The following is a 57,671-nucleotide window of genomic DNA, read 5'->3' on the forward strand; positions in this document are numbered from 1 at the left end:
CAGGGCCTGGCGGATAAGCTCTGTTGCAGCAAGCGCCACATGCGTTCACTGCTGGTCGATATGCAAGCCCGTCATTGGCTGGAGTGGCATGCCAGTCCGGGACGTGGCCATCAAGCCCGGCTACGGCTGTTGTGCAGCGAACAGCAATTGCGGATGGAAAAAGCTGAACATCTGTTGAAATCCGGTAACTTTGGTGCTGCTCTTGAGCTACTTGGGGCTGAAAAGCACCTCATCGCACCGTTGCTGCGGGCCAGATTAGGATATAACATCCGTGATGATTACCAGTCGTTACGTATTCCCTATTATCGCACTATGCCCAATCTCTATCCGGGTACGCCACTTCGTCGTTCGGAACTCCATCTGGTCAGACAAATATTTAATGGACTCACCCGTATTAATGACGAAAGTGGGGTAGTTGAAAAAGATCTGGCCCATTACTGGCGCATGCTTGATCCTTTGCACTGGCGCTTTTTCTTGAGGCCTGGCGTGCGATTTCACGATGGACGTGAGCTCACCAGCCAGGATGTGGTGGTCTCATTAACCCGCTGTGCTCAATTGCCGCTGTTTTCACATCTAAAAAAAATTGATGAGCATGGTGTATTAAGCGTCACTATTGAACTGACCCAACCGGATCATTTATTGCCGCAACTATTAGCCGATCCGGCAGCCATGATTTTACCTGCCGACCACGCTATACGGGATAATTTTGCTGCCCAACCTGTCGGCACCGGCCCCTATATGGTTTGTGAGAATGATGAATGGCATTTACTTATGCGGGCTTTTGATCATTATTTTGGTTTCCGGGGGTTACTTGATGAGATCGAGGTGATTGTATGGCCTGACCTGGGGCAGCCCGCTAACCGGGAACATCTGACGAGCGATGCTGTCTCCCGGCCGTCCGTGGGAAATGACACAGGTGGTGGACCAATCCTGGATGTGAGCTCGTCCGCCTGGTTAAGCTCCAGTATCAGTGACATCGACTTCGCCTCTGGTCTCGCGGTGGGTTTAACAGGGAAACCTTCTGATTTATTCCAGGAAATGTTTCTTGAGCGGGGCGGGTATTTTTTACTGTGTGACAGTCGCTCACCCCATTGGGGCGCTCTGGAGCGCAGGCGCTGGATCAGAGAAAAACTAAATCCCTATTCGCTGGCCCAACGACTGGATGAAAAGATCCGTCCCTTTTGGGTGCCTACCGGGAGCTTGCTACCGACCTGGTTCCACTGTATGGACAATGGCCCGACTCTGATGCCTTTTGCCACCGGGACGGATAGTCCCGCATTGAGGTTACGTCTCGCATATCATCAACAGCATCCGGAATATCCGATGCTGGCTGCTGAAATGAAAAAAATGCTGGCTGTTGAGGGGATCCACTTAGATATCATACAACTGGACTATGATCGCTGGGCCAGAGGAGAAGCAGAGGCCGATCTCTGGCTGGGTACGGTAAATTTTGCTGTACCGGAAACCTGGAATGTGGGTGTGTGGCTGCTGGGGATGCCATTATTAAAACATTCAATATCAGGTGGGGATACTCCGTTGTTCAATGACTGGTTACAGCACTGGCGTGCCGGGGTGCTCGATTCTGAACAATTGATGCAGAATGTAGTCAGTAAAGGATGGCTGCAACCTTTATTCCATCACTGGATGCGACTGAAAGGACCAGACCAGGCTGTGGGCATTCATCTGAATAATCTGGGCTGGTTTGATTTCAGTACTACCTGGATGGAGCCAGAATAAAAATGGAAAAAATTTTTACCCAACGGTAACGATGCCCTCCTGACGTATCAGTCCCACGTTCAGCGTAGTGCAGAATTCAGTAATACTTCATGGGATTACTCCTCATCTGTTAATCCCATCTGAAATGGGTTGTGATGAATAAAATCCCTGTTTAACCCTGACAGATCATTACGCCGGCATTTTTCACAAAGTCATCCTGATTCTCTCGCTCTCTGCAGGCGCATGCAGAATATTTATTCCAGGCAAATTTTATCTCTTTTTACCGATATTGCCATGCGCCCCGTTCTTTGCCGTCAATTATTTCTATCGTTTGTATCGGCCAACGAAAATCAGATAGTCGTTCAACCTGTTTATGACGCCAATTTTTTCCACTAATTTCTGTTTTACGTCTTCCGATAGCCAGCGGCGACGGATATCGCTCACTCAGGAAAGTAATGATTTCTTCCTCTGATAAACTGTCCAAAAAAGGTAATTATAAAAAATTCACTTAAATCAAATACAATAAAATACAACTCAACATCTGATCCAGCTACCGTCGAAAAATCAGGAAGCCCGTGTCATAGCGAACTTTTTCTGCTGATCCGGGCTCCCCATGCCTTGCCACACGAGGGAAGAGTATCCTGAGCATGGCAGCTCTCACAAAAGAGGGCTGCGGTTTATTTATCGGCGAGGCTGGCAGATAAGAATAGCTATTTTGATATCAGCCACTGCCCGTCATATTCTTCTCACCAACATCTAATTTATATGATGGTGCTTTTCCTTTAGTACATTCAGGACAAAAGGCAGCGAATTACGCAATGATGGGTTAACGGTTCCGCTATGATCCAACCCTTGATAAACATGAACCTCCGCCTGTGTCCCTGCCTGTTTTACCGCTCTGGCAAAACGTTCCTGCATCATGGTAGGGACATTCACATCAACACTACCCATCCCAATAAAGACCGGATGGTCAATCCTGAGCGTCGGGTAAATCATAGCGTCAATACTGGTTTCAAGCAGTGACTCAACGGCTGGTTTCAGCGAATTCCCGGCATTGAGTCCTTGCTCCATCACCTGCTCTGTTAGTGCCGTGATGCACAAATGATTAGCCTGTTCGAGTACCGGTAGCGCCTTATCCTGGAAATAATCAGAGGATTTTAACTCCGGATGCAGATCCGCTGCCGACAAAAAGATATAGAACAGATAAGGAATTTTTGGATCGCCCCCCTGCACCGCTTTACCATCAACGGAATGCAGAATATCGCTCGCCTTCGTGCCTTTGGAAAAATAGGGTGTACCTGTGAGTATCGTTGCGCGGATATTAAGGTCAGGCGCGTACTGTGGCTGATACCCTGCCGCTGAAAACGCCGCATGTGCCCCCTGAGATTGCCCCACAAGAATAATTTCGTTCTTCAATGGAAATTCTTTGAGAGACTCGCGAACGCCATCGAGAATGCTCCAGGCTTCTCCTCTGGCATTAAGATAATGGTGTAATCCGCTGGAGCCCAGTCCTGGATAATCGGGCGCCACAATAGCAAAACCCAGTGACAGCCAGGTATTAAGATACTGTTTATCCCGAACGCTGCGCACATTTAATGAAGGGGCGCAGGCATTAGCCACACCAACGGTTCCGTGGGCCCACACGACAACAGGCCATCCCCCTTCCGGAGTTGAACCGAATGGAATAAACACCGCAGCGGTATCAGTGCGAATCGTCTTCCCATCCACTCCACTGACTGATTTATAATGCAGCAAATACTGCTGAGCCGCTTCGCTTAACCCATGATCTGCCGCCAGAACAGAGACAATATCGGATTTAGCAGTCGTTTTCTGTTCCGCCATCGCAGGTAAAGAACTCATGGCAAAAAACATTAATGCAGATGTAGCGGAAGCCAGATATTTCGAGAGTGAATGATTCATAACGTCCTGTTCCTGTTAATCACTAGTGCTTGAGCGCTTTAGTGTAAATGCCGAAAGCTTAATATTAGCTTAATGAAACTGGCGATCCTGATTTCAACCTGTTGATCATGGCGGATCGCCAGTAACGACCAATAACGTTGTAATCCTGTCGCTCAAAACTCCCTGAGCACTACCGTTTAAAAGGACGGATTCTCCGTCCATTGTCATTTGCACATATCGCGCAGAAAAAATACTTTCTATCCAGTGCCCTACAGGCGATAAATGCCCCCGCAACACAACCAGGATAACAACAATTTTAACACCAGCAGCATTACCACCGTATGCCAGCCCAGACCATCGCTGGTAGCCAACTGCATCGGACCTTTACCGTTGCCGGGAAGCTGGGGACAATAAAATGATAAAGCCCGGAGGTTAAATATTGAGTATTAATAGCGCATTGAATAAAACTCGCCAGGGAATAGAAATCATTATTTTTTCTAATGAATGAAGATGAAAAATTTAGAAAAAAACCTTTTATATCTGATATGAAGAGATTAAATTCATTACTTTATCTTGGTCAAAATGACTCACCTTAGAAAATTTCAATCGTGATCTGTCGCACAAATCGCTAATCTCCGCGCCATCATCCGGGAGATCTTCTATGCTGCTTCATATTCTTTATCTTATCGGTATTACGGCAGAGGCTATGACTGGCGCTCTGGCAGCCGGGCGCCGCCGCATGGACACCTTTGGCGTCATCATTATTGCTACCGCCACCGCGCTGGGCGGCGGCTCAGTCCGGGATATCCTGCTGGGCCACTACCCTCTGGGCTGGGTAAAGCATCCGGAATACGTCATTATCGTTGCCGTCGCGGCAGTGTTAACGACCATTGCTGCGCCGGTCATGCCCCATCTGCGCCGTCTGTTCCTGGTCCTGGATGCCCTGGGTCTGGTGGTGTTCTCCATTATCGGCGCGCAAATCGCGCTGGATATGGGAGAAGGGCCGGTGATCGCCTCCATCGCCGCAGTGATTACCGGCGTATTTGGCGGCGTACTGCGGGACATGTTCTGTAAGCGCATCCCGTTGGTTTTCCAGAAGGAGCTGTATGCCGGCATTTCGTTTGCGGCCGCTATTCTCTATATTGCCCTGCAGCATTACGTCAGTAGCCACGATGTGGTGGTTGTCTCCACCTTGCTGTTTGGCTTTACCGCTCGCCTGCTGGCACTGCGCTGGAAGCTGGGGCTGCCCGTCTTTCACTACAACCATAACGCCCACTGATCCCCTCAAAACCCGGGTATATGTTGCCCGCTGAGCCACTGCGCCAGCGCGGCAACATCCGGGTGCCGGAGAAAGGCAACCAGCCGTCTCGCTCTCCCGGCCCCCATGCCCGGCAGACGCTGCCACTGTTCCTCGGTACGTTCTTGTAGCTGCTGCCAGTTTTCCCCCGCCAGGCCAGCAAGCGCCACCCGGGGTATCGGTACGCCAATCGCCTGGATCCAGCGCAAAAAAGGCCGCTCGCGCGCCAGATTAAACTGGTGCCACAGCCGCTGCCCTCGCCCGGAGGTTATCCCCGGAATCTCCTGCAACTGCGCTGGCGTTAATGCCAGCCACGAGAACAGGTGATCCAGCGGCCGCGCATCTTGTAGCGTGCGCCACACTGACTCGCCCACGCCATCAAGATTCAGAATCGGTTTTGACGACAGCCAGATAAGCCGTGAGAGAAACTGCGCATCACACCCCGGCGTGACGAAATAGCAGGTCAGCGGGGTAAACCGTTCCGGGGGAGGCTGCGGTTTCGTACGCTGCGCCGACCGCCACACTACGCTGTCGAGGCGCGGAATGCCCTGACCGGCCAGACTGATTTGTAGCTGATCGCCGAGGCCAATATCCAGGCGCCTCCAGCGGGAAACCGACCCGATACTGACTTGCTTAACCCGCTTGTCGTCGAGGCGCTGCGGATCCAGCAGAGCAACGACGGAAATTTTGCCGCTGCGCCCGACCCGAAAGTGGATGCCGCGCACCTCCATTAACCGCGACGCCGGCGGATATTTCCATGCAACGACCCATTCACCCTGCCCAGGCGACCACAATCGCCCGGCAGGCTCCTGACTACGGCGGACGACCACGCCATCGGTAGCAAAAGGCAGAGGCGAGGTTAGCCAGCGCTCTCGCCACTGTGCCACCTGCTGCACATCCGTAACAGGCTGGGTAAAATATGCGCTGTGGATAAATCCACTCTTGCGCAACAGGGCCAGTCGCTGGCCCATGTCCTGAGGGCCATCTGGCCATGCCCAGATAAAAATCCCCAACTCCGCGAGCTGCGCCGGGGTATCGAGGCGCAGCAGAGCACCAGCCACTTTCGCCCGGGCATTCATTCCTCCCATCTGCTTCTGCACATGCCCGTCGCGCTGCAGGAAAAGCTCCCCCTGCAGCACGCTGTTCGCCAGTTCCCCCTCCGTTACCTTAGGCACTGCGGGAATCTGCTGTACCTTTGCGGTCCACGCCTCCCCGGCTCGCCCATCTCCCCGACTAATGGCCTGTACCAGCCGCCCGCGACGATACACCAGCGTCACGGCGACACCGTCCACCTTCGGCTGCACCCAGAGATCCTTTTTACCGTGCATCCACCGCGCAACATCCGATTTATCGGCCAGTTTACGCACGCCGGTATGGGCGACCGGATGCCTGACCTCTCCGCTTGCAGGCGGCACATCATCGCTATCTGCGGGCGATACCAGCGAAAAACAGCGCCGCCACTGCATGAGTCGCGCCGAAAGCTGGTCGTATACCTCATCACTGACCCCGCTACTTCCCTGTCGCCAGTACGCATTGTTCCAGGCAGTCACCTGTTGGTTCAGACGATATACCTCCTGAATGGCCTGCGCCTGCGGCCATTCAGGACAGGCAGCCTGCCCGTATCCAGCCACCGCCCACGTGCCAATCACCCAGACCCATTTATGCATGACTCCACCTCCTGTTTACCCACGAACATTCTGCAGGAAGGCGGTTTTTTTCGGCGACGACGGATTTATCACGCTGCGATCGGGCTTCCGGACTTTGTCTGTCTTCTGCGCATTACACGACGAAATCAGGGAAACGGCTGGCAAAATGAAAGAAACAGAAGCAAAAAGTGTGACAGGGACTGCGTCACGGTGCGGCGCCGTGTATAATAGGCTCGTATGTAGTATCTCTTTCGACAATCACATACAAAAGACTCTCATGGCTCAAGGCACGCTTTATATTGTTTCCGCCCCAAGTGGCGCGGGTAAATCCAGCCTGATTCAGGCTTTATTGAAAACCCAACCGCTGTACGACACCCAGGTCTCTGTTTCACATACCACGCGCGCGCCGCGTCCGGGTGAAGTGCACGGCGAACACTATTTCTTTGTTAATCACGACGATTTCAGAGCGATGATTAGCAGAGACGCATTCCTTGAGCACGCGGAAGTTTTTGGCAACTATTACGGCACCTCGCGCGAAACCATCGCGCAGGTACTGGCAACCGGCGTCGATGTCTTCCTCGATATCGACTGGCAGGGCGCTCAGCAAATCCGTCAAAAAATGCCTGGCGCGCGCAGTATCTTTATTCTGCCGCCGTCAAAAGATGAGCTTGACCGTCGCCTGCGTGGCCGCGGCCAGGACAGCGAAGAGGTGATCGCAAAACGTATGGCTCAGGCTGTTGCAGAAATGAGCCATTACGCGGAATATGATTACCTTATTGTGAATGATGATTTTGATACCGCGCTGAGCGATCTGAAAAACATTATTCGCGCCGAACGTCTGCGCATGAGCCGCCAAAAGCAGCGACATGGCGCTTTAATCACCAAACTGTTGGCAGACTGAACCCACATTCAGTATCATGCCCAGTCATTTCTTCATCTGTGGAGCATTTTAAGTATGGCACGCGTAACTGTTCAGGACGCTGTAGAGAAAATTGGTAACCGTTTTGACCTGGTACTGGTCGCCGCGCGTCGCGCTCGTCAGATGCAGGTTGGCGGAAAAGATCCGCTGGTAGCGGAAGAAAACGATAAAACTACCGTTATTGCGCTGCGCGAAATCGAAGAAGGTCTGATCAACAACCAGATCCTCGACGTTCGCGATCGTCAAGAACAGCAAGAGCAGGAAGCCGCTGAATTACAAGCCGTTACCGCTATTGCTGAAGGCCGTCGTTAATCACGCAGTGGGTAGCCCTTGTATCTGTTTGAAAGCCTGAATCAGCTGATTCAAAATTACCTGCCGGAAGAGCAAATTAAGCGTCTTCGGCAGGCATATCTCGTTGCACGTGACGCTCACGAGGGCCAGACACGTTCAAGCGGCGAACCCTATATCACGCACCCGGTAGCGGTAGCCTGCATTCTGGCCGAGATGAAACTCGACCATGAAACGCTGATGGCTGCGCTACTGCATGACGTGATTGAAGATACCCCTGCCACCTACCAGGATATGGAGCAGCTCTTTGGCAAAAGCGTTGCTGAGCTGGTAGAGGGGGTATCGAAGCTTGATAAGCTCAACTTCCGCGATAAGAAAGAGGCGCAGGCCGAAAACTTTCGCAAAATGATTATGGCGATGGTGCAGGATATCCGCGTCATCCTGATCAAACTTGCCGACCGCACGCACAACATGCGCACGCTGGGCTCGCTTCGCCCGGATAAACGCCGCCGCATTGCCCGCGAAACGCTGGAGATCTACAGCCCGCTGGCCCACCGTTTAGGTATTCACCACATCAAAACCGAGCTCGAAGAGCTGGGCTTTGAAGCGCTGTATCCTAACCGCTATCGCGTCATCAAAGAAGTCGTCAAAGCGGCGCGCGGCAACCGTAAAGAGATGATTCAAAAGATCCTCTCTGAAATCGAAGGACGTTTACAGGAAGCGGGAATCCCCTGTCGCGTCAGCGGTCGCGAGAAGCATCTGTACTCCATCTACTGCAAGATGGTGCTGAAAGAGCAGCGTTTTCACTCGATTATGGATATCTACGCCTTTCGCGTGATTGTGCAGGATTCTGACACCTGCTACCGCGTGCTTGGCCAGATGCACAGCCTTTACAAGCCTCGTCCTGGCCGGATGAAAGATTACATCGCCATTCCCAAGGCGAACGGTTATCAATCTTTGCACACCTCGATGATCGGCCCGCACGGCGTCCCGGTTGAAGTACAAATTCGTACCGAAGACATGGACCAGATGGCGGAAATGGGGGTTGCGGCGCACTGGGCCTATAAAGAGCACGGCGGCGAAAGCAGCACCACCGCGCAAATCCGCGCCCAGCGCTGGATGCAGAGCCTGCTGGAGTTGCAGCAAAGCGCAGGCAGTTCGTTTGAATTTATCGAGAGCGTCAAATCCGATCTGTTCCCGGATGAGATTTACGTTTTCACCCCGGAAGGGCGTATTGTCGAACTCCCCGCTGGCGCCACGCCGGTGGACTTCGCCTACGCGGTGCATACCGATATCGGCCATGCCTGCGTCGGCGCGCGCGTCGACCGCCAGCCGTACCCCTTGTCGCAGTCGCTTTCCAGCGGCCAGACGGTGGAAATCATCACCGCGCCGGGCGCACGTCCGAATGCCGCGTGGCTGAACTTTGTCGTCAGCTCAAAAGCGCGCGCCAAAATTCGCCAGCTGTTGAAAAACCTTAAGCGCGATGACTCCGTCAGCCTGGGCCGCCGTCTGCTCAACCATGCCCTCGGCGGCAGCCGTAAACTGGCTGAAATCCCGCAGGAGAGCATTCAGCGCGAACTGGAACGCATGAAGCTGGCCAGCCTTGACGATCTGCTGGCGGAAATTGGCCTCGGCAACGCAATGAGCGTCGTGGTAGCCAAAAACCTGCAACAAGGCGAAACCGTCGCCGCCACGACGCAAGGCGCCTCTTCAGGTCACGGTCATCTGCCGATTAAGGGCGCTGACGGCGTTCTGATTACCTTTGCGAAGTGCTGCCGTCCGATTCCCGGCGACCCGATTATCGCCCACGTCAGCCCCGGCAAGGGCCTGGTCATTCACCATGAGTCCTGCCGTAACATTCGTGGCTATCAGAAAGAGCCAGAGAAGTTTATGGCCGTCGAGTGGGATAAAGAGACCGCCCAGGAATTTATCACCGAAATTAAGGTGGATATGTTTAACCACCAGGGTGCGCTGGCGAACCTCACCGCGGCCATTAATACCGCCTCTTCCAATATTCAGAATCTGACTACCGAAGAAAAAGATGGTCGCGTGTACAGCGCGTTTATCCGCCTGACGGCGCGCGATCGCGTGCATCTGGCGAATATTATGCGCAAAATTCGCGTTATGCCGGATGTCATAAAAGTCACCCGTAACCGAAACTAGCTCTGTGCACGAAATCATTCGCGTTTTGCGCCGCACGGGTACCGGCCCAGAAGGGCCGGGCAGTCACGCGGCCAGCGAATGAATTACCCGGCTCGTACAGGAGTAGGTAACCGGGGGTAATGAGTACGGCTAACGCCGAGGCAATTTGAAGGATGACGTGTTTATGAATCCACAGCGTTATGCGCGTATCTGCGAGATGCTCGCCAGGCGCCAGCCTGACCTGACGGTCTGCATGGAGCAGGTCCATAAACCTCATAACGTCTCTGCGGTGATTCGTACCGCAGACGCCGTTGGCGTGCACGAAGTCCACGCCATCTGGCCCAGTAACCACATGCGCACGATGGTCTCTGCCGCCGCTGGCAGTAACAGCTGGGTTCAGGTGAGAACCCACCGCTCGATTGGCGATGCCGTCAGCCATTTAAAGGGCCAGGGCATGCAGATCCTGGCTACCCATCTCTCTGATAAAGCCGTCGATTTCCGTGAAATCGACTATACCCGCCCTACCTGCATCCTGATGGGACAGGAAAAAACCGGTATTACTCAGGAAGCGCTGGCGCTGGCCGATCGGGAGATCATCATTCCGATGACTGGCATGGTGCAGTCGCTGAATGTCTCCGTCGCCTCGGCTCTGATTCTGTATGAAGCCCAGCGCCAGCGGCAAAATGCGGGGATGTATCAGCGTGAGAACAGCATGCTGCCGCAAGAAGAGCAGCAGCGCCTGCTGTTTGAAGGCGGGTACCCGGTACTGGCCAGAGTGGCAAAACAAAAAGGTCTGCCTTACCCCTACGTGAATGCGCAGGGCGAAGTCGAAGCCGATGACGCATGGTGGGCAACCATGCAGGCTTCCGGTTCCGCTCACAGCAGCTCGCGCGACAACCGCGCAGGCGCTGGCCAGACAAGACGCAGTCTGAAGGATGAAGGGTAAATGTCCGGTCGCCTGTTAGACGCGGTCCCGCTCAATTCGCTCACCGGCGTTGGGGCGGCACAAAGCAACAAACTGGCGAAAATCGGCCTGCATACCGTGCAGGATCTCCTTCTGCACCTGCCGCTACGCTATGAGGACCGCACCCATCTTTATCAGATAGGCGATCTGCTACCGGGCGTTTACGCCACCGTTGAAGGTGAAGTTCTCAGTAGCAACATCACCTTCGGCGGCCGCCGAATGATGACCTGCCAGATCAGCGACGGCTCCGGTATTCTCACCATGCGCTTTTTCAACTTCAATGCCGCCATGAAAAACAGCCTGGCGACCGGCCGGCGCGTGCTGGCCTACGGAGAAGCCAAACGGGGAAAATACGGGGCGGAGATGATTCACCCGGAATACCGCGTACAGGGTGACATGAGCACACCCGACCTACAGGAAACGCTGACGCCGGTTTATCCCACCACCGAAGGCATCAAGCAGGCGACACTGCGCAAGCTCACCGATCAGGCGCTGGAATTACTGGATACCTGTGCCATCGCCGAGCTGTTGCCGCCCGAACTGGCGCAGGGAATGATGAGCCTGCCGGAGGCGCTACGCACATTACACCGCCCGCCGCCATCGCTGCAGCTCAGCGATCTGGAAAGCGGCAAGCATCCGGCGCAACAGCGCTTAATTCTGGAAGAACTGCTGGCGCATAACCTGAGCATGCTGGCGCTGCGCGCTGGCGCCCAGCGTTATCATGCCCTGGCGCTCAGCGCGAACGACACATTCAAAAACCAGCTGCTGGCCTCCCTGCCCTTTAAGCCGACCGGCGCACAACAGCGAGTCACCGCCGAAATTGAACGCGATATGGCGCTCGATGTGCCGATGATGCGTCTGGTGCAGGGCGACGTCGGCTCAGGTAAAACGCTGGTTGCCGCCCTCGCAGCGCTGCGGGCTATTGCTCACGGCAAGCAGGTGGCGCTGATGGCGCCGACCGAACTGCTGGCGGAGCAACACGCCAATAACTTCCGTCAGTGGTTCGCGCCGCTGGGCATCGAAGTGGGCTGGCTGGCCGGCAAACAGAAAGGGAAAGCCCGCCAGGCGCAGCAGGAGGCCATCGCCAGCGGTCAGGTACAGATGATAGTCGGTACCCACGCCATTTTTCAGGAACAGGTGCAGTTCAACGGCCTGGCGCTGGTGATTATTGATGAGCAGCACCGCTTCGGCGTCCACCAGCGTCTGGCGCTATGGGAAAAAGGCCAGCAGCAGGGCTTCCATCCCCATCAGCTGATCATGACCGCTACCCCGATCCCCCGAACCCTGGCAATGACCGCTTACGCCGACCTTGATACCTCGGTTATCGATGAACTGCCGCCGGGGCGGACGCCGGTCACTACGGTGGCCATCCCCGATACTCGCCGCCACGATATTATTGATAGGGTGCGCAACGCCTGTACTCAGGAAGGGCGCCAGGCCTACTGGGTCTGTACCCTGATTGAAGAGTCCGAGCTGCTGGAGGCGCAGGCGGCAGAAGCGACATGGGAAGAGCTTAAGCTCGCGCTGCCGGAGCTGAATATCGGCCTGGTGCATGGTCGGATGAAACCGGCAGATAAGCAGGCGGTTATGCAGGCCTTTAAGCAGGGCGAACTGCACCTGCTGATCGCCACCACGGTGATTGAAGTTGGGGTAGACGTACCGAATGCCAGCCTGATGATTATCGAAAACCCGGAACGCCTGGGGCTGGCGCAGCTGCACCAGCTCAGAGGACGCGTCGGGCGCGGCGCGGTCGCATCCCACTGCGTACTGCTCTATAAGTCGCCGCTGTCAAAAACGGCGCAGAAACGCCTGCAGGTTCTGCGCGACAGCAACGACGGTTTCGTCATTGCCCAGAAAGACCTGGAAATCCGCGGCCCCGGCGAGCTGCTCGGCACCCGACAAACCGGCACCGCCGAGTTTAAAGTCGCCGATCTGCTGCGCGATCAGGCCATGATCCCGGACGTTCAGCGCATCGCTCGCCATATTCACGAACGTTATTCTCAGCAGGCCCAGGCGCTTATTGAACGCTGGATGCCGGAAACCGAACGCTATTCCAACGCCTAGCACCCGATCTGCCCCGCTGGGTCAGACCCGGACGCTTCGCGCAATTTATCTTCACAACGAGTGGATTATGAAACGAGAACTGGCCATCGAATTTTCCCGTGTCACCGAGGCCGCCGCGCTGGCGGGCTATAAGTGGCTGGGCCGCGGTGATAAAAATACTGCCGACGGCGCCGCCGTCAACGCCATGCGTATTATGCTCAACCTGATTAATATCGATGGCACCATCGTGATTGGCGAAGGTGAAATCGATGAAGCGCCGATGCTGTATATCGGTGAGAAGGTCGGCACCGGCAACGGTGATGCGGTGGATATCGCCGTTGACCCAATCGAAGGAACGCGCATGACGGCCATGGGCCAGGCCAATGCGCTGGCGGTGATGGCAGTCGGCGATAAAGGCTGCTTCCTGAACGCGCCGGACATGTACATGGAAAAACTGATTGTCGGCCCAGGGGCAAAAGGGGCGATTGACCTCAATCTGCCGCTGGCGGAGAACCTGCGTAATATCGCTGCGGCGCTGAATAAACCGCTGGCCGAGCTGACCGTCACCATTCTGGCCAAACCGCGTCATGATGCGGTGATTGCCGAACTCCAGCGGGCGGGCGTTCGCGTCTTCGCCATTCCGGATGGCGATGTAGCGGCGTCGATTCTGACCTGCATGCCGGACAGCGAGGTCGATGTGCTGTACGGCATCGGCGGCGCGCCGGAAGGGGTGGTTTCTGCCGCCGTTATTCGCGCTCTGGACGGCGACATGCAGGGTCGCCTGCTGGCTCGCCACGATGTCAAAGGCGATAGCGCAGAAAACCGTCGTATCGGCGAGAACGAGCTGGCGCGCTGCAAAGAGATGGGCATCGAGGCGGGCAAAGTGCTGCGCCTGGACGAAATGGCCCGCAGCGATAATGTGGTGTTCTCCGCAACCGGTATCACCAAAGGCGATCTGCTGGATGGCATTACCCGTAAAGGCAATATGGCCACCACCGAAACGCTGCTGATTCGCGGTAAATCCCGTACCATTCGCCGCATTCAGTCCATTCATTATCTCGACCGTAAAGACCCGGATATTCAGCTGCATATTCTGTGATTGTTCGCTGGCGCCAGGCCCATGGACGGGCCGAAAACGGATGCCGTCAGCGCACAGGCAATTGAAGTATGACGGGAATATTTGATCAATAGAGCTTTTCGTCGCCGTCAGGCTGGAAATCTTTGCCGCGTACAACGAAGATAGAGCAACGCTTTGCGCAACGGGAGAAGATGATGGCGGACTGGGTTAACGGTAAAGTGAAAAAAATAGAGTTCTGGACCGACACGCTGTTCAGTCTGTACGTCCACGCGCCTGTTCACCCGTTTACCGCCGGGCAATTTACCAAGCTCGGGCTGGAAATTGACGGTGAGCGCGTTCAGCGCGCCTATTCCTACGTTAACGCTCCGGGCAATTCCGATCTGGAGTTCTATCTGGTCACCGTCCCGGACGGTAAGCTCAGCCCGCGCCTTGCGGCGCTCAAACCGGGCGATGACGTTCAGCTGGTCAGCGAAGCCGCAGGCTTTTTCGTCCTCGAAGAGGTGCCGGACTGCGAAACCTTATGGATGCTGGCGACCGGCACCGCGCTCGGCCCGTATCTGTCCATTCTGCAGGAAGGTAAAGACCTCGCGCGCTTCAAAAACCTGGTGCTGATCCACGCCGTGCGCTATGAGGCCGATTTAAGCTACCTGCCGCTGATGCGCGAATTAGAACAGCGCTACGGCGGAAAACTGCGCATCCAGACCGTCGTGAGCCGCGAAACCGCCCCTGGTTCGCTGACCGGGCGGATTCCGTTTCTTATCGAAACCGGCGCCCTCGAGGAGGCCGTTGGCCTGCCGATGAACACCGATAACAGCCACGTGATGCTGTGTGGAAACCCGCAGATGGTGCGTGATACCCAGCAGTTGTTGAAAGAAACCCGGCAGATGACCAAACATCTGCGTCGCCGTCCGGGCCACATGACCGCCGAGCAATACTGGTAATCAGGACTCCGCCTTCCAGCGAACGTCCTGCGTATCTTTACCAAATTTATTCTCGCCCTGGGTGCCGACAAACGCGCCCAGGTCGATGAACATCATGACGATAATCAGCGTTGGCACAAACCGCCCGACCACCCATTGCCAGGCGCCCGGCAGCACCGACCAGTTCCCCGCCAGCAGCATCCACGCCAGAATCATCAGCAGCGCCCAGAGCCCCGATTTGCCGCGATCGTGCAGGCGTTTGATCGTCACCGCCGCCGTCGGCCACAGCAGACACACCAGGATAAATGCGGCAGTCTGCACATTGAGCAAGCTGGTGCCGGCCAGGGTAAAGAGCGCGCTCATGGCGAGGATCCAGATGGCTATCCAGATCCAAAAATCACGGCGCCCGATACGTCCCTTAATTGAGAACATCCACTGCTGTAGGGTCATGTTTTATTCCTTATCATCATCATTCGCGTAGTTTACCCTGAAGCCGTCAGTTTTTGACAAGCGCGACGGTTCCCGTTTTAATCGTCTGCAGGCAAAAAAAGGAAAGACCGGCATGAAGACGTGGATGACTGTATGTTTGATTGGGCTAACGGCCTTATCCGTCGGCCCGAAGGCGTTGTCCGCAGTATCCGAATCCTCCGCCACGGCCTCTTATCTGCTGGCGGGCGCCCCAACCTTTGATATGTCAATCAGCGACTTTCGGGAAAAATTCAATGCGGAGAATCCTAAGCTTCAGCTGAATGAGTTTCGCGCCATTACCTCCAGCCGCGACAGGGAAAATCTGACGCGAGCGGCGAGCAAAATTAATGAAAACCTCTACGCCTCCACGGCGCTGGAGCGCGGTACCCTCAAAATAAAATCGATGCAGGTGACCTGGCTGCCGATTCAGGGGCCCGAACAGAAGGCGGCTAAGGCCAAAGCGCAGGAGTATATGAGCGCCGTGTTACGCATGTTCGTGCCCACCTTAAGCGGGGCTCAGAGCCAGCAAAAACTGCAGAAAATGCTCGCCGCCGGCAAGGGAAAGCGTTACTTCGCTGAAACGGAAGGGGCGATACGTTATGTTGTCGCAGACAACGGTGAAAAAGGACTGACCTTCGCTGTTGAACCGATTAAGCTGGCGCTATCTGAAACGCTGGAGAGCAATAATAAATGACAAAAAGCAAAGCCTTTCCAACGATGAATCTCTATACTGTTTCACAGACCATGCTACCCTGACGGGTGGCTATATTCCTTAATTCGCTTAACGTAGCGTGGAGAATTAAAATGCGACATCCTTTAGTGATGGGTAACTGGAAACTGAACGGCAGCCGCCATATGGTAAACGAACTGGTTGCTAACCTGCGTACCGAACTGGCTGGCGTTTCTGGCTGTGCCGTTGCAATTGCTCCGCCAGAAATGTACATCGATCTGGCTAAGCATGCGGCAGAAGGTAGCCACATTCACCTGGGCGCGCAGAACGTTGACCTGAACCTGTCCGGCGCATTCACCGGTGAAACCTCTGCTCAAATGCTGAAAGATGTCGGTGCTGAATACATCATCATCGGTCACTCTGAGCGTCGTACTTACCACAACGAGTCTGACGAGTTCATCGCTAAGAAATTCGCGGTGCTGAAAGAACAGGGTCTGATTCCGGTTCTGTGCATCGGCGAAACTGAAGCAGAAAACGAAGCGGGCAAAACGGAAGAAGTGTGCGCACGTCAGATCGACGCCGTTCTGAAAACTCAGGGCGCTGCGGCATTCGAAGGCGTGGTTATCGCTTACGAACCTGTCTGGGCAATCGGCACCGGCAAATCAGCCACTCCGGCACAGGCTCAGGCCGTGCACAAATTCATTCGCGATCACATTGCGAAAGCAGACGCGAAAGTCGCTGAACAGGTCATCATTCAGTACGGCGGTTCCGTTAACGCTTCTAACGCCGCAGAACTGTTCACCCAGCCGGACATCGACGGCGCGCTGGTTGGCGGCGCTTCCCTGAAAGCAGACGCTTTCGCGGTAATCGTTAAAGCAGCTGAAGCAGCGAAAAAAGCATAATCTGCTTTAACCCCCAGCCTCCCGGTAGCATCGCGCTTAACCGGGGCGACGGGGTAACGAAGGCCCGGACAACGCGCGCAGGCGCCGCATCCGGGCTTTTTTATGCCGCTATAATTTCCCCAACGCCTGATACCACAGATAGTCCAGCGGCAGCAGAATCAAGTAGCTCACCGCCGCCAGCGTAATACACAGCAGCATCCCCGCCCGCGCCGGCACTTTTCCTAGCCCCATCGCCACCACAATCGGCGACGCCTGATACGGCAGCAGCGGCGTGGAATAGCCCAATACCTGAATCATAATCACGCTCAGCAGCGGGAAACCGGTGGCATCGGAAAAGCTCTGCGCAAAAGTGGTGTACAGGGCGGGTACGCCGTTGGCCGTCATAATAAAGTTCAGCGCGCTGGTTATGCCGGTTAAGGCGAGGAAGCTGGTGAACGGACTCTCTTTGTCGAGCGGCACCACCTGCAGCAGCGCATTGCCGACCATCTCGCCTGTTCCGGTTTGGGTCACGGTAATCGCCAGTCCGAGGATCCCGGCGACGTAAATACAGGTGCGAATATTGACCCCGCTGGCAAACTCCTCCCCGCTAATAAAGCCAACCCGCGGCAACAGCGTGACGACCGCGGCGGCCAGCCCCGTCCAGGCGGGTCCGATACCGTGCCAGCTCTCGCTCACCCACAGCACCAACACCACGGCCAGCAGCCAGGCCAGGCGCTTCTCGTCCCGGCTCATCGGCGGGAGCGGCGTCAGCTCACGCGGCGGATGAGGCTTGCCGGGGAACAGCCAGCAAATCAAAACGATTAAGATCCCCCCCTTCAGCCAGCCCAGCACCGGCGTGTGCAGCAGCAAATATGGCAGGTAATTAAGGTGAATCCCGTACGAACCTTCGGCCGCGCCGCTCATCACCAGGTTTGGGACGTTGGCGGGCAGAATGGTCGCCGACAGCTGAAAGGTCCCAAAGCCCACCGCCAGCGCCAGCCCATACCAGGCCCGCGTGCCGTCGGCGATACCGGCCCGTTTCGCCATCGCCGCCACGATGGGCATCAGCAGCGCGATGCGCCCCATATTCGACGGCATCACGAAGGCCAGCGCATAGCTCAGTAGCACGACGCTACCCACCATCAACGGCCAGGAGTCCGTCAGTCGCGCCGATAGCGCTTGCGCCGCCCGGTCCGCCAGCCCGGTTTTACGAATCGCAATCCCGAGGACGAAGCCGCTAAACACCAGCCAGAACGCCGACGAGGCAAATCCGCCAAAGATAACGTCCGGCGGCGCAATTTTGACCATCATCGCCACCGCGAAAAACAGCAGCGCGGTCATAAACTCCGGCAACAGCGAAGTCGCCCACAGCACAATGGTTAGCGCGACAATCAGCGAGGGAAGGAACAGAGGGTGAGAAAACCAGAGCGACATACCTGTCTCCTGTCGTTTTTTTCAGCAAGAATACGATCGGGGACGAGGCAGGTAAACCTATCAAAAAACAGAAAGCCATGCAGAAACCTGCATGGCTCAGCAATAAAGGCTAATTCAGGATCGCGCAGCGATGATCCTGGAGCTCTTCAGCGGAAGCGCGATTCAGGGTCAGCAGGTTACGTTCGGTCGCCAGCAGCACCAGCGAGCCATCGCTCTGTTTCGCCAGCGCCAGGGCAAAGCGCCCCATATGTTCACGCGCCTCTGGTACCTCCTCCGCCAGCATCAGAAACGGGCTACGCTGGGCCAGTTCGGACTCGGTGACTCGCCGCGCGAGATATTCATGGCCGAGTAAACCGCCGGGAAACGGCAGCCAACGGCTGCTGATCGCGGTGACATGGCTATCCAGACGGGCGCGCACATCTTCGCGTAAGCAGGAGATATGAATATGAAAATGGTTTTGCGTGCGCCCGCTACGGGAGTTAATGGCTAGCGACACGGCGCTGTCCGCTACCGCCGAACCGCGGCGCTCGCTCATGATGTCGCGCCCCTGCCACGCCTGCCAGAAGAAGTTCGGCGTTAACGGGTTAAGCAGCAGCGGGCTCTCGGTGCCGTTAATGCGGTATGTCGGCATCAGCAAATACTGCAAGGGCCCGTTACGATCTTTAAACAGCACGTAGCCGCCCTTCAGATTGACGTCGGCACACGGCGATGGGGTTTGATGCTGCTGTTGATTAGCAACGCATTGCTGCAAAACAATCTGTCGCAGCGCGTCAGGGTTACCGGAATGCAGCCAGTACCAGCCGCCAGCCACCGCTGCCAGCACAAGCGCTAACAGCAGCCATACAAGGTATCGTACTCTTCTCATCATCTTTTCCTGTCCAGCCAGAAACGGAAGAGTAGCGTAGTTTGATGACCAAATGAAAACGCCCGGTCATTTAAACCGGGCGTTCAGGGAAATTAACGCTGACTGATTTGGTCGAAAGTGCCGCCGTTTGAGAAGTGCTCTTTCTGCGCCTTAGTCCAGCCACCAAATTCCTGGTCGATGGTGAACAGCTTCAGTTTCGGGAATTCATCGGCATATTTTTTGGCGATTGCCGGGTCACGCGGGCGATAGAAGTTCTTTGCCGCAATCTCCTGGCCTTCCGGCGAGTAGAGATACTTCAGGTAGGCGTCAGCCACCTGGCGAGTGCCTTTTTTATCGACCACTTTGTCCACCACCGAGACGGTCGGCTCGGCAAGAATCGATTCGCTCGGGGTGACAATTTCAAACTTATCTTTACCCAGTTCGTTCGTCGCCAGCAGCGCTTCGTTCTCCCACGCAATCAGCACATCGCCGATCCCGCGTTCAACAAAGGTATTGGTCGAACCGCGCGCGCCGGAGTCCAGCACTTCGACGTTTTTATACAGCGCCTTCACAAACTCCTGGGCTTTTGCCTGGTCGCCGTGATTCTGGTGCAGGGCATAACCCCAGGCGGCCAGGTAGTTCCAGCGTGCGCCGCCGGAGCTTTTCGGGTTTGGCGTAATCACCGACACGCCCGGTTTAATCAGGTCGTTCCAGTCATGGATCTGTTTGGGGTTGCCTTTACGCACAAGGAACACGATGGTGGAGGTATACGGTGCCGAGTTATCCGGCAGGCGTTTCAGCCAGTTTTTATCAATACGGCCACGTTCGGCGATCGCATCAACATCGTAGGCCAGCGCCAGGGTCACGACATCGGCTTCGATACCGTTGATCACCGACGTCGCCTGTTTGCCGGAGCCGCCATGCGACTGGCGGATCACTACATTGTCGCCGGTTTCTTGCTTCCAGTGCGCGCTGAATGCCTTGTTGTACTGTTCGTACAGCTCGCGCGTCGGATCATAAGATACGTTTAATAACTGAATGTCTTTAGCCAGAACGCTGGCGGATGCCAGCAACAGAGTTAACCCAACGCCCCACTTATTCATCGCACCGCTCTCTTTATGTCGTGTTGTGATGAGTTAAGCGTGCCAGAAAGCGAAACAATGATTAAAGAATAAAAAAAGATTGGCTATAACTTGTGAGTATATGTAAACGGAGGGGGAAATGCTGACCCCCTCCAGGAGAGGAGAGGGTGAGGGCGAGAGGGTTACACTTCTTCCATGCGACCCAGCAGCGCCTGCAGACGATCCTGCCAGCCCTGCAGCTGTTCTCTCAGCTGACCGTTTTCACGCTCCAGCTCTTCACGACCGTGCTGTGCGCCCTGAACTTCCTGCGCCAGCGTGTTGTTTTTTTCTTTCAGCTCTTCGATTTCCATCTGCAACAGAGTGATGGTATCAATCGCCTGCTGTACTTTTGATTCTAATTTCTCAAACACTTCTAATGACATCGTCATACCTCTCCTGAACTTGCAAGGCGTTGATAGAGTACTATCCCGTACACGTCGTCCTTCAAGCTGCTTCTGCGTTAGCGGGGTCTTCCCGACCACTTACCGAAGTAAGCGGCGAGGATTCATTCGCTTGCCGTTTTGACACATCCCGAATGATGTTGTGTACCTACGCGGTGACGCCTTAACGAAAATAAGCGCACTACAGTGGTCATGCAGTCGATTGTATGAATCCCCGCCTTCCCTGTCCAGCGACAACCCGCGCAGATTGCGGTTTGCCACACTTTTCAGTCTTTACCTGGCGTCGTCGGCGCGTTTCTGCGTAAGTTATCCGGCAATTGTTAATCAATGGGTTAACGAAATCCGCCGGAAAAGCGGGTCAAATGTGTCACAGCACGCGTTTATGGCGCGAAAACGCTCATTTTCTTGACGAAGCACACACATTTATATTTCGATATTTCTCGTTTTTGTTCGTTAACGATAAATTAACACTATGCCTACAAGGCAGCGTGGTCGTAGACGACCTTTATACATGCAATAACCACCACTTCGCTTCAGGATTCTATATGAGCCAAACATCAACATTAAAAGGCCAGTGCATCGCAGAGTTCCTCGGTACCGGGTTGTTGATCTTTTTCGGCGTTGGGTGCGTCGCGGCGCTCAAAGTTGCAGGAGCCAGCTTCGGTCAGTGGGAAATCAGCATCATCTGGGGTCTGGGGGTAGCCATGGCTATCTACCTGACCGCAGGCGTATCCGGTGCGCACCTTAATCCGGCGGTCACTATCGCATTGTGGCTGTTTGCCTGCTTCGACGGGCGTAAAGTTGTTCCTTTTATCATTTCTCAATTCGCAGGCGCCTTTTGCGCCGCGGCGTTAGTTTACGGGCTTTACTACAATCTTTTCTTCGATTTCGAACACAGCCACAATATGGTGCGCGGTAGCGTCGAAAGTCTTGAACTGGCCGGTATTTTCTCTACTTACCCGAACCCACATATCAATTTTGTGCAGGCTTTCGCGGTAGAAATGGTGATTACCGCTATCCTGATGGGCGTTATCCTGGCCCTGACCGATGACGGCAATGGTATTCCACGCGGTCCGCTGGCGCCGCTGCTGATCGGCCTGTTGATTGCGGTTATCGGCGCCTCCATGGGACCGCTGACCGGATTTGCGATGAACCCGGCCCGCGACCTCGGACCCAAAACGTTCGCCTGGCTTGCCGGCTGGGGCGACGTGGCCTTCACCGGCGGTAAAGATATTCCTTATTTCCTGGTGCCGCTGTGCGCACCGATAGTGGGCGCCGCGCTGGGCGCGTTCAGCTATCGTAAGTTGATCGGCCGCCATCTGCCTTGCGACACCTGCGTCGTGGAAGAGAAAAAGAGCTCCTCGACGACCCAACACAACGCTTCGCTGTAATCTGACTACGGGACTCATACTATGACCGACAAAAAATATATCGTTGCGCTCGACCAGGGCACCACCAGCTCCCGAGCCGTTGTGATGGATCACGATGCCAATATCGTCAGCGTATCTCAGCGTGAATTTGAACAAATTTATCCGCGTCCAGGCTGGGTTGAACATGACCCGATGGAGATCTGGGCGTCACAAAGTTCCACGCTGGTTGAAGTGCTGGCAAAAGCCGATATTAGCTCCGATGAGATAGCCGCTATCGGGATCACCAACCAACGTGAAACCGCCATTGTGTGGGAGCGGGAAACCGGTAAACCGATCTATAACGCTATCGTCTGGCAGTGCCGCCGTACCGCAGATATCTGTGAGCAGCTCAAACGCGACGGCATGGAAGAGTACATTCGCAAGGCCACCGGCCTGGTGGTTGACCCGTACTTCTCCGGCACCAAAGTGAAATGGATTCTCGATCACGTGGAAGGCGCCCGCGAGCGGGCAAAACGCGGCGAACTGCTGTTCGGAACCGTGGATACCTGGCTGGTGTGGAAAATGACCCAGGGCCGCGTCCACGTGACCGACTACACCAACGCCTCGCGAACCATGCTGTTCAACATCCACGATCTGGACTGGGACGACAAAATGCTGGAGGCGCTGGATATTCCGCGCGCGATGCTGCCGGAAGTGCGCAAGTCTTCCGAGGTATACGGTCAAACCAATATCGGCGGTAAAGGCGGCACGCGTATTCCTATCGCCGGTATCGCCGGTGACCAGCAGGCGGCGCTGTTCGGCCAGCTGTGCGTTAAAGAGGGGATGGCAAAAAACACCTACGGCACCGGCTGCTTTATGCTGATGAATACCGGGGAAAAAGCGGTCACCTCAACGCATGGCCTGCTGACTACTATCGGTTGCGGTCCACGCGGGGAAGTGAACTATGCGCTGGAAGGCGCGGTATTCATGGCCGGTGCCTCCATTCAATGGCTGCGCGATGAAATGAAGCTGATCAACGACGCCTTCGATTCCGAGTATTTTGCGACGAAAGTGAAAGACACCAACGGCGTGTATGTGGTTCCGGCCTTTACCGGTCTCGGGGCGCCATACTGGGACCCGTATGCGCGCGGCGCCATCTTCGGTCTGACCCGCGGGGTGAACGCCAACCATATTATTCGCGCCACGCTGGAGTCTATCGCCTATCAGACGCGCGATGTGCTGGAGGCCATGCAGGCTGATTCAGGGATTCGTCTGCACGCCCTGCGCGTCGACGGCGGTGCCGTTGCCAACAACTTCCTGATGCAGTTCCAGTCCGATATTCTGGGCACTCGCGTCGAGCGCCCGGAAGTGCGTGAAGTGACGGCGCTGGGCGCCGCTTACCTCGCCGGTCTGGCCGTCGGCTTCTGGCAAAATCTGGATGAGCTGCAGGAGAAAGCGGTGATTGAGCGCGAGTTCCGCCCGGGTATCGAAACCACCGAGCGTAACTATCGCTACAACGGCTGGAAAAAAGCGGTGAAACGCGCGCTGGCGTGGGAAGAACACGACGAAGCATAAGGTCTGGGCTTCATCCCGGAGGCGGCGCTTATCGCGCCTTGTCCGGGCTACAAAAAGCCAAAACCGCACAGAACCGTAGCCCCGGTAAGCGTAGCGCCACCGGGGAATCTCCCGCAAACGGCACGCATCGCCCCTCATCCAGGCGACAACAGCCAAAACCGCACAGAACCGTAGCCCCGGTAAGCGTAGCGCCACCGGGGGATATCCCGCAAACGGCGCGCATCGCCCCTCGTCCGGGCGACAACAGCCAAAACCGCACAGAACCGTAGCCCCGGTAAGCGCAGCGCCACCGGGGGGAATCTCCCGCAGGTGTGTACCACCTCTGGTTTTTTATTAGCCGAATACCGGCAACGGCAGATATCGCTTAATCACCAGCGCATTTACGATATTAATAAAGAACGCACCGACCATCGGCGCCGCCAGAAACGCTCTATGAATAGCGCAAAAAAATAACATAAACAGATACTTTGTTTTGATATTGATACGATCAATCATGCAAAACGTTAATGAATAACCGCCCGCGGTTTGTTGTATAAATATTTCTCAGCAAACGCTGGCAAACGTTTGCTTTTGCACGACAGTCCGATAAAATTCCCGCTTTGCCACCTTGGGATTGTTTGTGATGTCCGTTAACACCGCCGATTCAGAAGCTGCGCAACCGGTTGCGCATAAAACAACCAGCGAATTAATCTACCGCCTCGAAGACCGCCCGCCGCTGCCGCAAACTCTGTTCGCCGCCTTTCAGCATCTGCTGGCGATGTTTGTCGCGGTCATCACGCCAGCGTTGTTAATCTGTCAGGCGCTGGGCCTTCCGGCTCAGGACACACAGCACATCATCAGTATGTCTCTGTTCGCATCCGGTGTGGCATCCATCATTCAGATTAAAGCCTGGGGACCGGTTGGATCCGGCCTGCTCTCTATTCAGGGCACCAGCTTTAACTTCGTCGCTCCGTTGATTATGGGCGGTACCGCGCTGAAAACCGGCGGTGCCGACGTGCCAACGATGATGGCCGCGCTGTTCGGCACCCTGATGCTGGCAAGCTGCACGGAAATGGTCATCTCGCGCGTCCTGCACCTGGCCCGCCGGGTGATTACGCCGCTGGTCTCCGGGGTGGTGGTGATGATTATCGGCCTGTCGCTGATTCAGGTCGGGCTGACCTCCATCGGCGGCGGCTACTCGGCGATGGCCGACCATACCTTCGGCGCGCCGAAAAACCTGCTGCTGGCGGGTATCGTTCTGGCGCTGATCATTATTCTTAACCGCCAGCGCAACCCGTATCTGCGTATCGCTTCCCTGGTTATCGCCATGGCGGCAGGTTATCTGGCGGCCTGGCTGCTCGATATGCTGCCGGCAAATACCGCGCCCGCCAACGATAGTCTGATTACAGTCCCGACGCCGCTCTACTATGGCCTGGGCATCGACTGGAGCCTGCTGCTGCCGCTGATGCTGGTGTTTATGATAACCTCGCTGGAAACCATCGGCGATATCACCGCCACCTCTGACGTCTCGGAGCAGCCGGTCTCCGGTCCGCTGTATATGAAGCGCCTGAAAGGCGGCGTGCTGGCTAACGGCCTGAACTCCTTTGTTTCCGCCGTCTTCAATACCTTCCCGAACTCCTGTTTCGGCCAGAATAACGGCGTGATTCAGTTGACCGGCGTCGCCAGCCGCTACGTCGGCTTCGTGGTGGCGCTGATGCTGATCGTACTGGGCCTGTTCCCGGCGGTCAGCGGCTTTGTCCAGCATATTCCGGAACCGGTGCTCGGTGGCGCAACGCTGGTGATGTTCGGTACTATCGCCGCATCCGGGGTACGCATCGTCTCCCGCGAACCGCTGAACCGCCGCGCGATTCTGATTATCGCCCTGTCGCTGGCAGTGGGCCTCGGTGTCTCCCAGCAGCCGCTGATTCTGCAGTTTGCCCCTGACTGGCTGAAGAACCTGCTCTCCTCGGGGATTGCCGCCGGCGGCATCACCGCGATTGTTCTGAATTTAGTCTTCCCGCCAGAGAAAAACTAAGCATGCCAGCTCCCCCGGTCACGCGATGCTGACCGGGGAAATCCTGATGTCTTATGGGTATCGGCAATCTCACATCATCCCATTAAACAATTCCTGTCTTGAGGATTGCGCATAATTCGGGCATAACAGCCTTACGTACTCGCTCAGGATGTAAGATCATGAAATTTCCTGGAAAGCTGGTCCTCTGGCTCACGATCGTCCTGCTGGCCGCCATCGTTGCTGCCTGGTTCCTGCTACAGACCCACTGGGGTTCACGCCAGGCCAGCGCCTGGCTGAGTAAAGGTACCGGCTGGCAGGTCTCCTTCGATGCGATGGATCACAGCTTCTCTTCACCTCTCCACCTGCAGCTGCAAAATGTCACTTTCGGGCGCGACGGCAAACCGCCGACGCTGGTCGCTAAAACGGTGGATATTGGCTTCAGTACCCGCCAGTTCAGCGATCCGCTGCACGCCGACGAGATTGTGCTTAGCGACGGGACGTTAAATCTCTCGCCGTCTTCCGCTTCTTTACCCTTTGCTGCCGACCGTTTGCAGTTGCGCAATATGGCGTTTAACAGCCCGGAAACCGGCTGGGACCTGAGCGCGCAGCGGGTAACCGGCGGCGTCAGCCCGTGGGCGCCGGAAGCAGGCAATGTGTTGGGCAAAAAGGCCCAGATTCAGATGAGCGCAGGCTCGCTGACCCTGAACGGCGTTGCAGCCAGTAACGTGCTGATCCAGGGAAGCCTGGATAATGGCGAAGTGACGCTATCCACGCTGGGCGCCGATATTGCCCGCGGAACGCTCACCGGCAACGCCAGGCGCAGCGCCGACGGCAGCTGGCGGGTTGATAATCTGCAGCTCAACGAAATTCGCCTGCAGAGCGATAAATCGCTGGCGGAATTCTTCGCCCCGCTGACCCACGTCCCTTCTCTGCACATTGGCCGTCTCGACATGACCGATGCCCGCCTGCAGGGACCGGACTGGGCGGTGACCGATCTCGACCTTAATCTGCGCAACCTGACCCTGAGCCAGGGCGGATGGCAAAGCGATGACGGTACCCTGTCGATGAACGCCAGCGAATTTATTAACGGCTCGCTGCATCTGCTGGATCCCATCGCCAATGCGGAATTTTCCCCACAGGGCATCGCGCTGCGCCAGTTCACCTCGCGCTGGGAAGGCGGAATGGTACGGACTTCTGGCAACTGGCTGCGCGCGGGTAACGCGCTGGTGCTGGACGACACCGCCTTTGCCGGGCTGGAATATACCCTCCCGGCCAACTGGAAACAGCTGTGGATGGCGTCGCTGCCGACGTGGCTGGAAAGCCTGACGCTGAAGAAATTCAGCGCCAGCCGTAACCTGGTTATCGATATCGACCCCACATTCCCGTGGCAGCTAACCGCCCTTGACGGCTACGGTGGCGAACTGCAGCTGGTGAAAGATCATCGCTGGGGCGTATGGAGCGGCAGCGCTACGCTGAACGCCGCCGCCGCCACCTTTAATCGCGTTGACGTTCGCCGACCATCGTTGAAGCTTAACGCCAACGCCTCAACGGTCAATATCACCGAGCTAAGCGCCTTTACCGAACGCGGTATTCTGCAGGCCACCGCTGCGGTGTCGCAGCTTCCCCAGCGCCAGGTCACGCTCAGCCTGAACGGTCGCGGCGTACCGCTGAATCTTCTGCAGGCCTGGGGCTGGCCCGCCCTGCCGGTTTCCGGCGATGGTAATTTCCAGCTGACCGCCAGCGGCAGCGTGCAGGCCAATGCGCCGCTGAAACCGACGGTTAACGGCCAGCTCAGCGCGATAAATATGGAGAAGCAGCAGGTTGCGCAAGTGCTGCGCAACGGCCAGCTGAACAACGGACCGGCGCAGCCGCTCTCCTCCCCAGCACCCTAATCTCCCGTCGCCCTCTCTCCGCCTGAGAGAGGGCATCGCTCGGGTCTTCGGCCATCCGCTTCTCGCTCCGCCCCCTCAGGCACTCCTTTCTCTCTGCGAAACCTGTGTGCATTTTGCGGCTATCTGTACCTATTTCCCGCAACATGTTTCTTTAAAAGTTCGGAGTTGCTATAAACAAAATACTGGAAGTAGAGATAACAATGAAAAACCCTATGTAAATATAAAAATAAAGGAACGACTATGTCCGCAATACGTCAACGTATTCTGGAGAATATGCAAAAATTCTCCAGAGCAATGATCGGTGCAGTCTTGTTCTTGCCCGTCATTGGCCTGATTCTGGCACTCAGTTCTGTCTTAACCAACCCGACATTAATTTCTGAAACCAGTTTTTTACATCAGTCAGGACAATTACTCGGTGATACGTTCTGGCCGCTGTTTGGCAATCTTGGATTACTTTTTTGCGTCGGTATTAGTTATGGACTGGCGAAAGATAAAAAAACAGAAGTCGCCCTGGTTTCCGTCATGTGTTTTATTATGTTTCTGGGCGCCAACCATTCGTGGCTGGAACATATCCACGGCATCGCCGAAAAAATTAATGGCGAGTATTACGGCACCGGCCAGACGCAACTGCTGGGTTTTGTGGTTGTCGATATGGGGGTGTTCCTCGGCATTATTCTCGGCTGCACCATCGCCTGGGTGCATAACAAAGTCTCGAACATCGAACTGCCCGGCGCGCTGTCAATGTACGGCGGCGCCAAGCTGACCCTGGTGGCCATGACCCCGGTGGTGATTTTCTATGCCATCGCCTTCACCTGGATCTGGCCGTTTATGACCCACGGTATCGGGGCATTAACCGGATTTATGAAAAATGCCGGCGTGGCGGGAGTTTTCGTTTATGGCTTCTTTGAAAAATTCCTCATCCCCACCGGCCTGCACCATTTCGTCTGGTCGCCGTTCCAGCTCACGCAAATCGGCGGCACGCTAAACGTCGACGGGCAGGTGGTTTCCGGTACCCAGGCGATTTTCCTCGCCTATATGCGCCACCCGGACCTGACGCCGGTCATGAATGATGCGCTACGTTTCTCGCAACAGGGGATGACCACGATTTTCGGCCTCGCCGGCGCATCGCTGGCCTTTTATCACACGGCGAAACCGGAGAAAAAGATGATGGCGAAGGCGATTCTGCTGCCCGCCATTATTACCTCAATGCTCACCGGGATTACGGAGCCGATTGAGTTCACCTTCCTGTTCGTGTCGCCGCTGCTCTGGGTGATTCACGCCACCCTGACCGCCGCGTCACAGGCGATTTGTGACCTCTTTACCGTTCGGCCATGGGGCGCATCCGGGCTTATCGAATTTCTGATTTATAACCTGCCGCTGCCGGTCTCACTCACACGCTGGCCTGGGTATGTTCTTATCGGTCTCGGTCAGTTCGCCGTTTATTACGTTATTTTCCGCACTCTGGTGGTGAAGCTGAATTTGAAAACGCCGGGCCGCGAAGATGACGACAACGTGAAACTCTACAGCAAAGCGGATTATCGTAAAAAGGTTGGTAATACGCAGTCGGTGACCGATGAGATTATTAATGGCCTCGGCGGCAAAGAAAATATTATTTCCGTCGACAACTGTTTCACGCGCCTGCGCGTGGTGATTAAAAATATGGATTTGGTTGATGATCTCATATTAAAAAATACCGGTGCCAATGGCGTCGTACGCAATCGTAATGAAGTTCAGGTTATTTATGGCGTCAAAGTGGGACAGGTTCGTTCTCAGGTTGATAGCTGGCTGGCAGAAAATTAATTGGGAGTGATGTATGAAATTAACCGTATTAGGCGGGGGCGGCGTTCGCTCTGCATTTCTGGCGAAATCGCTGGCTTATAACGCCCACCGCATTGGTTTAACGGAAGTGGTATTTCTGGACAGCTCGGAAGATAATCTGGCCCTGTTTGGTGAAATTGCCCGTTACGTATTTAATACGATTCGTCCTGATATTGCGTTCAGTACAACTACCGAGCCGGTCGCTGCGCTGAAAGGCACAAATTATGTGATTACCACCCTGCGAGTTGGCGGCGATGAGAGCCGGATTCGCGATGAGCGCATTGCGCTTGATCATAATACCTTAGGCCAGGAGACCACCGGCGCCGGGGGGTTTGCTATGGCGATGCGCTCGATCCCGGCGATCCTCAATTACTGTCGCCTGATCGAAGAGCATGCCGCCGAGGATGCGATCCTGTTTAACTTTACCAACCCGTCGGGGCTGGTGACCGAGGCAATCATCAAGTCTGGCTTTAAGCGCCGCGTGTATGGCATTTGCGATGCGCCGTCGGAGCTGATTCGCGAACTGCCGGAGATTCTCGGCTGCGATGAGCGCGATCTCAGCGTCGAGTGCTACGGGCTGAACCATTTCTCGTGGTTTACCCACATTACCGTGCGCGGGGAAGAGGTGACCGAACGCCTGATCGCCAACCCGGATTTATACCGTAAAACGGCAATGCAGTATTTTTCGCCGCAGCTGGTTCAGCTATGTGATAAGCAATTACTCAACGAGTATCTCTATTATTACTATTATCGCGAGGTGGCGTTAAAAGCGATTCAGGAGGCGGACGAAACGCGCGGCGAGCAGATTGCCCGTATCAATCGCGATATGCGGGACGCGCTGCGCGGCATTGATGTGAAAGCCGATCCGCAGACGGCGTTTTCCCTGTGGATGAAGCACTACCTGCGCCGGGAAAATAGCTACATGCAGAGTGAATCGCAGCAGGAGAAATTCCATACCCGCGAACCGTTAACCCTGCGCCAGTTTATCGAGGAGCCGGATACCGGCGGCTATGCCGGGGTGGCACTGGACATTCTGGAGGCGGTCAACAGCCGCACCACCAAACGAATCGTGGTCTCCATCCCCAATAACGGCACTCTCGATTTCTTGCGTCCTGACGATGTGATTGAGGTAAGCTGCGACCTGAGCAAAGACGGCTTAAAACCGGTGACGCCAGCGCACGTGCCCACGGCGCAGAAAAACATGATTGCCAGCGTGAAAGAGTATGAGCGGCTGGCGGTGGCGGCCATTTTACAGCGTGACAAATCCCTGGCGATACGCGCATTGATGGCGCATCCGCTGATCGGCTCTTTTTCGCTGGCTAAAACCCTGGTCGAGGCCTATCTCGACGACGCGCAGTTCGCCGACTGGCAATAAACGCCCGGTTCGATCCCCGGATGGCGGCTAACGCCTCATCCGGGCTACCGGATAAGGCATGATTGGCCGGTTTTGTCGCCCGGACAGGCGCGTCACACGCCGCCTCCGGGGTTCTGCGTCTGTATAAACCACATCTTCAGCAGCCGCTCAAACCCGAGTATGCAGTAACCGAAAAACGGGTTACTCCAGTAAATATCATCGTCGAACTTCTGCGGGTCATGAATAATAAATGCGGTATCCGCCGCCAGCGCCAGCGGGCTTTGATAATCGCCGGTAAAGCACACCAGATTAATCGCCTTCCCTTCCAGCGCCTTCACCCAGTTCAGGGCCGAGCTGCTGCGCCCGGATTTTGAGACTATCCAGATGGAGTCGAATTTCGCCGCGTTCTTCTGCTCCAGGATTTCGTAATCCGGCCACAGCGCGAGACTGGCGTTAACGCCGGTCACCAGGAACTTATTATAAATATATTGCGCAATCAGCTGCGAAAAGCCGCTGCCGTGGATCAGGATCCGCTGATGCTGCAGGCTTTCCAGCAGCGGCGTCAGCCGCTCTGTCGGCTGAACACTCATGTAGTCGATGTCGTTGGTGACATCGAGTTTCGGCATGGTGATATTGAATTTAATAAAATAGACCAGCTCCAGCCAGCCGCTGAACTTCAGCTTCTTCGCCAGCCGCACCAGCGAGGAGGGGTTGCTATAGCAGCGCTCAGCGACGCTGCGGATACCTTCCCGCACACACTGCTCAGGGTCATTCTGGATAAAGCGCAGCACGGTCATTTCCGTTTTGCTCAGCTTGACGTCACGAAAGATATTTTCTAAGTCCATTGCGGGCTCCTCTCAGCGGCAGATTACGCTACCACCAAACGGCAAGAGTGTCTGTGGGGGAACTCACTGGCAGGAAAGGGCGAATAGCGACATGGCGTGCATGCGCCCTGCTGGCTGAGACGTAAGATGGCGGCTGCGTATCTCTCCAGCGTCGTTTTTTCCTGCCAGATAGCCCTCGCAGAAAAAATATAAAAGTGTAACCCGCGGATTTTACGAGGGTTTGTGTCAGACTGTTCTGTAAAGTCCAGTTTTAGCAGTAAAAAAGTGCGTTCAGGTATGTGGTAAATGCCTGAAAGTAGCTATAATGCGCCCCGCCTCCATGTAGCAATCGAGGCGCGGAAGATCGTCATCTCCGGTGAGGTGGCTGGACTTCAAATCCAGTTGGGGCCGCCAGCGGTCCCGGGCAGGTTCAACTCCTGTGATCTTCCGCCAAAATCTAGCTATTTTGACTTTATCAATTAGCACTTTATAGCTCATCCTTGTGACGAGAGTCACTTTATTTCCCGTGCTTTTCATATAATCATTTAAGCTCAACAACAAGATTATTAATGAGATCGTTATGCACGATATTAAAAAAGAGCAACTTTCGCCTTTTTTCTCCATCTTAGTTGGATTCAATAAAGAAAAATACACAGCTAAAGTCTTACATGAAGCGGTTATTGAAATTATAGAAACCGTAATTAATGACGAAGATGGAATGCAAAAATTTCCCACTTCATCAGAATTCATTAGCGAAGCGTCTTTATTAATTACACCTTACTGCATTAATAAAACCCCAAGTTGGACAAAAAGGACCGATATACAAGACATTGAGAATCATGTTGTACTGACGGTAACAATGGGATCCTATGTCGCATTTTATTTTTCAGAAAAAGGGATGAAAGACTCAATCAGAGAATACTTTAAAAGTTCATACTTCCCTAATTTACATCCTGTTGAGATCTCTCATCTGAATCATTTATTTATTAATGAAGATAATATTAAAATGCTTTGGCTTCTTGGTATACATGGAAAAAATACATTCAAAGCCGATTCTAAGGTTTTAGGTGGCAATAGCGTTGCAGAATCTTTGGATCCTCTGGAAGACCAATCATATATGATGTCAGCTGTAAGAACAGAAATAGGGAAAACCAATAAGACCATAGGCCTAAATCCTTTTAAATCTTCTATATGGAAAGGTCCATGTAAGGATTGGGCTACATTTGAAAAAAATGTTATCGAAATATTAGATACATTAAACTCAAACAGTCAAAATAACACATCCCCAATTGGAATTCTAGCAAGCCCAATTAATGAACTAAACAGTGTAAAAGATGCATATGATTTTTCGGTAATCGATCCTGATTTTGTTCCTTATGAAATGAGCTTAACTAAAACCGAGTTAATTAGAAAAATCGCTGCAAAATATAAAGTAGAAATATCCCCCACCTTAAACACATCCTTTTCTCTTAAAGTATTTTATGAGGACATTCATTGTGGAGATATCAATGTAAAAGTACTAATTAAAGATTATGAAGTGAGTTTTGAAGTTGATAAACAATACATTACGACGCAAAAAAAAGAGATTCTTAATAATTATGCAAAAATACTAAAATACCCTGAATTAATTAAATGCTGGTATGAGTCAGGGCACGCTGTCGTTAACTCTTGGATATTTAAAACTGACTATAAAGATGTTACATACGATGGATTTATTTGGGCGGATTTTGAAGACTTTAATATATGTCAAGAGAAACCATTAACATCTGAAGCACTTGACTTATCTAAAATAGGAATGCAAAAATCACTTTTTTGTTGGGTCAAAAATCGTTGGAATAGTCGTTGGGATACTGCTGAAAAGTTTAACACAACAGAAAAACCAACTGGTTGGCTATATTGTGATGATGGTGCTGGTGAAAAAGCAGACTTTATTCATATTGATGAACACAATGGCAAGATAATAATATCACTTATTCATATCAAGGCTGCCAATAGTAGCAGTGTTAAACGAAGAGTATCAGTAGGTGCTCATGATATAGTCTTAAGCCAGGCAGTTAAAAACTTAAGGTATTCAAATCGAAAAAATCTCATACAGGACCTTACCGACAGAGCTACCAACTCGCAGAATAAAATGTGCTGGCACGAAAACAAATTAATACAATCTCGTGAATTTATAAATAATCTATCATCATTAAATGTAAATCCAAATAAGCTAAAAACACGAGTAATTGTTATACAACCTCACACTACTAAAAGTTACTATACACAATTACAAAATAATAATATCAAAAGACAACTAGATGTATTACTAGTTAGCTCGGACAATGCAATCAAGTCTTCAGGTGCAGAGTTTCATATTATTGGGTTTAACGATGACTGATCCCATAATAAATATCTACCCATTAGGCTCTATCCCTCTAGCTTTTAGCGCCTCCCTTGCCAGTTCCTTCAACCAACTGGCGAGGCTCACTCCCTCTTCTACCGCCACGGCATCAAGCTGTTCCTTCAATGCCGGATCTATACGCATTTTGAACTGCGGAGATTGACCACCGCCTTTTGGTTTTCTTTCACGCGATATGGTTGACATGAGGCCACCTATTTAGCTAATCTCGACATATAGGAGGCCACCTAAATGCCTCTTGTACTAGCAACGCTCCGATGTGCTGGAACACAGCCGGAGCGTCTAACCACACCAACTATCAAGGAGTTGATTATGGCTGATTCGCATTCTACACCAGACATCACCGTTAGCGGAACCGAGCGTCAGTTGCTGGTTGGCTATCGGCCAAATGGCCGGGATACCAGTACACCAAGTCTTACCCTTTCCGGCAAGTGGCTGCGCGAAGCGGGATTCGATACCGGGAAGCCGGTCACGGTTAAGGTAATGGACGGCTGCATTGTGCTGATGCCGCTCAGTGAAAAAGAAGAGATGCTCAAAGCCGAATTAAAGAAAATTCAGCATTCGCTTAAAAGCGTCAATAGCACACTTCACCTTGCCTGACGTCTGAAGACCTTCAGTTCGAACCATTAACACCAGCATTTTTTCTACAGGCCAACCGGTTCAAAAGGCAACTATCCGGAAAATCCGGATAGTTCGCCAGCAACCAGCACACCATATTCTCCCTGTCAGAAGTAATAGCCAATATTGACGTTAGTGCGGAAGTACCATTTGCCGCTGCCCTCGGATTCGGTGCTGCTCCAGCCGGTAGCGTTCAGCGCGCCGCCCCACGGATTGACGTTCTTCGCCCAGCTGAGATCGACCCAGAACATCACCGGCAGCGCAAAAACCTGCACGCCGAGGGTGTTCATCTGCGAATCCTGCCAGCCGCTTTTGTCTTTCCACAGCACGCTGTAGTCGTTATAGAAACGCAGCTTCGAGACGCTCCCCCACTTCACATCGACGTCACGAGCCAGGTTGAGCGACGCGGTGGTGGCCCTCGCCGGGATCAGGTAAGCCGGGGTCAGGCCGTTGCCGCCCATCAGAATGGCATCGTCGCTGACCCCCGTCGGGTTCTTCGGATCGTACTGGTAGCGAATCAGCTGCGAGGTGAACTGCCACAGCCCATTATGCAGCATCCCGTGAACTCCTGCCGCCCAGAAGGTACCGTCGTCGTCAGTTTCACGGTTGTGCAGGCGCGCCAACGCCAGCGAACCACCCAGCTCGTTGTTCCAGCCGCCGCCGTGGAAATCACGCGCGATACGCACGTTAACCTGATCGCGCTTTTCATTATGCTGCTGATGCTGGGTAGGGTAGATCGTGTTTTTCAGACGATCGTAATCGCCGACATCCGGCGCGTAGCGTAAATTCTCCGGTGCCATCCACGGAAAATAAGCCACATCCAGCGACCAGTGATTATCGTGATATTGATAGTTGACGCCGCTGCCGGCGCTGACGCCAAAGCCTAAATAAAACGGTATGCCGTACGACCAGCCAAATTGCGGATAGGGTTCAAGGCCAAAAGGTTTGCCGGGGATACCGAGCGTAATATTGTTATTATCATTTAAACGATACCCCACATAGGCCCTGTCGACGGCATATTTATGGTGATCCTGGAACCAGAATCCGGCATCAAAAAATAGTTATTATAAAAGCCGCTGCTGTCGATACGAAAGGTATCAAAACGCAGATGCGGCGGGTGGCGATAATTACTGCCCTTCCAGTCTTCATAGCGATAATTGGCCCGCAGCGCGCCGCCGAAATCCAGCCCGGCGAGATTGTCGGCACTGCGCCAGCCGATATGCGGAAACGGCTTGCCGTCGGCCGCCTGCGCCAGGCCGTTGACGCTGGCGGCCAGCAGCAGCGAAAGAATTAATTTACGCATAGCACATCCCTCACTTTATATTTTAATAAGCGATAAAAGACGTCGCCGCTTAATACCGGCGTATTTATTTTCGTTTCAACAGTGAAACTCTCGATTAAATAGCAAGATGTTTATATTTTTTTCAAATATGAAACCCTGTTTATTATTTGATAGAGGGAAAATCGCACGCAGAGTGCCAGGAGTCAAAGCACAAACCTTGAGCGATAACGCAATTTTATTATTCACTGCGGAAGATATTCATATTTGTGGTACTGACACAAAAATATTCTCAAATATGAAACATAACTTGCGAAGTACAAATCACATTTCCCGGCGCGAGCATTTCGCGATATTCCTCCCGGGAATATCCAGGTTGGTGCCGTCCCAACAGCGAAGTCAGTGTCCCCGCGCTGAGCAGGCTGGCCAGCGCCACGCTTAATCTGAAATAGCGCGATATCTGTCCCCAGACCGATTTTCAGCTTTTCAATATAACTCTTATCGCCCAGGCCCCGTTTTTCCCTCTCCGCCAGGGGTCTACCATTAACGGATTCCCACAGAAACCCCATTTAAAACCGGAGAGTGTATGAAAGCGATCGCCATTACCCGCGCCGTAACTGAAGGCAGTAACATCCCATTTTTAAGCGACATTGAGCTACCGCTTCCGGTTGCTGCCGGGCATGACCTGCTCATTGAAGTGAAAGCGATTTCCGTTAACCCGGTGGATACCAAAGTCCGCGCCGGATTTACCGGCGATACTCCGCGCGTGCTGGGCTGGGATGCGGTTGGCATCGTAAAATCGGTCGGCGAGGCGGTGACGCTGTTCGTGCCGGGCGATGAAGTCTGGTATGCCGGTGCGTTGGGACGCGCGGGAAGTAATAGCGAGTTTCAGCTCGTCGACGAACGGATCGTCGCCTTAAAGCCGCGCTCACTGGATAACGCCTCTGCCGCCGCCCTGCCGCTGACCGCCATCACCGCATGGGAATTATTGTTCGACCGTCTTGGCGTGCAGGAAGGCGGCAATGCCGGGGACACGCTGCTGATTGTCGGCGCGGCGGGCGGCGTCGGTTCCATTCTCACGCAGCTGGCGCGCAAACTGACGCGCATGACGGTCATCGGCACCGCTTCGCGCCCGGAAAGCCAGAAATGGGTGCTTGATGCCGGGGCGCACCACGTTATCGATCACAGCAAGCCGCTCAGTGAAGAACTGGCGCGGATTGGGGTCAACGCCGTGACGCACGTCGCCAGCCTCAACAAGACTGAGCAACATTACGCGCAGCTGATTGCCGCCCTCGCCCCACAGGGTAAGCTGGCGTTGATTGACGACCCGGAATCCCTCGATGCCCGCCCGCTGAAAGCCAAAAGCATTTCGCTGCACTGGGAGTTTATGTTCACCCGTTCGATGTTTGAAACGCCGGATATGCTGGCCCAGCATCAGCTGCTGACCCGGGTGGCGGCGCTGATTGACGATAAGACCATCAAAACCACCCTCGGCGAGCATTACGGTCCAATCAACGCCAGCAACCTGCAGAGAGCGCACGCCCGACTGGAAACCGGACGCGCGGTCGGCAAAATCGTGCTGGAAGGGTTTTAAGATGACGAGCGACACGGTATCTGTCATTGCGGTTCTGAAAGCCAAACCGGGGAAAACGGCCGGGCTCAAGCAGGCGCTGAAAGCGCTGTTACTGCCGACCCGTCAGGAAGCGGGTAATCTGGATTATGCCCTGTTTCAACTGCGCGATGCGCCGGACACCTTCTACATGCGCGAGTCGTGGCGCGACCCATCCGCGCTGGAGGCGCACATCGCCCAGCCGCACTTTCAGGCTTTTATCGCGCAAATGGATAGCCTGCTGGCGGAGCCGCTGCGCCTGGATTATCTGACGCCGGTTGAATAATCGCCTCAACGTTTGCGGGTTCCCTGCCGGGCGGGGAATCCGCCTCTTCTTGCCGCGTTCTTTTTTATCCCGTCTCTTTTTCCCTTTACGGTTTAACACTCTGAGCTAATCGCCTCACGCCCCGCGCTGACCAGGCTACGCTTACCGTTGCCGCCAAAAAGCAGGTCATCCCCTCCGAATCATCCAGCACGTTCATTCAGAAAGAGGTTTCGCTATGCAGATCAATGCTATTGGTACGTACTCCGCCACCCAACCGCTGAAATCGATGGCTATCTCCCGCCGCGACCCGGGGCCCAACGATGTGCAGATTGCCATCGATTACTGCGGCGTCTGCCACTCCGACCTTCATCAGGCGCGATCCGAATGGGCCGGTACGCTCTATCCTTGCGTACCGGGACATGAAATCGTCGGCCAGGTGATCGCCATCGGCAATCAGGTCTCGGGATTCAACGTGGGCGACCTGGTCGGCGTCGGCTGTATGGTCGACAGCTGTAAACAGTGTGCAGAGTGCGAGGCAGGACTGGAAAACTACTGCGACCATATGATTCTCACCTACAACGGCCCCACGGCAGACGCGCCCGGACACACCCTCGGCGGCTATTCGCAGCAGATTGTGGTACACGAGCGCTACGTGCTGCACGTGCGCCATCCGAAGGAACAACTCGCCGCCGTAGCACCACTGCTCTGCGCCGGGATCACCACCTACTCTCCGCTGCGCCACTGGAACGTCGGGCCGGGGAAAAAAGTCGGTATCGTCGGTATTGGCGGGTTGGGGCATATGGGGATTAAGTTGGCCCACGCCATGGGCGCCTACGTGGTGGCCTTTACCACCTCAGAATCAAAGCGGGAAGCGGCAAAAGCGCTGGGCGCGGATGAGGTGGTGGTCTCGCGCAACGAGGACGAAATGGCCGCCCACGTGAAAAGTTTCGATTTCATCCTTAACACCGTGGCGGCGCCGCATAACCTCGATGCCTTCACCACGTTACTTAAACGCGATGGCACTCTGACCCTGGTCGGCGCGCCGGCCAGTCCGCATCCTTCGCCGGAAGTGTTTAATCTGATATTCCGCCGCCGTGCGATTGCCGGTTCGATGATTGGCGGGATCCCGGAAACTCAGGAAATGCTCGATTTCTGCGCCGAGCACGGCATTGTCGCTGATATTGAGCTGATTCGCGCCGATCAGATCAACGAAGCCTGGGAGCGCATGGTCAAAGGCGATGTCAAATATCGCTTCGTGATCGACAGCGCAACGCTCGCCGGCTAAGTCCCGCGGCGAAAGGTGCGCCGCCACTCTGCCGGGCTGACGCCAAAGCGGGATTTAAACTGCTGGCGCCAGGTCACGGCGGAGCGGAAGCCAACGCTCTCCGCCACCTGCTCGACGGGCATATTCCCCGCTTCGAGCAGGAGCTGACTGCGCCGCAGACGTTCCATGGTCAGCCAGTCGGCAATGCTCATGCCGGTAGCCCTGGCGAAGTGACGCGTCAGCGTACGGCGGCTCATCGCCACCACCTGCGCCAGCGAATCAAGGTTGTGCGGCTCGGCGATATGCTGCTGGAGATACTCCAGCAGGCCGTTAATCCGCGCGTCGCGGGTATTTTTCGGCACCGGTTGGGCGATAAACTGTGCCTGGCCCCCTTCGCGATGGGGCGGCACGATCATGCGTCGGGCAATCTGATTCGCCGCCAGGCTGCCAAAACGCTGGCGGATGATATACAGGCAGCAGTCCAGCGCCGCCGCCGTGCCCGCCGAAGTAATGATCCGCTGGTCATCGACGTACAGCGCATTGATATCCAGCTGCACCTGGGGGAACAACTGCTGAAACGCCTGCTCAAACTCCCAGTGGGTCGCCGCCCGTTTGCCATCCAGCAGCCCGGCATAACCCAGCACAAAAGCACCGAGGCACAGCCCGACTATTTCAGCGCCGTTCTCCCTTGCCCGCACCAGGCTATCCAGCAGCGACTGCGGCGGGCGCTGATGCACCGCGCCCCAGTAAGGCACTACCACGATATCGGCCTGCTCAAGGGCGGTGAAATCCGCGCTGGCGTTGAGCGCAAAGCCGTCGCGCGCGGTCAACAATCCCGGCCTTTCGGCGCAAATCTGCAGGTTAAAGCGTTTCGTTTCCGAGACGCTATCGCCAAACAACATACAGGGAACCGAGTAGTGGAAAGGGCTGAACCCGTCCACGGCGACAATCGCGACATCGGTGAGTTTCATGGTGCCCTCCGTTCCCTACAACCGGTTAAAAGAAAAGACTTTCGCCATCCTGCGGGATGCTGACCACATCGGCAATCTGATTATCCGCCACGTATTCGCGCAGCTCCTCGCGGCTCAGCAGGCAGTGGTTAACCGCTTCGAGATGGATAGCCACAATGTGCGCCTCCGGCAGCGTGAAATGCGCTTTCAGCACATCTTCTTTACCCATAATAATCGGGCCAAAACCGATCACATGCGCGTAGCCGGCGTTCAGCACCACCACATCGGGATGCAGCCGCAGCATATCGGCCTCAATTTCAGGGCGCCAGAGGGTGTCGCCCACCAGCCATAGCGTTTTCTCCTGCGGATGGCGGAACACCACCCCGCAGGCTTCGCCCAGGCGCTCCGCCATGGCCGGTACGGCATAGGTGCGGTCGCTGCCATGCTGCCCGGAAGTGGTCTTCTGTAAGCGGACGCCGGCAAACTCGCTTTCTGCCGACAGCAGGCGGATATCCTGAAATCCCTGTCCGCGCAGCAGCCGGGCATCGCCGTCATGCTGGACAAAAACCGGCAGCGTTTTCGGGATCGCGGCGATCGCCGCCTCGTCCCAATGATCATCATGCGTATGGGTGACGATCGCCGCATCGACATCAATAATCGTTTCAAGGGAAAAAGGCAGCCCGACCAGCGGGTTACGCAGCCCCGCGCGGGCGGTGCCCGGAAATCCCGGCCAGGCGCCGCGATCCGCCAGCATCGGGTCAATCAGGAACTTTTTCCCTGCATATTCAATAATCTGAGTTGAGTTACGGATATGGGTCATGTGCATAATGTTCACTCCTCTTCGCGGTTATCTGGCGAACATCGTACGTCCCTCCAGCCTGGCGCAATATGGGCATTTGGGCAATGAACGATGAGATTGGGCCAACTTCCCGCGGTTGCCATCCGCCGCTGGCGATGGTCTCGTGGACGCTGGTTTTCTGAGGAGGTGGTGACGATGAAAAAGAGACTGACGCCGCTACGGCAGCTGTTCGCCGTACCACAGCGCGGCGCTCGCCACCGCCGTGCACTTCTGCCCCTTCATTTGCAGGCCGAAACGCAGACTGGTGGCGATAACAATTCGACGTGAAAGCCGCGACAAAACGGCAGCAGCAGCAGCGCCGCAAAAAAGAAGCGCAGCCCAGGGAAGGCGAAAACCGGCATCCCCGCGATGGCTTCGCGAGAAAATATCCACCCGCATGCGGCGATAACCGTAGCGGCTACCAGCAGTAAATCCGCCTGACGCTGCCGGACCATATTCGCCTCTCCTTGTGTTGACGATTACCAGCCGGGAACCGCGCCACCGTTAAAGATAGTCTCTGCCGCTTTTGCCACTTCCGGCGACTGATAGGACTGCATAAATTCCTTCACGTTTTCCGCGTCTTTATTCTCTTCGCGGGTCACAATGATATTCACGTACGGCGAGTTTTTATCTTCAATAAAAATCCCGTCATGCACCGGCGAGAGCCCGGTTTGCTGCAGATAGGTGGTGCTGATAATCGCCACATCCACTTTCGGGTCGTCCAGCACGCGCGGCAGCTGCGCCCCTTCCAGCTCCATAATGTTCAGGTGACGCGGGTTGGCGGTAATATCGACCGCCGTAGGCAGCAGGCCAGTCCCCGCCTTGAGGGTAATCAGCTGTTCTTTTTGCAACAGCAGCAGCGCGCGGCCGAGGTTAGTGGGATCGTTCGGAATGGCGATTGTCGCCCCGTCTTGCAGATCGGCCACCGATTTTATTTTGCGCGAGTAGCCCGCCATCGGGAACACGAAGGTGTTGCCGACCGCCACCAGATGGTAGCCGTGCGCTTTATTATCCTGTTCGAGGAATGGCCGATGCTGGAAGACGTTAGCATCCAGATCGCCGGCGTTCGTCGCTTCATTAGGCAAAAGCGAACCGCTGAAGCCCACCAGCTCGACCTCCAGACCATATTTCTCTTTGGCGACCTTTTTAGCCACTTCCGCCACATCCTGTTCCGCGCCGTTGATAACGCCGACTTTAATGTGTTTCGCATCGCTGCTTTTCTGGTCGCAGCCCGCCAGCAGCAGGCCCACCAGCACCACGGCGGCGGCTGTCCGTAAACGCAATTTCATCATTTTTACCCTGTCAGTCCATAGAAGCGGTTATTATTTTTCGTACGAAACTATAACGATTTTATGGCCAGGTTTTAAACTGCAAAAACGGCAACCGGAAATAAAATCATCTACCGGTATTTGGCTTCATGCGCCAGCAGCCAGGCTTTACGCAGGTCCCCTTATCGGCGTCGCCACTCGCCGGGCGTGACGCCATACAGCTTTTTAAACGCCTTCGAGAACGAGGCCTGCGACTGGAACCCACAGCGCCCGGCAATCACATCAAGGTTGGTCTGCCGCTCCACGCGCAGCAGGCGCGCAGCCATCGCCATGCGCAGCTGCGAAAGCCAGGCCTGCGGCGTGAGGTGATACGCGCGGGCAAAGTGCCGGGCGAAGGTGGCGCGCGATAGAAAAGCGCGGGCGGCCATACTCTCCAGCGTCCAAGGCTGCTCCGGCGTCTCCAGCACCGCGAAAACAGCGGGCATCAGCCGTTCATCGCTCATCAGTCGCAGCAGCCCTTCCGGCGGCGCTTCGCTGCCCAGCAGCGTGCGCAGCAGCAAAACCAGCAGCGTGTCGCCGAGACTGCGCACGATAGCGCCGCTGCCGGGCCGGGCCATCAGGCTTTCCCGTACCAGCACGTTAAGCAGCAGCTCCAGCTCCGGGCACGCCGCGCGCTCGTCGGTATGCAGATGAATCAAGTCCGCCGGTTCCGCAAATAACCAGCTGACGTGCGGGCCGAAGTAAAATTCGCCGCACAGCATCTCCAGCGCATCCTGGTCAGTACCGGTTCGGACCTCGGTCAGAGTGCCGTTAAAGCGGTGAGCGACGGGCAGGATCTGCCCCCACTCCACCAGGCTTTCCATCAGATGCGGCGAGCCGTGCGGGAGCAAGATGACATCTCCCGCCCGCATCTGTCGGGTTTGCTTGCCGACCGTCAGCCGCCCCTCGCCGCGTAACACAAAATGCCAGGGCACCACGCCGCTGCGCATCTGTTCATGACCAGCCTGCCAGCGACCGCCAAACCGGCAGTGGAGATTGACTTCGCAGCGCGGCGCCAGCAGCGCCAACAGATGACTGAGACTGTCCATGCCACTCCTGAGACGATAAGACAAAAAAATGAGACGAAGAGCCCCAGTCTAGCACGCCACATCCTCCTAAGATGTCGCCATTGCCACATCACACCCTCACCGAAACAGGAGCACACCATGAGCCGTTTAGCTGATATTCGTGAACAAGACGTCACCGGTAAAGCCGCAGAAATTTTCGCCGCGATCAAAAAAGCGATGGGGAAAGTGCCCAATGCCTATCTGACCATTGGCAGTCATTCGCCGGCAGCATTGCAGCAGGCGCTGGCGCATAACGCGATGCTGAGTAAAAGCAGCCTGAATGCCAAAGAGCTGGAAGCGATTAACCTGGCCGTGAGCGAAGCCACCGGCTGCGATTACTGCCTGGCGGCGCATACATTAATGGCGAAAAAAGCGGGTTACAGCGGCGAGCAAATCCATGCCCTGCGTCGCGGCGAATATGCGGAAGATGCCCGTCTCGATGCGCTGGCGAAGTTTGTCCAGACCCTGGTGCGCACCCGCGGCACGCTCCCGGAAGCCGAGGTCAGCGCACTGCGTAACGCTGGCTTCAGCGACCAGCAGGTGATTGAGATGATCAGCGCGGTGAGCGCCATTCTGTTCACCAATATGGTGAACCGGGTGAATGATACGGTCGTCGACTTCCCGAAAGCCGATTAACCCGCCACGTCGCCTGTTTACAGCCCCAGCTCGCTCAGCCCCGGATGGTCATCGGGGCGGCGCCCCTGGGGCCAGTGGAACAGGCGATCCCGCTCGGCAATCGGCAGATCGTTAATGCAGGCGAAGCGGGTATGCATCAGGCCATGCTCATCAAACTCCCAGTTCTCATTGCCATATGAGCGAAACCAGTTGCCGCTGTCGTCACACCATTCATAGGCGAAACGCACCGCAATGCGGTTATCGTTCCACGCCCACAGCTCCTTAATCAGCCGGTAGTGCTGCTCTTTTTGCCATTTTCGCGTCAGGAAGGCGATGATTTCCGCGCGTCCATGAACAAACTCGCTGCGGTTGCGCCACCGGCTGTCGGCCGTATAGGCCAGCGCCACTTTTTGTGGGTCGCGGCTGTTCCAGCCATCTTCGGCGGCGCGAACTTTTTGCTGCGCGCTTTCCCGTGTAAACGGCGGCAGCGGCGGGCGAACGTCGGTCATGGTCATTCTCCTTTGAGGGTTAACTGTTGTTGTAGCCGCAGGTTTTCCCGCTCCAGCGCCTGGATACGCTGCTGCAGCGTCTGGCTATACTCCGCCACCTGGCGGGCGCTGTAGCGCGGCGTTATGTGCTGCGGGCAGTTCCAGTCAAACGCCTGCAGCTGAAAGCGGAACAGGCGTTCCACCCGGGTGTGGTCATTGTCCGGCGTCAGTCGGGCCAGCAGCCCGGGGTCATCGTCCTTCGCCAGCACCTCGATGGTGGCATAGATTTTCAGCCTGGCGCGGCGCGGGTAATCCATCAAAAACAGGCAGGCACGGTTGCTGCCGCGCAGGTTGCCGGTGGTGATGTATTGCCGGTTGCCGCCAAAATCCGCCATCGCCAGCGTGGCGTCATCCAGCAGATGGAGAAATCCCGACGGCCCGCCGCGATGCTGGATATAGGGCCAGCCGGTTTGCGATAGCGTTGCCAGATAAAAACTGTCGCGGGTGACGATCATCTCCTCTTCGCTGGCGCCGAAACGTTCTCCCCTGCGCGGGCGATACGGCGACTGCCACAGCTTATCGCTCCCCATTTCATGTTGAACGTCCATCACATCAGGCGTGATGGCAATATCGAGAAAGTCCCCCGGCATAGCTCCTCCGAACGCGCGGTTACTGCGCTCATCATGGACTCTGCCGCCATAAATGATAATACTGCGATACTGACAATCATCTTTCCGGAAAACGGGATAATCATGGATCGCTTGAGCGCGATGGCGCTACTGGTAAAAGTGACTGAACTGGGCAGCATGTCGGCGGCGGCGCGGGCGCTGAATATGCCGTTGACCACCGTCAGCCGCCATATTGCCGAGCTGGAAAGCACGCTCGGCGTGCGCCTGCTGCTGCGCACCACCCGCAAGCTGACGCTGACCGATGCCGGTATCGATTATGTCGCCGCCGCGCGGCGCATTCTCGAAGAGGTGGACCAGGCCGAACGCCAGGCGGCGGGAGAATATCAGCAGCCGAAGGGCGAACTGACGATCGCGGCGCCGACGATGTTTGGCCGTCAGCATGTTTTACCGGTTGTGACCGCTTTTCTCGCACGTTACCCGCAAATTCGCGTCCGTTTACTGCTCAGCGATCGCAATGCCGACCTGGTCGACGAGCATATCGATCTCGCGGTGCGCATTGGTACGCTACCGGATAGCGCCATGGTTGCCACCCGTCTGGGCGAGATGCGTATCGTGACCTGCGCCCACCCGGCGCTGCTGGAGAAACACGGATCCCCGCAGCGCCCGCGTGAGCTGAGTACGCTGCCAGTCATTCGTATTGAATCACCGATGCCCTATCGCGGCTGGCGGTTTAAGGCGACGATGGCGGAAGACCGGCACGTGACGCTGCAACCGGTACTGTGTGTGACTACCCCGGAGAGCGCCGCCGACGCCGCGCGGCTGGGGGCTGGCGTGGCGCGCCTGCTGCACTACCAGGCCATTGATGGCCTGGCGAGCGGCGAGCTGACGCTGATACTGGAGGCGATGGAACCGGAACCTGCGCCGGTACATCTGCTGTATACCGCGCGCGGGCTGGCGCCTCTTAAGCTGCGGAAATTTCTCGATTTCGCTACTCCCATGCTGCGCCAGGCGCTGGCAGGCATCGCGGCAACCCGCTAGCTGGCGACGTCTTTCCGCCGCCATAGGCAAAGGTGGTGGTGAAACGACGGTGAAAATGAGCCTCGCCATAGCCATCAGCTATCCGTTGGCCCTGTTTGTCAGCGAGTAAAAAAACCGTCCGACCCGTTAACAACGAAGCAGTAATAAAATATTCCAGTTTTGTTACTGCTTCGCTTCCCGACCTGCCTGCAAATCTCTTCTTATCTGTTCAGCGTTAATCGTGATAACCTTCACATGATTGGAATAATTAATTCCTTAGAATCTGTCTCCACTGTGATTGATGAGGTTTTCGTATGAGTATCGACCTGAGCGCGCTGCTGACCGAGCGCCGCAATGCCAATAGCGCCAATATAGACACCCTGTCCACCGTCGAGATGCTGACGGTCATTAACCAGGAAGACCAGCAGGTGGCCCACGCGATCGCCCCCTACTTACCGCAAATCGCTCAGGTCGTGGATAAAGTGGCCGCGGCGTTACAAGCTGGCGGGCGCCTGATTTACATTGGCGCCGGCACCTCCGGCCGCCTGGGGATCCTCGATGCCAGCGAATGTCCGCCGACTTTCGGTACCCGCCCCGAGCAGGTGGTCGGGGTTATCGCCGGCGGCCATAAAGCCATTCTGAGCGCGGTGGAAAATGTGGAAGATAACAAAGCGCAGGGCGCTATGGATCTGCAAAATCTTAACTTCAGCAATCGCGATGTGCTGGTTGGCCTCGCCGCTAGCGGACGCACGCCGTACGTCATTGGCGCCATGGAGTATGCCCACAGCCAGAACGCCTTCGTCGCCATCGTCAGCTGTAACCCGCACGGTGAAATGGCCCGTCTGGCCGATGTAGCCATCACCCCGGTGGTGGGCCCGGAAGTGGTCACCGGTTCTACCCGCCTGAAGGCGGGAACCGCGCAAAAGCTGGTGCTGAACATGATCTCCACCGGCGCCATGATCCGCGTCGGTAAGGTGTACAGCAATCTAATGGTTGACGTTGAAGCGACCAACGCGAAGCTGATTGAGCGCCAGGTATCTATAGTGATGGAAGCCACCGACTGCGATCGCGCCCGCGCGCAGGCCGCGCTGGATGCCTGCGGTCGCCACTGTAAAACCGCCATTATCATGGTACTGGCGAATCTGAGCGCCGCAGAAGCAACATCCCTGCTGGCGAAAAATAACGGTTTTATCCGCAAAGCGCTGAGCAATACCTAAGCGCCGACAACCAGGTAGCGTGCCATGGCAAAAATAAATAAAGAGATGATAGCGCAGATCCTTACCCATGTTGGCGGGGCCGGAAACGTCGCCCTGGCGGGGAACTGCATGACCCGTCTGCGTTTAACCCTCCGTGATGAACAGCTCGCCGATAGCGCCGCCATCCGTCAGATTGAAGGGGTGATGGGGGTTATCGTCAGCGATGAGCAGTTTCAGGTGGTGCTCGGTCCCGGTAAAGCGCAAACCGCCGCGGAAATGATGAACGCACTGCTGGAAGAGGCGCCGGCCGACGCGCCGTCTCTGGCGCAGGTGGCGGCAGAGAAAAAACAGGCGCTGAAAAGCAAGCAAACCAGCGGCGTGCAGAAGTTTCTCGCCAGATTCGCCACTATTTTTACCCCGCTGATTCCCGGTTTTATCGCCGTCGGCCTGCTGCTCGGCTTCGCAACGCTGGCAGAACAGATGTTCGTGCTGGAGAATGCCCATCCCAACGCCTCGCTGGTGGCGCTGATCGGCTACATGAAAGTCTTCAGCAAGGGGATGTTCACCTTCCTGAGCATCCTGATTGGCTATAATGCGCAGAAGGCGTTTGGCGGCTCCGGAGTCAACGGCGCCATTATCGCGTCGCTGTTCGTCCTCGGCTACAACCCCGAAGCCACCAGCGGATTCTTCTCCGGGATCAGCACCTTCTTCGGTCACGGCATCGACCCGCGCGGCAACATTATCGGCGTACTGATTGCCTCGATTCTCGGCGCGTGGGTAGAAAAACAGGTCCGCCGCGTGATGCCAGCCAACCTCGATATGATTCTGACCTCGGCAGTCACTCTGCTGATTATGGGCGCGGTGACCTTTACGGTGATTATGCCCATCGGCGGCTGGCTGTTTACCGGGATGTCGTGGCTGTTCCTCCATCTCAACGGCAACCCGTTTGGCTCCGCGGTGCTCGCCGGTCTGTTCCTGCTGGCGGTAATGTTCGGCGTCCATCAGGGCTTCGTGCCGGTCTATTTTGCGCTGGTCGATGCGCAAGGATTTAACTCGCTGTTTCCGATTCTGGCGATGGCGGGAGCCGGGCAGGTCGGCGCCGCGCTGGCGCTGTACTGGCGGGCAAAGCACGGCTCGATGCTGCGGACCCAGATTAAAGGGGCGATTATTCCCGGCTTTCTCGGTATCGGCGAACCGCTGATTTACGGCGTCACTCTGCCGCGGATGAAGCCGTTTATCACCGCCTGTATCGGCGGTGCCTGCGGCGGCTTTTTCCTCGGTCTGGTCGCGTGGCTGGGCCTGCCGGTGGGGCTGAATACGGTCTTTGGCCCTTCCGGCCTCGTGGCGCTGCCGCTGATGACCTCTGCGAGCGGGATCTACGCCGGCATGGCGGTTTACGCCGCGGGCCTGGCCGTTTCCTATCTATGCGGTTTCGTCTTTACCTGGCTGTTCGGCAGTAAAAACGTCGATTTGAGCTAGCATCGAATCGACCCGGGGCCCGGCCATCGCCACCGCGCCGGGCCCCACTATTTCCTGCCCGCCTCTGCGCATCAGCTCATGCTATGATGCGCCCTTTGCGATATTTCATTCGAGGAAAAGATGGGCTCCAGCAAAAAAGGGATGCTGAACGTACTGATAGCCGCGGTGCTATGGGGCAGCTCCGGCGTTTGCGCGCAGTACATTATGCAGCAAAGCCAGATGTCATCGCCGTTTCTGACCATGACGCGTCTGCTGTTCGCTGGCCTGATTCTTCTGATGCTCTCTTTTGTCCACGGCGACAAAATTTTCCGCGTCCTGCAAAAGCGCCAGGATGCCTTAAGCCTGCTGTTCTTCTCGTTGTTCGGCGCGCTGACCGTGCAGTACACCTTCCTGATGACCATCGAGAAATCGAACGCCGCGACCGCGACGGTACTCCAGTTCCTGTCGCCGACCATTATCGTCGCCTGGTTTGCGCTGGCCCGCAAAACACGACCGGGGCCGCTGGTGCTGGCGGCCATCGGGACCTCGCTGGCAGGGACGTTCCTGCTGGTCACCCACGGCAATCCCACCACGTTGTCCATTTCGCCGTCGGCGCTGCTGTGGGGGGTGGCGTCGGCATTTGCCGCCGCGTTTTACACCACCTGGCCGTCAACGCTCATCGCCCGGTACGGCACCCTACCGATCGTCGGCTGGAGCATGCTGCTGGGTGGAGCAATGCTGCTGCCGTTCTACGGCGGCCAGGGCGCCCACTTTGTCGTCAATGGCGGTCTGCTGCTGGCTTTCTTCTATCTGGTGGTAATCGGTACGTCGCTGACCTTTAGCCTCTATTTAAACGGGGCACAAAAAATTGGCGGCGCGAAAGCGGGGATTCTCAGTTGCGCCGAGCCGCTGAGCAGCGCGCTGCTGTCGCTCATGCTACTGGGCATCACCTTTACGCTCCCGGACTGGCTCGGTACGCTGCTGATTCTTTCCTCCGTGGTGCTGATAGCCGTGGATTCCCGACGCCGGGTTCAGTTAACGTAGAAAGCAAGCATCGGCTTTTAAACAACTTAACTGCCTGATAATTTGCGTGTTTCGCATCCTGCGCATATACATATAGTTGACTGAAGCGACTTTTTGAGGAGAAGCGTCATGAAAGCGTGTTGGATATTGTGCGTGGTTACGACCCTCAGCGCGACGGCGGCCTGGGCCGAATCACCGCTGAAAAGCCTGCAGTTCGAGCAACAAAAGCAACTGGTGTTAAAAGCGGTGAAGGCAAAATGCGCCCCGCAGGCCACCCTGAGCGATACCGATTTTGCCAATAAAATCCTCGCCTCTCAGCAAAATCAGGAATATGTCCGGCAGGCCACGCTGGCGAAAGAGCGGAATAATCAGAAGGGTTATCAGGCAGCTATCGATAAAATCAGCTGCCCGAAAACATCATCGCTTTAGCGTCGCCGCCAACGCTTCCCGCCGAATGTCACCAGCGCAGCGGCGACGCTGAAGCCGTGCGCCCGACAGGGTTCAGCAGGCGCTCAGCGTTGCGGAATAATTAAATCGCCGCGCAACATGCTGTCACTGAGCATCTGGGTTTTTTCCGTCAGCCAGCTGACGATGCGCGCCGCCATGGCGTCCATCGAATACTCAATGGCCGGAATGGTCGGAATACCGGGCAGCTGTAACGATCCAGCCAGACTGAACACCATGACTTTTTCCGGCACCGCCCGGTTGAACGCCAGCAGCTGCGGCACAATGTGCTGAGCCTGTTGCTCATCAGCAACCAGTAACGCATTGAAATTTAAGGTTGTCGCATTGTTGACCAGCTCTTGTACCGCCACCGACGGCGACGTACTGTCGAGGAATACCAGGTTGCGATTAAACGGCAGGAAATTTTTTTCCAGCGCATGTTTGTAGCCCAGCAAAACCTGGTCGGCAAAGCCGCTCCCTTCAGGATGAATTAACGCAATCTGCCGGCGCCCCTGGCTAATCAGGTAGTTACAGGCCGTTTCCGCCGCAAATGCGTGGTCAAACTGAATATTGTTCACCCCATCGCTTTCCAGGCAGTCAATCAGCGCCACATCCGGCCGGTCGATGTTTAATGGAAAGCGCGCGCCGATGATCAACACATCATCACACAGGCCGCAGCTGAGCTCTTCGAGGGCGCTCATCACGCCAGCGCGGGTGTTGGCAAAACGCAGCAGCAGATGCTTCTGATGCAGACTCAGCTGTTTTTCCAGGGCATACAGATAGCTGGTCGTTTGATTAATATTGTCCTGGGCACAAATCACGCCGATACAGCCGGTGCTCTGGCTAAGCAGCGACTGGGCTATCATATTGGGCCGGTAGTTGAGTTCTTCTGCCGCCTGCAGTACCGCCTGACGGCTGGCCTCTTTGACTCCGCGCGAACCGCTCAACACCCGAGAAACGGTGGCTTTGGACACCCCTGCTAAACGTGATACATCATTGATTGTAGACATCATTATCCCCTGACAGAGCCCGTCCGATCCCTGTACATCCCCGGCCCTGAATCGCTTCAATTATAACCTTCGCCAGTATATCCGTTTCCATTTTCATTTGGAAACCGATTTTCCATTTCATGGAAAAACATCGCCAAACTGGCCGAAATGTGTGAGCAGAATCCAATTAATTAGCGCCATAAGGGGAAGATCTTGACAGTCATCACAGTTCTGTTTTTTATGAATGGAAACCGGTTTCCGTCTGATATCAAATCATCCACGCAATAACTTTTTACATTTTGAGGATGAGTGTCGATGTACAAGATCATGCTGTGCTGCTCTGCCGGGATGTCCACAAGTTTACTGGTCAGGAAGATGGTCGACGTGGCGAAAGAACGTAACCTGCCGGTGCAGATTGACGCCTACGGTGTTTCCGAATTTGACATGCAGTTTCCGCGCTACCAGGTAGTGCTGCTCGGTCCGCAGGTGAAATACATGTTGAAAACGTTGTCAGAAAAAGCCGCCTCCCTGAATATTCCGGTCCAGCCCATTAATACCATGGACTACGGGATGCAACGGGGAGATAACGTCCTGGATTATGCGCTGTCGCTGATTCATCCGGCGCAATAAGAGGTGTGCAAATGAGCTCTCCGTATCAGTCCATGATTGCCGTGATCGAGCAATCTATTACTCCGCTGGCAGGACGCCTTGGGCAGCAGAAGTATGTTATCGCCATTCGCGATGGCTTCACTGCCGCATTGCCGTTTATGATCATCGGCTCTTTCATGCTGGTATTTATCTTTCCTCCCTTTTCACCGGACACCACCAACGGGTTTGCCCGCGGCTGGCTGGATTTCTCGCAGCAGTACCGCGAACAGCTGATGCTGCCGTTCAATCTGAGCATGGGGGTGATGACCTTCTTTATCTCCGTCGGTATTGGCGCCAGTCTGGGACGCCAGTTTCAAATCGACCCGGTGATGTCCGGCCTGCTGGCATTTATGGCCTTTTTACTGGTAGCGGCCCCTTATGCCGACGGTAAAATCTCAACGCAGTACCTGTCAGGCCAGGGGATCTTCACCGCGCTGATTACCGCCATTTACTCCACCCGCGTCTATGCGTGGCTGAAACAGAACAACATCACCATTCGCCTGCCGAAAGAGGTGCCCACCGGCGTCGCCCGTTCGTTCGAAATCCTGATCCCGGTACTGGTGGTGATTGGCACCCTGCATCCGCTGAATCTGTTTATTGAAGCCCAGACCGGTATGATTCTGCCGCAGGCGATTATGCACCTGCTGGAACCGCTGGTATCGGCTTCCGACTCCCTGCCCGCGATTCTGCTTTCCGTGCTGATGTGCCAGATTTTCTGGTTTGCCGGGATCCACGGCTCGCTGATTGTCACCGGGATTATGAACCCGTTCTGGATGGCGAACCTGTCGGCCAACCAGGCGGCTCTGGCAGCCGGCGCCGCACTGCCGCACGTTTATTTGCAAGGCTTCTGGGACCACTATCTGCTGATTGGCGGCGTTGGCTCGACCTTACCGCTGGCGTTCCTGCTGCTGCGTAGCCGCGTGGCGCACCTGCGTACCATCGGCAAAATGGGTATCGTGCCGAGCTTCTTCAATATTAATGAGCCAATCCTGTTTGGCGCGCCAATTATCATGAACCCGATGATGTTTATCCCGTTCGTTTTCGTTCCGATGATCAACGCCATCCTGGCCTATGGCGCAACCCGTCTTGGCTGGCTGACCCAGGTTGTCTCGCTGACGCCCTGGACCACGCCCGCTCCTGTCGGCGCCTCGTGGGCGGCTAACTGGACATTAAGTCCGGTCATCATGTGCCTTATTTGCATGACGATGTCAGCCGTTATCTACCTGCCGTTCCTGCGCGCCTATGAGCGCTCCTTAATGAAAACTGAAGTAGAAAAAGCAAAAAATACCGTACCGGTTGCCGAAACTGTCAGCCAGTAATCAGGGGAAATACCGCGGGCGCTGTATTTTCCGCAAAATTTAAATAATACAATACTATTATCTTCGAATAATGCGAAAAAGGAACTTTCGCTATATTCTTTAATAAAAGCCAATCACCTAAGGTAATATTATGATTGTTCAAGAAGATGCGCTAATGGAAATTAGCGTAAATGCCGGTGAGGCGCGCCAGCCAATGACGTTATATGGTGCATGCTCAGGATCATTTAATGAATTCACTGCTGGCGCGTGAATTTTCAGAGGAATTAACCCATTTGTACCAGCGTTAATTTATATAAACCTTAAAAAACTGTACCCGAAATAAACACACCCGCTGACTCTGGCGGAATGGCTATTATCTGAATATATCCGTCATATTTCAAGCTGCATGTGCGTTGGCTGCGCTCGCTTACCGAATCACTTACCAAAGTAAGCTCATCGGGATTCACTCCCTTGCCGCGTTACTCGGCCTAAGGCCTCGCCCCTTACGGGGCCAGCGCAAGCGCTGTTCAAAACGGTTAACCGTTTTGTCCTGCAACTCGAACTATTTAGGATAGATGAATTATTAAAAGCGAGATAATTATGAAAACTGTAACCATGCTGCCATTAGCAATGGCGGTCGTCGCCGCGCTGTGCCCAATTTCCGTACTCGGCCAGGAGTTTACTCAGGAACAAATTGACGCCATTGTGGCGAAAGCCGTCGATAAGGCGCTGGCGGATCGCCAGGCGAAAATTGATGCCGCCGCCAATAAGAAAGTGGACGTCATGACCAACCCGCAAACTACCGCCGCATCGCCGGATATGGCGATTCCGTTCGGCCTGAAGTTTAGCGGCTACGCGCGCTACGGCGCCCATTTCCAGACCGGCGATCAGAAATATATCGGCGTCGATGGCTCTTATAACGGCGCCTCGGCCATCGGCCGTCTGGGCAACGAGGGCAACGGCGGCGAATTCCAGATAACCAAAGCCTTTAAGAGCAGCCAGGGGGCTATCTGGGATCTCAACGTCATGTTCGACCACTGGAGCGACGAAGTTAACCTGAAAAAAGCCTACGTTGGCGTCACCAACGTTCTGGAATCCAATCCGAACGCCTACATCTGGGCCGGTCGTGATTTCCATCAGCGTCCGCAGCAGGGGATCAACGACTACTTCTGGATGAACCACGACGGCCAGGGCGCCGGGGTGAAAAACTTCGATATCGGCGGCGTGCAGTTCGACGTGGCGGCGGTGTCGCAGGTGAAATCCTGTAGCCCGGAAGTGATGGGGGATGAATCTAACCCCTCGCGCATTACCTGTACCGGCGGGTCTGATACCGGCGACAGCGGCCACTACGCGCTGACCTCGAAAATTCACAATATGAAAGCCGGCCCGATCGATGTCGAGGTCTATGCTAACTACGGTTTTGATTCCAAAGCGGTGGATAACGATGCCCGCCTTAACGCCTGGCAGGGCGGGCTGCTGTTGAGCCATACCAACGACAGCGGCGTGAACAAAGTGATTCTGCGCTACTCGGATAACTCAGATAACAGCGTCTATAACAAAACAGATGACCTGACGACGGTTTACGCCAGCTTCGAGGGGCTGCACAAGTTTACTCAGCAGGCGCAGATCGAGTACCTGCTGGCCTTCCACGACTATGACAACAGCAAGGACAACACCGACAACCGGAAGAACTACGGCGCCATCGTGCGTCCGATGTACTTCTGGAACGACGTGCATTCGACCTGGCTGGAAGCGGGCTATCAGCGCGTTGACTACGATCGGGGCGGGGATAACCACGGCTGGAAACTGACGCTGTCGCAGAACATCGCCATCGGCATGGGGCCGGAGTTCCGTCCGATGCTGCGTTTCTACGTCACCGGTGGTCAGGTCGACAACAAACGCACGGCGAAGGTGAACGGCACCAAAGACGATCAGCTGGATTCACTGAACGTCGGCGGCATGTTTGAGGCGTGGTTCTAAAATCAGCGCCCGGGTCACCGCCTGACCCGGGCGACTTGCTGGGGATTAACGCCCGTAGGTTCGCTCTCCTGCCCCGGTCAGCATCATGCGGCCGGGGTTTTGAGCGCCCCGACTACACCCGGACTTTGACAGCCACCAGCAGGCCGGTCAACAGCATCAAGGCGCCGGAAATCACCAGCGGCGATAGCAGGCCAAGATGATCCAGCGCCACGCCACCTACCGCCGCGCCGCAGGTATTGGCCAGCTGAATGACCGCCACCTGGATCGAGCCGGCTTTTTCCGCCTGGTCGGAGAGCGAGCGGGTAATCCACGTTGACCACCCAACCGGAATCAATGCAAACGCAAAGCCCCAGATAACCACCACCGCCGACGCCACCACCTGACTTTCCCCCCATAGCACCAGCACCGTCGCGCTTGTCGCCAGGACCAGCGGAGCAGCCGTTAAGGCCGCCTTCACCGAGCGCTTGAGGATCACCGACGACAGCGAGGTGCCGATAAAGCTGGCAATGCCGAAACTCAGCAAGACTAACGTCAGGCCATCAACATCAAAACCGGCCAGAGTCATATAGACCGGGCGGATATAGGTAAAGAAGGCAAACTGTCCGGCAAAGGCCATAAAAATGGCGCACATCCCGGCCATCACGCCGGGGCGTTTCAGCAGACTGAACATATTTTGCTGTTGATGCGGCGCTTCGCCGGGTAAAGAGGGCAGCACCTTCAACACCCACAGCGTACAGAACACGCCCATCACCGCCGCCGCATTAAAGACGTTACGCCAGCCGATAACGCCCCCCAGAAAGCTACCCAACGGCGCGGCAATAACCAGCGCAATCGACACCGCGCCAAAGATAACCGACAGCGCTTTTGGCACCACCCGCGTCGGAACAAGGCGCATCGTCAGCGAGGTGGACATCGCCCAGAAGCCACCCAGCGCCAGTCCGAGACAGGCCCGGCCCAGCAGCAGCAGCGCAAAACTATTGGCGAAAGAGACCAGCAGACAGGATACCGTCAGCAGCACAGGGAAGAGGATCACCACATAGCGGCGATCGGTACTGCGAATCATCGAGGTGATAAACAGGCTGGCGAACATCGCCACAAACGCCGTGGTCGTGACCGACTGACCGGCCAGTCCTTCAGAGATCCCCAGATCCTGGGCCATTGGCGTAAGCAAACTCACCGGTAAAAACTCAACGGTAATCAGACAGGCTACGCAGAAGGCCACCGCGAAGACCGCCGACCAGTTTGGCCGCGCGAGCTCGCTGGCGTGTTGTTTGGCTTCATTCAGAGGGGTCATCAGTTACCTGCAAGGTTAAATAGCGTAAAAGCTGTGCAGTGTAACATTTTGTGTGTGACTAATTTAACGCTTTGCCAGTTCCAGGCTTGATTATTGTCGGCGCGGGGATGGCGAGCCGGTCAGACGATGGCGCGTCGTCGCATTGGCTGCGTCCTGAAAAACCTCGTAACCATTTGATTTAACGAGGTCAGTCATCCGTTCGGGCGAGCGGGATACCAATCTAATGACCATCGTTGATGGTCATTAGCACGTGCCGCGATATCAATGCAGCCAGTGCACGCCGTCTTCGGGTAAAAACAGCGCGTTATAGCGCTGCTGCAGGGTGACAATTTCGCTCAGCTCCGGGTCCAGCTCGCGCAGAAACCCTTGTGCCAGACGGATCTGCGCATCGGTAATCGGCGCAGCCAGGCGGGCTTTTTGCATCTGGCGATACCAGTAATGCAGGTTCTGTTCACTGCTATCCACAATCCCCACCTGCCAGATCAGCAGGACCTGGGCGGCGTTTTGCAGATGTGCCTCATTGGGGCGCTCAAGGTAATGAAGGTACTCATTTCCGGCGGTTTTTCCCAGCTGATCGATCATTGACTCCAGTGGCACCGGGGTAATGGCTAACCGTTCGCTCAGGCGGCGAATAGCACGGCGTGAATCAGAGGTAAGCACCCGAAAACCGACAACAAATACAACCACCAGCGTGGCTAATCCTAACCAGATCATGCTTCCTCACAGTCTACCGCAGCCCCACTATCATAATGGGAATTTGCGCGCTGTCGACTCCCCGGCACACCATAATGTGACTTATCGCGGCGGCGGCCAGACCGTTGTTTTTCAGCGGCGGCAATGCGCATGTCTGTAGGGCGTATCGGGACACGAGAAGGATGGTCTGGCTAAAAATCACTGAAGCGTCATCGTCCCTGGGCGAGGCGCGCGGAATCTAACGTGAACGGCACACGCCGCAATGAGCAAAAAAAACCCGGCATCACTGCCGGGCAACGTTACCCATACTGATTACTCAGGCATTCTGCAAAATGGATTTCTTCTTCTCGCGGCGAATTTTACGTTCTTCAAACACCGCGACGATAGCCATCAGGCAGATACAGCCGATAGCTGCCGCATCCAGCGCCGCAAAGGTACCGGCCCAGCCGGTCAGGCCAAAGACCGGCGTGCCGTCGGCAATCATCCCCAGCCGCAGTTTGGCAAAGCTGTCGCCGATCAGGTAAGCGAAGGTGCCTTTGATGCCGTCCGCCGCGCCAATGGCCTTTTTCGGGACGAAGCCCACCGCCGCAACGCCGATCAGCAGCTGCGGGCCAAACACCAGGAAGCCTAAAGCAAACAGCGACATCAGGTAGACATACTGGTTGCTGGCATGCTGGTAAACCCCGAGGGTCGCGATAATTAACGCCAGCGCGATACAGGCCACCAGCGCACGACGGCCGTTCGCCAGATCCGACAGCCAGCCCC

General features: G+C 55.5%; 50 protein-coding genes, 1 tRNA gene and 5 pseudogenes (2 of these 56 only partly in view). 33 read left to right on the forward strand and 23 right to left on the reverse strand.

Annotated features, from left to right (window positions below):
• Positions 1–1,737, forward strand: the 3' portion of a protein-coding gene (locus tag FNY10_RS24070) for an SgrR family transcriptional regulator (protein ID WP_131049314.1). It extends 78 nt beyond the left edge of the window; 1,737 of the gene's 1,815 nt are visible here — the last part of the coding sequence; its start codon lies off the left edge, out of view; the stop codon is at positions 1,735–1,737.
• Between the two features lie 735 nt (positions 1,738–2,472).
• Here the strand turns inward: FNY10_RS24070 and FNY10_RS24075 are convergent.
• Both FNY10_RS24075 and FNY10_RS27100 read right to left on the reverse strand, forming a co-directional pair.
• Complete coding sequence (locus FNY10_RS24075) at positions 2,473–3,636, reverse strand: lipase family protein (protein ID WP_100682888.1); 1,164 nt, start codon at positions 3,634–3,636, stop codon at positions 2,473–2,475.
• Between the two features lie 264 nt (positions 3,637–3,900).
• Positions 3,901–4,046 (reverse strand): annotated as a pseudogene (locus FNY10_RS27100) (chloride channel protein); the annotation flags it as partial.
• A 230-nt stretch (positions 4,047–4,276) separates the two neighbouring features.
• Here FNY10_RS27100 and FNY10_RS24080 point away from each other — a divergent pair.
• Positions 4,277–4,894 carry a trimeric intracellular cation channel family protein gene (locus FNY10_RS24080; RefSeq protein ID WP_100682887.1) on the forward strand — a complete coding sequence of 206 codons (618 nt, stop codon included), beginning with the start codon at positions 4,277–4,279 and terminating at the stop codon, positions 4,892–4,894.
• Between the two features lie 5 nt (positions 4,895–4,899).
• Here the strand turns inward: FNY10_RS24080 and ligB are convergent, their stop codons facing one another.
• Positions 4,900–6,579 carry an NAD-dependent DNA ligase LigB gene (gene ligB, locus FNY10_RS24085; RefSeq protein ID WP_141963028.1) on the reverse strand — a complete coding sequence of 560 codons (1,680 nt, stop codon included), beginning with the start codon at positions 6,577–6,579 and terminating at the stop codon, positions 4,900–4,902.
• A 256-nt stretch (positions 6,580–6,835) separates the two neighbouring features.
• Here ligB and gmk point away from each other — a divergent pair, with 256 nt between their 5' ends.
• The 7 genes from gmk to fpr all read left to right on the forward strand — a co-directional run bounded on the left by gmk (position 6,836) and on the right by fpr (position 14,933).
• The gene (gmk, locus tag FNY10_RS24090) at positions 6,836–7,459 is read left to right on the forward strand and encodes a guanylate kinase (protein WP_141963026.1); all 624 of its coding nucleotides are present in this window, start codon (positions 6,836–6,838) and stop codon (positions 7,457–7,459) included.
• 54 nt (positions 7,460–7,513) lie between these two features.
• A complete protein-coding gene (gene rpoZ / locus FNY10_RS24095; RefSeq protein WP_006817787.1) occupies positions 7,514–7,789 on the forward strand; it encodes a DNA-directed RNA polymerase subunit omega in 276 nt (91 codons plus the stop codon).
• Between the two features lie 18 nt (positions 7,790–7,807).
• Positions 7,808–9,928, forward strand: a complete 2,121-nt coding sequence (gene spoT, locus FNY10_RS24100; protein ID WP_100682885.1) for a bifunctional GTP diphosphokinase/guanosine-3',5'-bis pyrophosphate 3'-pyrophosphohydrolase — start codon at positions 7,808–7,810, stop codon at positions 9,926–9,928.
• Positions 9,929–10,091: 163 nt separating this feature from the next.
• Positions 10,092–10,853: a tRNA (guanosine(18)-2'-O)-methyltransferase TrmH gene (gene trmH, locus FNY10_RS24105; RefSeq protein ID WP_131049312.1), complete on the forward strand. Its 762-nt coding sequence runs from the start codon at positions 10,092–10,094 to the stop codon at positions 10,851–10,853.
• Positions 10,854–12,935: an ATP-dependent DNA helicase RecG gene (gene recG / locus FNY10_RS24110; RefSeq protein WP_100682883.1), complete on the forward strand. Its 2,082-nt coding sequence runs from the start codon at positions 10,854–10,856 to the stop codon at positions 12,933–12,935.
• A 67-nt stretch (positions 12,936–13,002) separates the two neighbouring features.
• Positions 13,003–14,013 (forward strand): class II fructose-bisphosphatase, encoded by a 1,011-nt coding sequence (glpX, locus tag FNY10_RS24115; protein ID WP_100682882.1) that lies wholly within the window; start codon positions 13,003–13,005, stop codon positions 14,011–14,013.
• 173 nt (positions 14,014–14,186) lie between these two features.
• Positions 14,187–14,933 carry a ferredoxin--NADP(+) reductase gene (fpr, locus tag FNY10_RS24120; protein ID WP_142255826.1) on the forward strand — a complete coding sequence of 249 codons (747 nt, stop codon included), beginning with the start codon at positions 14,187–14,189 and terminating at the stop codon, positions 14,931–14,933.
• Here the strand turns inward: fpr and FNY10_RS24125 are convergent, their stop codons facing one another.
• A complete protein-coding gene (locus FNY10_RS24125) occupies positions 14,934–15,362 on the reverse strand; it encodes a DUF805 domain-containing protein (RefSeq protein ID WP_100682880.1) in 429 nt (142 codons plus the stop codon).
• Between the two features lie 112 nt (positions 15,363–15,474).
• Here FNY10_RS24125 and FNY10_RS24130 point away from each other — a divergent pair, with 112 nt between their 5' ends.
• The gene (locus FNY10_RS24130; RefSeq protein WP_100682879.1) at positions 15,475–16,074 is read left to right on the forward strand and encodes a DUF1454 family protein; all 600 of its coding nucleotides are present in this window, start codon (positions 15,475–15,477) and stop codon (positions 16,072–16,074) included.
• Positions 16,075–16,184: 110 nt separating this feature from the next.
• Positions 16,185–16,952: a triose-phosphate isomerase gene (gene tpiA / locus FNY10_RS24135; protein ID WP_015585511.1), complete on the forward strand. Its 768-nt coding sequence runs from the start codon at positions 16,185–16,187 to the stop codon at positions 16,950–16,952.
• Between the two features lie 108 nt (positions 16,953–17,060).
• Here tpiA and FNY10_RS24140 read toward each other — a convergent pair whose 3' ends face one another.
• The 4 genes from FNY10_RS24140 to zapB form a co-directional block, all read right to left on the reverse strand.
• Entirely contained in the window at positions 17,061–18,365 is a 1,305-nt protein-coding gene (locus tag FNY10_RS24140; protein WP_131049311.1) for an SLC13 family permease, read from the reverse strand.
• Between the two features lie 109 nt (positions 18,366–18,474).
• On the reverse strand, positions 18,475–19,230 hold the full coding sequence (locus FNY10_RS24145) for a CDP-diacylglycerol diphosphatase (protein WP_142255825.1): 756 nt from the start codon (positions 19,228–19,230) through the stop codon (positions 18,475–18,477).
• A 92-nt stretch (positions 19,231–19,322) separates the two neighbouring features.
• A complete protein-coding gene (locus FNY10_RS24150) occupies positions 19,323–20,312 on the reverse strand; it encodes a sulfate ABC transporter substrate-binding protein (RefSeq protein WP_100682875.1) in 990 nt (329 codons plus the stop codon).
• Between the two features lie 161 nt (positions 20,313–20,473).
• A complete protein-coding gene (gene zapB / locus FNY10_RS24155; protein WP_086815662.1) occupies positions 20,474–20,719 on the reverse strand; it encodes a septal ring assembly protein ZapB in 246 nt (81 codons plus the stop codon).
• Positions 20,720–21,276: 557 nt separating this feature from the next.
• On the opposite strand from zapB, the gene FNY10_RS24160 reads away from it, so the two are divergent.
• Complete coding sequence (locus FNY10_RS24160; protein WP_100682873.1) at positions 21,277–22,122, forward strand: MIP/aquaporin family protein; 846 nt, start codon at positions 21,277–21,279, stop codon at positions 22,120–22,122.
• Positions 22,123–22,143: 21 nt separating this feature from the next.
• A complete protein-coding gene (gene glpK / locus FNY10_RS24165) occupies positions 22,144–23,655 on the forward strand; it encodes a glycerol kinase GlpK (RefSeq protein WP_100682872.1) in 1,512 nt (503 codons plus the stop codon).
• Between the two features lie 333 nt (positions 23,656–23,988).
• On the opposite strand, the pseudogene FNY10_RS27105 reads toward glpK, so the two are convergent.
• Positions 23,989–24,090 (reverse strand): annotated as a pseudogene (locus FNY10_RS27105) (hypothetical protein); the annotation flags it as partial.
• A gap of 187 nt (positions 24,091–24,277) precedes the next feature.
• Here FNY10_RS27105 and FNY10_RS24170 point away from each other — a divergent pair.
• The 4 genes from FNY10_RS24170 to FNY10_RS24185 all read left to right on the forward strand — a co-directional run bounded on the left by FNY10_RS24170 (position 24,278) and on the right by FNY10_RS24185 (position 30,733).
• Entirely contained in the window at positions 24,278–25,669 is a 1,392-nt protein-coding gene (locus FNY10_RS24170; RefSeq protein WP_160704189.1) for a nucleobase:cation symporter-2 family protein, read from the forward strand.
• 158 nt (positions 25,670–25,827) lie between these two features.
• Positions 25,828–27,540: an AsmA family protein gene (locus tag FNY10_RS24175; protein WP_160704187.1), complete on the forward strand. Its 1,713-nt coding sequence runs from the start codon at positions 25,828–25,830 to the stop codon at positions 27,538–27,540.
• Positions 27,541–27,780: 240 nt separating this feature from the next.
• Positions 27,781–29,340 (forward strand): PTS transporter subunit EIIC, encoded by a 1,560-nt coding sequence (locus tag FNY10_RS24180; protein WP_131049308.1) that lies wholly within the window; start codon positions 27,781–27,783, stop codon positions 29,338–29,340.
• A gap of 13 nt (positions 29,341–29,353) precedes the next feature.
• Complete coding sequence (locus tag FNY10_RS24185; protein WP_131049307.1) at positions 29,354–30,733, forward strand: glycoside hydrolase; 1,380 nt, start codon at positions 29,354–29,356, stop codon at positions 30,731–30,733.
• 92 nt (positions 30,734–30,825) lie between these two features.
• Here the strand turns inward: FNY10_RS24185 and FNY10_RS24190 are convergent, their stop codons facing one another.
• Positions 30,826–31,557, reverse strand: coding sequence for an SIS domain-containing protein (locus FNY10_RS24190; RefSeq protein WP_160704185.1), 732 nt, complete (start codon positions 31,555–31,557; stop codon positions 30,826–30,828).
• 337 nt (positions 31,558–31,894) lie between these two features.
• On the opposite strand from FNY10_RS24190, the gene FNY10_RS24195 reads away from it, so the two are divergent.
• Positions 31,895–31,989 (forward strand) — tRNA-Sec (locus FNY10_RS24195).
• Positions 31,990–32,116: 127 nt separating this feature from the next.
• Positions 32,117–33,916 carry a hypothetical protein gene (locus FNY10_RS24200; RefSeq protein WP_160704183.1) on the forward strand — a complete coding sequence of 600 codons (1,800 nt, stop codon included), beginning with the start codon at positions 32,117–32,119 and terminating at the stop codon, positions 33,914–33,916.
• A 15-nt stretch (positions 33,917–33,931) separates the two neighbouring features.
• Here FNY10_RS24200 and FNY10_RS24205 read toward each other — a convergent pair whose 3' ends face one another.
• Positions 33,932–34,123, reverse strand: a complete 192-nt coding sequence (locus tag FNY10_RS24205; RefSeq protein WP_160704181.1) for a hypothetical protein — start codon at positions 34,121–34,123, stop codon at positions 33,932–33,934.
• 126 nt (positions 34,124–34,249) lie between these two features.
• Here FNY10_RS24205 and FNY10_RS24210 point away from each other — a divergent pair, with 126 nt between their 5' ends.
• Positions 34,250–34,537, forward strand: coding sequence for a SymE family type I addiction module toxin (locus FNY10_RS24210; RefSeq protein ID WP_159236646.1), 288 nt, complete (start codon positions 34,250–34,252; stop codon positions 34,535–34,537).
• A 125-nt stretch (positions 34,538–34,662) separates the two neighbouring features.
• On the opposite strand, the pseudogene FNY10_RS24215 reads toward FNY10_RS24210, so the two are convergent.
• Positions 34,663–35,858: pseudogene (locus tag FNY10_RS24215) on the reverse strand (porin).
• Between the two features lie 562 nt (positions 35,859–36,420).
• Here FNY10_RS24215 and FNY10_RS24220 point away from each other — a divergent pair.
• The 3 genes from FNY10_RS24220 (at position 36,421) to FNY10_RS24230 (ending at position 38,993) form a co-directional block, all read left to right on the forward strand.
• Positions 36,421–37,428, forward strand: a complete 1,008-nt coding sequence (locus FNY10_RS24220; protein WP_160704179.1) for a zinc-binding alcohol dehydrogenase family protein — start codon at positions 36,421–36,423, stop codon at positions 37,426–37,428.
• A 1-nt stretch (position 37,429) separates the two neighbouring features.
• Positions 37,430–37,729: a putative quinol monooxygenase gene (locus FNY10_RS24225; protein WP_131049304.1), complete on the forward strand. Its 300-nt coding sequence runs from the start codon at positions 37,430–37,432 to the stop codon at positions 37,727–37,729.
• A gap of 214 nt (positions 37,730–37,943) precedes the next feature.
• Complete coding sequence (locus FNY10_RS24230) at positions 37,944–38,993, forward strand: NAD(P)-dependent alcohol dehydrogenase (protein ID WP_160704177.1); 1,050 nt, start codon at positions 37,944–37,946, stop codon at positions 38,991–38,993.
• Here the strand turns inward: FNY10_RS24230 and FNY10_RS24235 are convergent.
• The 5 genes and pseudogenes from FNY10_RS24235 to FNY10_RS24255 all read right to left on the reverse strand — a co-directional run bounded on the left by FNY10_RS24235 (position 38,990) and on the right by FNY10_RS24255 (position 43,116).
• The gene (locus FNY10_RS24235; RefSeq protein WP_131049302.1) at positions 38,990–39,943 is read right to left on the reverse strand and encodes a GlxA family transcriptional regulator; all 954 of its coding nucleotides are present in this window, start codon (positions 39,941–39,943) and stop codon (positions 38,990–38,992) included. The two genes, FNY10_RS24230 and FNY10_RS24235, sit on opposite strands and share 4 nt — an antisense overlap.
• Before the next feature lie 25 nt (positions 39,944–39,968).
• Complete coding sequence (locus FNY10_RS24240; RefSeq protein ID WP_160704175.1) at positions 39,969–40,748, reverse strand: MBL fold metallo-hydrolase; 780 nt, start codon at positions 40,746–40,748, stop codon at positions 39,969–39,971.
• Between the two features lie 299 nt (positions 40,749–41,047).
• Positions 41,048–41,215: pseudogene (locus FNY10_RS24245) on the reverse strand (EamA family transporter); the annotation flags it as partial.
• A 24-nt stretch (positions 41,216–41,239) separates the two neighbouring features.
• A complete protein-coding gene (gene nlpA, locus FNY10_RS24250) occupies positions 41,240–42,049 on the reverse strand; it encodes a lipoprotein NlpA (RefSeq protein WP_160704467.1) in 810 nt (269 codons plus the stop codon).
• Between the two features lie 161 nt (positions 42,050–42,210).
• Positions 42,211–43,116: an AraC family transcriptional regulator gene (locus FNY10_RS24255; protein WP_160704173.1), complete on the reverse strand. Its 906-nt coding sequence runs from the start codon at positions 43,114–43,116 to the stop codon at positions 42,211–42,213.
• Between the two features lie 117 nt (positions 43,117–43,233).
• Between FNY10_RS24255 and FNY10_RS24260 the strand changes: the two genes are divergently transcribed.
• Entirely contained in the window at positions 43,234–43,770 is a 537-nt protein-coding gene (locus FNY10_RS24260) for a carboxymuconolactone decarboxylase family protein (protein ID WP_141962987.1), read from the forward strand.
• A gap of 17 nt (positions 43,771–43,787) precedes the next feature.
• Here FNY10_RS24260 and FNY10_RS24265 read toward each other — a convergent pair whose 3' ends face one another.
• Positions 43,788–44,258, reverse strand: coding sequence for a DUF1348 family protein (locus FNY10_RS24265; protein ID WP_131049298.1), 471 nt, complete (start codon positions 44,256–44,258; stop codon positions 43,788–43,790).
• A 2-nt stretch (positions 44,259–44,260) separates the two neighbouring features.
• Positions 44,261–44,887 carry a pyridoxamine 5'-phosphate oxidase family protein gene (locus FNY10_RS24270; RefSeq protein ID WP_160704171.1) on the reverse strand — a complete coding sequence of 209 codons (627 nt, stop codon included), beginning with the start codon at positions 44,885–44,887 and terminating at the stop codon, positions 44,261–44,263.
• A 102-nt stretch (positions 44,888–44,989) separates the two neighbouring features.
• Here FNY10_RS24270 and FNY10_RS24275 point away from each other — a divergent pair, with 102 nt between their 5' ends.
• From FNY10_RS24275 to FNY10_RS24295, 5 genes are all read left to right on the forward strand, one after another.
• The gene (locus FNY10_RS24275) at positions 44,990–45,904 is read left to right on the forward strand and encodes a LysR family transcriptional regulator (RefSeq protein ID WP_160704169.1); all 915 of its coding nucleotides are present in this window, start codon (positions 44,990–44,992) and stop codon (positions 45,902–45,904) included.
• Positions 45,905–46,197: 293 nt separating this feature from the next.
• The gene (gene murQ / locus FNY10_RS24280; RefSeq protein ID WP_131049295.1) at positions 46,198–47,100 is read left to right on the forward strand and encodes an N-acetylmuramic acid 6-phosphate etherase; all 903 of its coding nucleotides are present in this window, start codon (positions 46,198–46,200) and stop codon (positions 47,098–47,100) included.
• Positions 47,101–47,124: 24 nt separating this feature from the next.
• On the forward strand, positions 47,125–48,558 hold the full coding sequence (murP, locus tag FNY10_RS24285; RefSeq protein WP_131049294.1) for a PTS N-acetylmuramic acid transporter subunit IIBC: 1,434 nt from the start codon (positions 47,125–47,127) through the stop codon (positions 48,556–48,558).
• 120 nt (positions 48,559–48,678) lie between these two features.
• Complete coding sequence (locus tag FNY10_RS24290) at positions 48,679–49,581, forward strand: EamA family transporter (RefSeq protein ID WP_160704167.1); 903 nt, start codon at positions 48,679–48,681, stop codon at positions 49,579–49,581.
• Between the two features lie 108 nt (positions 49,582–49,689).
• Entirely contained in the window at positions 49,690–49,989 is a 300-nt protein-coding gene (locus FNY10_RS24295; protein ID WP_100686376.1) for a YicS family protein, read from the forward strand.
• A gap of 83 nt (positions 49,990–50,072) precedes the next feature.
• On the opposite strand, the gene FNY10_RS24300 is transcribed toward FNY10_RS24295, so the two are convergent.
• Positions 50,073–51,014: a LacI family DNA-binding transcriptional regulator gene (locus tag FNY10_RS24300; protein WP_131049293.1), complete on the reverse strand. Its 942-nt coding sequence runs from the start codon at positions 51,012–51,014 to the stop codon at positions 50,073–50,075.
• A 294-nt stretch (positions 51,015–51,308) separates the two neighbouring features.
• On the opposite strand from FNY10_RS24300, the gene FNY10_RS24305 reads away from it, so the two are divergent.
• The 4 genes and pseudogenes from FNY10_RS24305 (at position 51,309) to FNY10_RS24320 (ending at position 54,919) form a co-directional block, all read left to right on the forward strand.
• A complete protein-coding gene (locus FNY10_RS24305; protein WP_100686374.1) occupies positions 51,309–51,623 on the forward strand; it encodes a PTS sugar transporter subunit IIB in 315 nt (104 codons plus the stop codon).
• Between the two features lie 11 nt (positions 51,624–51,634).
• Positions 51,635–52,960, forward strand: coding sequence for a PTS sugar transporter subunit IIC (locus tag FNY10_RS24310; RefSeq protein ID WP_131049292.1), 1,326 nt, complete (start codon positions 51,635–51,637; stop codon positions 52,958–52,960).
• Positions 52,961–53,120: 160 nt separating this feature from the next.
• Positions 53,121–53,247: pseudogene (locus FNY10_RS24315) on the forward strand (PTS lactose/cellobiose transporter subunit IIA); the annotation flags it as partial.
• Positions 53,248–53,539: 292 nt separating this feature from the next.
• Positions 53,540–54,919 (forward strand): carbohydrate porin, encoded by a 1,380-nt coding sequence (locus FNY10_RS24320; protein WP_160704164.1) that lies wholly within the window; start codon positions 53,540–53,542, stop codon positions 54,917–54,919.
• A 112-nt stretch (positions 54,920–55,031) separates the two neighbouring features.
• Here the strand turns inward: FNY10_RS24320 and nepI are convergent, their stop codons facing one another.
• From nepI to uhpT, 3 genes are all read right to left on the reverse strand, one after another.
• Positions 55,032–56,213, reverse strand: a complete 1,182-nt coding sequence (gene nepI / locus FNY10_RS24325; RefSeq protein ID WP_141962972.1) for a purine ribonucleoside efflux pump NepI — start codon at positions 56,211–56,213, stop codon at positions 55,032–55,034.
• A 261-nt stretch (positions 56,214–56,474) separates the two neighbouring features.
• Entirely contained in the window at positions 56,475–56,927 is a 453-nt protein-coding gene (locus FNY10_RS24330) for a DUF1198 family protein (RefSeq protein ID WP_141962970.1), read from the reverse strand.
• 295 nt (positions 56,928–57,222) lie between these two features.
• Positions 57,223–57,671, reverse strand: the end of a protein-coding gene (uhpT, locus tag FNY10_RS24335; RefSeq protein ID WP_160704162.1) for a hexose-6-phosphate:phosphate antiporter. The gene runs 943 nt beyond the window's last position; only the last 449 of its 1,392 coding nucleotides appear in the window; the start codon falls outside the window, past its right edge; the stop codon is at positions 57,223–57,225.

The organism is Klebsiella sp. Lac1, assembly GCF_009825425.1.
Lineage (GTDB): Bacteria > Pseudomonadota > Gammaproteobacteria > Enterobacterales > Enterobacteriaceae > Klebsiella > Klebsiella electrica.

Bases quoted from the DNA above. Each gene is read 5' to 3' on its own strand.
- recG (WP_100682883.1), top strand. From the start codon at position 10,854: ATGTCCGGTCGCCTGTTAGACGCGGTCCCGCTCAATTCGCTCACCGGC.
- FNY10_RS24290 (WP_160704167.1), top strand. From the start codon at position 48,679: ATGGGCTCCAGCAAAAAAGGGATGCTGAACGTACTGATAGCCGCGGTG.
- FNY10_RS24140 (WP_131049311.1), bottom strand. From the start codon at position 18,365: ATGTCGCTCTGGTTTTCTCACCCTCTGTTCCTTCCCTCGCTGATTGTC.
- FNY10_RS24270 (WP_160704171.1), bottom strand. From the start codon at position 44,887: ATGCCGGGGGACTTTCTCGATATTGCCATCACGCCTGATGTGATGGAC.
- zapB (WP_086815662.1), bottom strand. From the start codon at position 20,719: ATGACGATGTCATTAGAAGTGTTTGAGAAATTAGAATCAAAAGTACAG.
- FNY10_RS24210 (WP_159236646.1), top strand. From the start codon at position 34,250: ATGGCTGATTCGCATTCTACACCAGACATCACCGTTAGCGGAACCGAG.
- FNY10_RS24255 (WP_160704173.1), bottom strand. From the start codon at position 43,116: ATGGACAGTCTCAGTCATCTGTTGGCGCTGCTGGCGCCGCGCTGCGAA.
- FNY10_RS24185 (WP_131049307.1), top strand. From the start codon at position 29,354: ATGAAATTAACCGTATTAGGCGGGGGCGGCGTTCGCTCTGCATTTCTG.
- FNY10_RS24175 (WP_160704187.1), top strand. From the start codon at position 25,828: ATGAAATTTCCTGGAAAGCTGGTCCTCTGGCTCACGATCGTCCTGCTG.
- FNY10_RS24330 (WP_141962970.1), bottom strand. From the start codon at position 56,927: ATGATCTGGTTAGGATTAGCCACGCTGGTGGTTGTATTTGTTGTCGGT.
- FNY10_RS24080 (WP_100682887.1), top strand. From the start codon at position 4,277: ATGCTGCTTCATATTCTTTATCTTATCGGTATTACGGCAGAGGCTATG.
- glpK (WP_100682872.1), top strand. From the start codon at position 22,144: ATGACCGACAAAAAATATATCGTTGCGCTCGACCAGGGCACCACCAGC.
- FNY10_RS24125 (WP_100682880.1), bottom strand. From the start codon at position 15,362: ATGACCCTACAGCAGTGGATGTTCTCAATTAAGGGACGTATCGGGCGC.
- FNY10_RS24240 (WP_160704175.1), bottom strand. From the start codon at position 40,748: ATGCACATGACCCATATCCGTAACTCAACTCAGATTATTGAATATGCA.
- nlpA (WP_160704467.1), bottom strand. From the start codon at position 42,049: ATGAAATTGCGTTTACGGACAGCCGCCGCCGTGGTGCTGGTGGGCCTG.
- FNY10_RS24310 (WP_131049292.1), top strand. From the start codon at position 51,635: ATGAGCTCTCCGTATCAGTCCATGATTGCCGTGATCGAGCAATCTATT.
- trmH (WP_131049312.1), top strand. From the start codon at position 10,092: ATGAATCCACAGCGTTATGCGCGTATCTGCGAGATGCTCGCCAGGCGC.
- FNY10_RS24160 (WP_100682873.1), top strand. From the start codon at position 21,277: ATGAGCCAAACATCAACATTAAAAGGCCAGTGCATCGCAGAGTTCCTC.
- FNY10_RS24180 (WP_131049308.1), top strand. From the start codon at position 27,781: ATGTCCGCAATACGTCAACGTATTCTGGAGAATATGCAAAAATTCTCC.
- rpoZ (WP_006817787.1), top strand. From the start codon at position 7,514: ATGGCACGCGTAACTGTTCAGGACGCTGTAGAGAAAATTGGTAACCGT.
- murQ (WP_131049295.1), top strand. From the start codon at position 46,198: ATGAGTATCGACCTGAGCGCGCTGCTGACCGAGCGCCGCAATGCCAAT.
- tpiA (WP_015585511.1), top strand. From the start codon at position 16,185: ATGCGACATCCTTTAGTGATGGGTAACTGGAAACTGAACGGCAGCCGC.
- fpr (WP_142255826.1), top strand. From the start codon at position 14,187: ATGGCGGACTGGGTTAACGGTAAAGTGAAAAAAATAGAGTTCTGGACC.
- FNY10_RS24170 (WP_160704189.1), top strand. From the start codon at position 24,278: ATGTCCGTTAACACCGCCGATTCAGAAGCTGCGCAACCGGTTGCGCAT.
- FNY10_RS24260 (WP_141962987.1), top strand. From the start codon at position 43,234: ATGAGCCGTTTAGCTGATATTCGTGAACAAGACGTCACCGGTAAAGCC.
- glpX (WP_100682882.1), top strand. From the start codon at position 13,003: ATGAAACGAGAACTGGCCATCGAATTTTCCCGTGTCACCGAGGCCGCC.
- FNY10_RS24225 (WP_131049304.1), top strand. From the start codon at position 37,430: ATGACGAGCGACACGGTATCTGTCATTGCGGTTCTGAAAGCCAAACCG.
- FNY10_RS24320 (WP_160704164.1), top strand. From the start codon at position 53,540: ATGAAAACTGTAACCATGCTGCCATTAGCAATGGCGGTCGTCGCCGCG.
- gmk (WP_141963026.1), top strand. From the start codon at position 6,836: ATGGCTCAAGGCACGCTTTATATTGTTTCCGCCCCAAGTGGCGCGGGT.
- FNY10_RS24130 (WP_100682879.1), top strand. From the start codon at position 15,475: ATGAAGACGTGGATGACTGTATGTTTGATTGGGCTAACGGCCTTATCC.
- murP (WP_131049294.1), top strand. From the start codon at position 47,125: ATGGCAAAAATAAATAAAGAGATGATAGCGCAGATCCTTACCCATGTT.
- FNY10_RS24075 (WP_100682888.1), bottom strand. From the start codon at position 3,636: ATGAATCATTCACTCTCGAAATATCTGGCTTCCGCTACATCTGCATTA.
- FNY10_RS24295 (WP_100686376.1), top strand. From the start codon at position 49,690: ATGAAAGCGTGTTGGATATTGTGCGTGGTTACGACCCTCAGCGCGACG.
- FNY10_RS24200 (WP_160704183.1), top strand. From the start codon at position 32,117: ATGCACGATATTAAAAAAGAGCAACTTTCGCCTTTTTTCTCCATCTTA.
- FNY10_RS24205 (WP_160704181.1), bottom strand. From the start codon at position 34,123: ATGTCAACCATATCGCGTGAAAGAAAACCAAAAGGCGGTGGTCAATCT.
- FNY10_RS24300 (WP_131049293.1), bottom strand. From the start codon at position 51,014: ATGTCTACAATCAATGATGTATCACGTTTAGCAGGGGTGTCCAAAGCC.
- FNY10_RS24190 (WP_160704185.1), bottom strand. From the start codon at position 31,557: ATGGACTTAGAAAATATCTTTCGTGACGTCAAGCTGAGCAAAACGGAA.
- FNY10_RS24275 (WP_160704169.1), top strand. From the start codon at position 44,990: ATGGATCGCTTGAGCGCGATGGCGCTACTGGTAAAAGTGACTGAACTG.
- FNY10_RS24235 (WP_131049302.1), bottom strand. From the start codon at position 39,943: ATGAAACTCACCGATGTCGCGATTGTCGCCGTGGACGGGTTCAGCCCT.
- FNY10_RS24230 (WP_160704177.1), top strand. From the start codon at position 37,944: ATGCAGATCAATGCTATTGGTACGTACTCCGCCACCCAACCGCTGAAA.
- FNY10_RS24305 (WP_100686374.1), top strand. From the start codon at position 51,309: ATGTACAAGATCATGCTGTGCTGCTCTGCCGGGATGTCCACAAGTTTA.
- FNY10_RS24150 (WP_100682875.1), bottom strand. From the start codon at position 20,312: ATGAATAAGTGGGGCGTTGGGTTAACTCTGTTGCTGGCATCCGCCAGC.
- FNY10_RS24265 (WP_131049298.1), bottom strand. From the start codon at position 44,258: ATGACCGACGTTCGCCCGCCGCTGCCGCCGTTTACACGGGAAAGCGCG.
- FNY10_RS24220 (WP_160704179.1), top strand. From the start codon at position 36,421: ATGAAAGCGATCGCCATTACCCGCGCCGTAACTGAAGGCAGTAACATC.
- FNY10_RS24145 (WP_142255825.1), bottom strand. From the start codon at position 19,230: ATGAGAAGAGTACGATACCTTGTATGGCTGCTGTTAGCGCTTGTGCTG.
- nepI (WP_141962972.1), bottom strand. From the start codon at position 56,213: ATGACCCCTCTGAATGAAGCCAAACAACACGCCAGCGAGCTCGCGCGG.
- ligB (WP_141963028.1), bottom strand. From the start codon at position 6,579: ATGCATAAATGGGTCTGGGTGATTGGCACGTGGGCGGTGGCTGGATAC.